55 protein-coding genes and 2 pseudogenes (2 of these 57 cut by a window edge) are annotated in these 57671 nt (G+C 50.9%); 45 read left to right on the forward strand and 12 right to left on the reverse strand.

Annotation, left to right across the window (positions count from 1 at the left end; genetic code table 11):
* From R70331_RS14020 to R70331_RS14040, 4 genes are all read left to right on the forward strand, one after another.
* On the forward strand, window positions 1-778 hold the 3' portion of the coding sequence (locus R70331_RS14020; RefSeq protein ID WP_042176469.1) for an ABC transporter permease. 8 nt of this gene lie to the left of the window's left edge; only the last 778 of its 786 coding nucleotides appear in the window; its start codon lies off the left edge, out of view; its stop codon occupies window positions 776-778.
* A 203-nt stretch (window positions 779-981) separates the two neighbouring features.
* Window positions 982-1977: an ROK family protein gene (locus R70331_RS14025; RefSeq protein WP_042176471.1), complete on the forward strand. Its 996-nt coding sequence runs from the start codon at window positions 982-984 to the stop codon at window positions 1975-1977.
* Between the two features lie 288 nt (window positions 1978-2265).
* A complete protein-coding gene (locus tag R70331_RS14035) occupies window positions 2266-2802 on the forward strand; it encodes a hypothetical protein (RefSeq protein WP_042176476.1) in 537 nt (178 codons plus the stop codon).
* A 49-nt stretch (window positions 2803-2851) separates the two neighbouring features.
* Window positions 2852-3190 (forward strand): DUF6054 family protein, encoded by a 339-nt coding sequence (locus R70331_RS14040; RefSeq protein WP_197071431.1) that lies wholly within the window; start codon window positions 2852-2854, stop codon window positions 3188-3190.
* A gap of 27 nt (window positions 3191-3217) precedes the next feature.
* Here the strand turns inward: R70331_RS14040 and R70331_RS14045 are convergent, their stop codons facing one another.
* The gene (locus R70331_RS14045; protein ID WP_042176478.1) at window positions 3218-3661 is read right to left on the reverse strand and encodes a DUF4395 domain-containing protein; all 444 of its coding nucleotides are present in this window, start codon (window positions 3659-3661) and stop codon (window positions 3218-3220) included.
* A 206-nt stretch (window positions 3662-3867) separates the two neighbouring features.
* On the opposite strand from R70331_RS14045, the gene R70331_RS14050 reads away from it, so the two are divergent.
* From R70331_RS14050 to R70331_RS14060, 4 genes and pseudogenes are all read left to right on the forward strand, one after another.
* Entirely contained in the window at window positions 3868-4437 is a 570-nt protein-coding gene (locus tag R70331_RS14050) for a TetR/AcrR family transcriptional regulator (RefSeq protein WP_042176482.1), read from the forward strand.
* A 70-nt stretch (window positions 4438-4507) separates the two neighbouring features.
* Window positions 4508-5962 (forward strand): DHA2 family efflux MFS transporter permease subunit, encoded by a 1455-nt coding sequence (locus tag R70331_RS14055; protein WP_042182668.1) that lies wholly within the window; start codon window positions 4508-4510, stop codon window positions 5960-5962.
* A 508-nt stretch (window positions 5963-6470) separates the two neighbouring features.
* Window positions 6471-6566, forward strand: a pseudogene (locus R70331_RS31100) (transposase); the annotation flags it as partial.
* Between the two features lie 382 nt (window positions 6567-6948).
* Entirely contained in the window at window positions 6949-7719 is a 771-nt protein-coding gene (locus R70331_RS14060; RefSeq protein ID WP_081947617.1) for a M15 family metallopeptidase, read from the forward strand.
* 32 nt (window positions 7720-7751) lie between these two features.
* Here the strand turns inward: R70331_RS14060 and R70331_RS14065 are convergent, their stop codons facing one another.
* Together R70331_RS14065 and R70331_RS14070 are read right to left on the reverse strand one after the other, a co-directional pair.
* A complete protein-coding gene (locus R70331_RS14065) occupies window positions 7752-8738 on the reverse strand; it encodes an ABC transporter substrate-binding protein (protein ID WP_042176484.1) in 987 nt (328 codons plus the stop codon).
* Between the two features lie 297 nt (window positions 8739-9035).
* Window positions 9036-9941, reverse strand: a complete 906-nt coding sequence (locus tag R70331_RS14070) for a DMT family transporter (RefSeq protein WP_042176486.1) — start codon at window positions 9939-9941, stop codon at window positions 9036-9038.
* Window positions 9942-10067: 126 nt separating this feature from the next.
* Here R70331_RS14070 and R70331_RS14075 point away from each other — a divergent pair, with 126 nt between their 5' ends.
* The 4 genes from R70331_RS14075 to R70331_RS14090 all read left to right on the forward strand — a co-directional run bounded on the left by R70331_RS14075 (window position 10068) and on the right by R70331_RS14090 (window position 14643).
* Window positions 10068-10934: a LysR family transcriptional regulator gene (locus R70331_RS14075; RefSeq protein WP_042182672.1), complete on the forward strand. Its 867-nt coding sequence runs from the start codon at window positions 10068-10070 to the stop codon at window positions 10932-10934.
* 33 nt (window positions 10935-10967) lie between these two features.
* Window positions 10968-12512, forward strand: coding sequence for a YcdB/YcdC domain-containing protein (locus R70331_RS14080; protein ID WP_042176488.1), 1545 nt, complete (start codon window positions 10968-10970; stop codon window positions 12510-12512).
* Between the two features lie 83 nt (window positions 12513-12595).
* Window positions 12596-13756, forward strand: a complete 1161-nt coding sequence (locus R70331_RS14085; protein ID WP_042176490.1) for a Gfo/Idh/MocA family protein — start codon at window positions 12596-12598, stop codon at window positions 13754-13756.
* 98 nt (window positions 13757-13854) lie between these two features.
* Window positions 13855-14643, forward strand: a complete 789-nt coding sequence (locus R70331_RS14090) for a DUF3221 domain-containing protein (protein WP_042176492.1) — start codon at window positions 13855-13857, stop codon at window positions 14641-14643.
* Between the two features lie 66 nt (window positions 14644-14709).
* On the opposite strand, the gene R70331_RS14095 is transcribed toward R70331_RS14090, so the two are convergent.
* Window positions 14710-15597 (reverse strand): helix-turn-helix transcriptional regulator, encoded by an 888-nt coding sequence (locus R70331_RS14095; RefSeq protein WP_042176494.1) that lies wholly within the window; start codon window positions 15595-15597, stop codon window positions 14710-14712.
* Between the two features lie 124 nt (window positions 15598-15721).
* Between R70331_RS14095 and R70331_RS14100 the strand changes: the two genes are divergently transcribed.
* Both R70331_RS14100 and R70331_RS14105 read left to right on the forward strand, forming a co-directional pair.
* Window positions 15722-16609: a sugar phosphate isomerase/epimerase family protein gene (locus tag R70331_RS14100; protein WP_042176495.1), complete on the forward strand. Its 888-nt coding sequence runs from the start codon at window positions 15722-15724 to the stop codon at window positions 16607-16609.
* A 64-nt stretch (window positions 16610-16673) separates the two neighbouring features.
* Window positions 16674-17750 carry a Gfo/Idh/MocA family protein gene (locus tag R70331_RS14105; protein ID WP_042176497.1) on the forward strand — a complete coding sequence of 359 codons (1077 nt, stop codon included), beginning with the start codon at window positions 16674-16676 and terminating at the stop codon, window positions 17748-17750.
* A gap of 80 nt (window positions 17751-17830) precedes the next feature.
* On the opposite strand, the gene R70331_RS14110 is transcribed toward R70331_RS14105, so the two are convergent.
* The gene (locus R70331_RS14110) at window positions 17831-18037 is read right to left on the reverse strand and encodes a DUF1657 domain-containing protein (RefSeq protein WP_042176500.1); all 207 of its coding nucleotides are present in this window, start codon (window positions 18035-18037) and stop codon (window positions 17831-17833) included.
* Window positions 18038-18210: 173 nt separating this feature from the next.
* Between R70331_RS14110 and R70331_RS14115 the strand changes: the two genes are divergently transcribed.
* The 7 genes from R70331_RS14115 to R70331_RS14145 all read left to right on the forward strand — a co-directional run bounded on the left by R70331_RS14115 (window position 18211) and on the right by R70331_RS14145 (window position 26415).
* Window positions 18211-19071: a DUF421 domain-containing protein gene (locus tag R70331_RS14115; protein ID WP_042176502.1), complete on the forward strand. Its 861-nt coding sequence runs from the start codon at window positions 18211-18213 to the stop codon at window positions 19069-19071.
* 128 nt (window positions 19072-19199) lie between these two features.
* Complete coding sequence (locus R70331_RS14120; protein WP_042176504.1) at window positions 19200-20648, forward strand: spore germination protein; 1449 nt, start codon at window positions 19200-19202, stop codon at window positions 20646-20648.
* Window positions 20645-21805, forward strand: a complete 1161-nt coding sequence (locus R70331_RS14125; RefSeq protein WP_042176506.1) for a Ger(x)C family spore germination protein — start codon at window positions 20645-20647, stop codon at window positions 21803-21805. Before R70331_RS14120 ends, R70331_RS14125 begins: the two co-directional genes overlap by 4 nt.
* 26 nt (window positions 21806-21831) lie before the next feature.
* Entirely contained in the window at window positions 21832-22923 is a 1092-nt protein-coding gene (locus tag R70331_RS14130) for a GerAB/ArcD/ProY family transporter (protein ID WP_042176507.1), read from the forward strand.
* A 94-nt stretch (window positions 22924-23017) separates the two neighbouring features.
* Window positions 23018-23995: an AAA family ATPase gene (locus tag R70331_RS14135; RefSeq protein ID WP_042176510.1), complete on the forward strand. Its 978-nt coding sequence runs from the start codon at window positions 23018-23020 to the stop codon at window positions 23993-23995.
* A gap of 3 nt (window positions 23996-23998) precedes the next feature.
* A complete protein-coding gene (locus tag R70331_RS14140; RefSeq protein ID WP_042176512.1) occupies window positions 23999-25081 on the forward strand; it encodes a DUF58 domain-containing protein in 1083 nt (360 codons plus the stop codon).
* Entirely contained in the window at window positions 25078-26415 is a 1338-nt protein-coding gene (locus tag R70331_RS14145; protein ID WP_042176514.1) for a hypothetical protein, read from the forward strand. Before R70331_RS14140 ends, R70331_RS14145 begins: the two co-directional genes overlap by 4 nt.
* Window positions 26416-26476: 61 nt before the next feature.
* Here the strand turns inward: R70331_RS14145 and R70331_RS14150 are convergent, their stop codons facing one another.
* The 3 genes from R70331_RS14150 to R70331_RS14160 all read right to left on the reverse strand — a co-directional run bounded on the left by R70331_RS14150 (window position 26477) and on the right by R70331_RS14160 (window position 29805).
* A complete protein-coding gene (locus R70331_RS14150) occupies window positions 26477-26803 on the reverse strand; it encodes an AzlD domain-containing protein (protein ID WP_042176516.1) in 327 nt (108 codons plus the stop codon).
* On the reverse strand, window positions 26794-27531 hold the full coding sequence (locus tag R70331_RS14155) for an AzlC family ABC transporter permease (protein WP_042176518.1): 738 nt from the start codon (window positions 27529-27531) through the stop codon (window positions 26794-26796). Before R70331_RS14155 ends, R70331_RS14150 begins: the two co-directional genes overlap by 10 nt.
* A 219-nt stretch (window positions 27532-27750) precedes the next feature.
* Window positions 27751-29805: a beta-galactosidase gene (locus R70331_RS14160; RefSeq protein WP_042176520.1), complete on the reverse strand. Its 2055-nt coding sequence runs from the start codon at window positions 29803-29805 to the stop codon at window positions 27751-27753.
* A gap of 144 nt (window positions 29806-29949) precedes the next feature.
* Between R70331_RS14160 and R70331_RS14165 the strand changes: the two genes are divergently transcribed.
* From R70331_RS14165 to R70331_RS14185, 5 genes are all read left to right on the forward strand, one after another.
* Entirely contained in the window at window positions 29950-30783 is an 834-nt protein-coding gene (locus R70331_RS14165; RefSeq protein ID WP_052419055.1) for an AraC family transcriptional regulator, read from the forward strand.
* Between the two features lie 180 nt (window positions 30784-30963).
* The gene (locus R70331_RS14170; RefSeq protein WP_042176522.1) at window positions 30964-33540 is read left to right on the forward strand and encodes a hypothetical protein; all 2577 of its coding nucleotides are present in this window, start codon (window positions 30964-30966) and stop codon (window positions 33538-33540) included.
* A gap of 34 nt (window positions 33541-33574) precedes the next feature.
* Entirely contained in the window at window positions 33575-34288 is a 714-nt protein-coding gene (locus tag R70331_RS14175; RefSeq protein ID WP_042176524.1) for an ABC transporter ATP-binding protein, read from the forward strand.
* On the forward strand, window positions 34285-35664 hold the full coding sequence (locus tag R70331_RS14180; RefSeq protein ID WP_042176527.1) for an ABC transporter permease: 1380 nt from the start codon (window positions 34285-34287) through the stop codon (window positions 35662-35664). Before R70331_RS14175 ends, R70331_RS14180 begins: the two co-directional genes overlap by 4 nt.
* Window positions 35665-35707: 43 nt before the next feature.
* Window positions 35708-36805, forward strand: coding sequence for an efflux RND transporter periplasmic adaptor subunit (locus R70331_RS14185; protein ID WP_042176529.1), 1098 nt, complete (start codon window positions 35708-35710; stop codon window positions 36803-36805).
* A gap of 65 nt (window positions 36806-36870) precedes the next feature.
* On the opposite strand, the gene nagZ is transcribed toward R70331_RS14185, so the two are convergent.
* A complete protein-coding gene (gene nagZ, locus R70331_RS14190; RefSeq protein ID WP_231576476.1) occupies window positions 36871-38226 on the reverse strand; it encodes a beta-N-acetylhexosaminidase in 1356 nt (451 codons plus the stop codon).
* A gap of 96 nt (window positions 38227-38322) precedes the next feature.
* Between nagZ and R70331_RS14195 the strand changes: the two genes are divergently transcribed.
* The gene (locus R70331_RS14195) at window positions 38323-38826 is read left to right on the forward strand and encodes a ferritin (RefSeq protein WP_042176531.1); all 504 of its coding nucleotides are present in this window, start codon (window positions 38323-38325) and stop codon (window positions 38824-38826) included.
* A 74-nt stretch (window positions 38827-38900) separates the two neighbouring features.
* Here the strand turns inward: R70331_RS14195 and R70331_RS14200 are convergent, their stop codons facing one another.
* The gene (locus R70331_RS14200) at window positions 38901-40253 is read right to left on the reverse strand and encodes a PQQ-binding-like beta-propeller repeat protein (RefSeq protein ID WP_042176533.1); all 1353 of its coding nucleotides are present in this window, start codon (window positions 40251-40253) and stop codon (window positions 38901-38903) included.
* Window positions 40254-40548: 295 nt separating this feature from the next.
* Here R70331_RS14200 and R70331_RS14205 point away from each other — a divergent pair, with 295 nt between their 5' ends.
* The 14 genes and pseudogenes from R70331_RS14205 (at window position 40549) to R70331_RS14265 (ending at window position 51196) form a co-directional block, all read left to right on the forward strand.
* A complete protein-coding gene (locus R70331_RS14205; RefSeq protein ID WP_042176536.1) occupies window positions 40549-41412 on the forward strand; it encodes a cation diffusion facilitator family transporter in 864 nt (287 codons plus the stop codon).
* A 192-nt stretch (window positions 41413-41604) separates the two neighbouring features.
* Window positions 41605-42504: an NUDIX hydrolase gene (locus R70331_RS14210; protein ID WP_042176539.1), complete on the forward strand. Its 900-nt coding sequence runs from the start codon at window positions 41605-41607 to the stop codon at window positions 42502-42504.
* Window positions 42505-42532: 28 nt separating this feature from the next.
* Window positions 42533-43009 carry a riboflavin biosynthesis intermediates N-glycosidase gene (locus R70331_RS14215; RefSeq protein ID WP_042176541.1) on the forward strand — a complete coding sequence of 159 codons (477 nt, stop codon included), beginning with the start codon at window positions 42533-42535 and terminating at the stop codon, window positions 43007-43009.
* A 17-nt stretch (window positions 43010-43026) separates the two neighbouring features.
* A pseudogene (locus tag R70331_RS14220) lies at window positions 43027-43401 on the forward strand (TIGR02452 family protein); the annotation flags it as partial.
* A 221-nt stretch (window positions 43402-43622) separates the two neighbouring features.
* Window positions 43623-44033, forward strand: a complete 411-nt coding sequence (locus R70331_RS14225; RefSeq protein ID WP_052380633.1) for a bacteriohemerythrin — start codon at window positions 43623-43625, stop codon at window positions 44031-44033.
* A 150-nt stretch (window positions 44034-44183) separates the two neighbouring features.
* Window positions 44184-45374 (forward strand): metallophosphoesterase, encoded by a 1191-nt coding sequence (locus R70331_RS14230; protein WP_042176543.1) that lies wholly within the window; start codon window positions 44184-44186, stop codon window positions 45372-45374.
* 84 nt (window positions 45375-45458) lie between these two features.
* Window positions 45459-45698: a DUF3977 family protein gene (locus R70331_RS14235; protein ID WP_042176545.1), complete on the forward strand. Its 240-nt coding sequence runs from the start codon at window positions 45459-45461 to the stop codon at window positions 45696-45698.
* Window positions 45699-45775: 77 nt separating this feature from the next.
* Window positions 45776-46225, forward strand: coding sequence for a MarR family winged helix-turn-helix transcriptional regulator (locus R70331_RS14240; protein ID WP_042176547.1), 450 nt, complete (start codon window positions 45776-45778; stop codon window positions 46223-46225).
* Window positions 46226-46336: 111 nt separating this feature from the next.
* Entirely contained in the window at window positions 46337-47143 is an 807-nt protein-coding gene (locus tag R70331_RS14245; RefSeq protein WP_331281513.1) for an SDR family oxidoreductase, read from the forward strand.
* Between the two features lie 111 nt (window positions 47144-47254).
* Entirely contained in the window at window positions 47255-47932 is a 678-nt protein-coding gene (locus tag R70331_RS14250) for a response regulator transcription factor (protein ID WP_042176552.1), read from the forward strand.
* The gene (locus tag R70331_RS14255; protein ID WP_231576477.1) at window positions 47929-49092 is read left to right on the forward strand and encodes a sensor histidine kinase; all 1164 of its coding nucleotides are present in this window, start codon (window positions 47929-47931) and stop codon (window positions 49090-49092) included. Before R70331_RS14250 ends, R70331_RS14255 begins: the two co-directional genes overlap by 4 nt.
* Window positions 48993-49304, forward strand: coding sequence for a sensor histidine kinase (locus tag R70331_RS32085; RefSeq protein WP_231576478.1), 312 nt, complete (start codon window positions 48993-48995; stop codon window positions 49302-49304). Before R70331_RS14255 ends, R70331_RS32085 begins: the two co-directional genes overlap by 100 nt.
* A gap of 69 nt (window positions 49305-49373) precedes the next feature.
* Window positions 49374-50492 carry an ABC transporter permease gene (locus R70331_RS14260; RefSeq protein ID WP_042176554.1) on the forward strand — a complete coding sequence of 373 codons (1119 nt, stop codon included), beginning with the start codon at window positions 49374-49376 and terminating at the stop codon, window positions 50490-50492.
* Window positions 50489-51196 carry an ABC transporter ATP-binding protein gene (locus tag R70331_RS14265; protein WP_042176557.1) on the forward strand — a complete coding sequence of 236 codons (708 nt, stop codon included), beginning with the start codon at window positions 50489-50491 and terminating at the stop codon, window positions 51194-51196. The genes R70331_RS14260 and R70331_RS14265 overlap by 4 nt, the downstream gene beginning before the upstream one ends.
* Window positions 51197-51238: 42 nt before the next feature.
* Here R70331_RS14265 and R70331_RS14270 read toward each other — a convergent pair whose 3' ends face one another.
* Window positions 51239-52126 (reverse strand): LysR family transcriptional regulator, encoded by an 888-nt coding sequence (locus tag R70331_RS14270; RefSeq protein WP_042176559.1) that lies wholly within the window; start codon window positions 52124-52126, stop codon window positions 51239-51241.
* Between the two features lie 181 nt (window positions 52127-52307).
* Here R70331_RS14270 and R70331_RS14275 point away from each other — a divergent pair, with 181 nt between their 5' ends.
* Window positions 52308-53414, forward strand: a complete 1107-nt coding sequence (locus R70331_RS14275; protein ID WP_042176560.1) for a YeiH family protein — start codon at window positions 52308-52310, stop codon at window positions 53412-53414.
* Window positions 53415-53451: 37 nt separating this feature from the next.
* On the opposite strand, the gene R70331_RS14280 is transcribed toward R70331_RS14275, so the two are convergent.
* On the reverse strand, window positions 53452-54447 hold the full coding sequence (locus R70331_RS14280; protein WP_231576479.1) for a helix-turn-helix domain-containing protein: 996 nt from the start codon (window positions 54445-54447) through the stop codon (window positions 53452-53454).
* Between the two features lie 378 nt (window positions 54448-54825).
* Between R70331_RS14280 and R70331_RS14285 the strand changes: the two genes are divergently transcribed.
* The 3 genes in view from R70331_RS14285 to R70331_RS14295 are tightly spaced (at most 26 nt apart) and all read left to right on the forward strand, a layout consistent with a single transcriptional unit that may run on beyond the window.
* Entirely contained in the window at window positions 54826-55989 is a 1164-nt protein-coding gene (locus tag R70331_RS14285) for a Gfo/Idh/MocA family protein (protein WP_042176562.1), read from the forward strand.
* A 26-nt stretch (window positions 55990-56015) separates the two neighbouring features.
* The gene (locus tag R70331_RS14290) at window positions 56016-56780 is read left to right on the forward strand and encodes a sugar phosphate isomerase/epimerase family protein (RefSeq protein WP_042176564.1); all 765 of its coding nucleotides are present in this window, start codon (window positions 56016-56018) and stop codon (window positions 56778-56780) included.
* A gap of 18 nt (window positions 56781-56798) precedes the next feature.
* On the forward strand, window positions 56799-57671 hold the 5' portion of the coding sequence (locus tag R70331_RS14295) for a Gfo/Idh/MocA family protein (RefSeq protein ID WP_042176566.1). 216 nt of this gene lie beyond the right edge of the window; only the first 873 of its 1089 coding nucleotides appear in the window; its start codon is at window positions 56799-56801; its stop codon lies beyond the right edge, outside the window.

The following is a 57671-nucleotide window of genomic DNA, read 5'->3' on the forward strand; positions in this document are numbered from 1 at the left end:
TTTAGGATTGTTATGGGAATATCTCAAAAATTACATGAAGACCCGGTTAACCTACCGTGCTGACTTTTGGGTGGAGGTTATCTCGGATCTCCTGTTCCAGGCGACGAACTTTATCTTTATCATGGTTATCTTTATGCATACGGAAAGTCTTGGCGGGTGGAATCAGAACGAGGTGGTCTTTGTCTATGGCTTCTTTATGGTTCCTTTCGGCGTGTTCAGCTGCTTCGTGAATATGTGGAACTTCAGTGAGCGATACATCGTCAAAGGCGAGATGGACCGCGTGCTGACCCGTCCGGCGCATAACCTGTTTCAGATCCTGCTAGAAAATGTTGATCCGCCGTCATTGATCGGCTCCTTCATCGGACTGGTTATTATGGCGATCAGCGGGGGGAATCTCGGTTTGCCTTTCGAATGGTGGACCCTTCCGGCGCTGCTGGTGCTTACGCTGAGTGCGGTAGCGATTTATACCGGGATTTATACGGCTCTGACGTCCTTGTCGTTCTATTCCGATGCACCAACCGGTATTCTTCCGCTGATGTACAACATCCAGAATTATGGGCGTTATCCGGTAACGATCTATAACCGGGCGATTCAGGTACTGCTTACGTGGATTATTCCATTTGCTTTTGTCGGGATCTATCCGGCCGCCCTGTTCCTGCAGCGCGATGAGATGAGAAGTATGGCTATCTTGACGCCGGTTGTCGGCGCCGTGTTCCTCGCTATCGGTCTTGTGAGCTGGAATTACGGGGTAAGACGCTATAAAGGTGCAGGCTCCTAAATATGAAGGTTAATCATGGCAGGCGGATGAGCAATCATCCGTCTGTTTTTTTGCGTGGACGGAGCCGGTAACTTCATCAGAAAATGCTATCTCTATGCGATAAAAATACTAACCGCCGTTTATGTTAAAGTCCATAATAATGAGGTATGATACATAATTCTAATAAAGCTAATAAATTCCTTAAAAGGACGGGCTGAGCTGAGATGAACAGTTATATCATAGGTATTGATTTGGGCGGGACGAACATAAAGGCTGGCTTATATGATGCTGACTTTGCGCCGGTTAATGAATGTTCAATCCATACAGAGGCGGCAGACGGGCCGGCGCATGTGCTTGAGCGGATCAGGCTGGCAGTGGACATGCTGACAGTTGAGAAGGGCATCGGGCTTGGGCAGGTCAGAGGTATGGGAATGGGAATTCCCGGCCTGCTGGACCCGGAAGAAGGGCTATCGGTCTTCTCCCCGAACTTCCTGGGCTGGGAGCAGGTTCATGTTGTACGTGAAATGAAACAGCATTACAGCTTCCCTGTCTATATTGATAATGATGTGCGGGTCAACCTGTACGGGGAATGGCTGCATGGAGCGGGGAGGAGCTGCAGTAATCTGGTGCTGCTGACGCTGGGGACTGGTCTTGGCTCGGGGATCGTGCATGACGGAAAAGTGCTGTACGGCACAACCTTCAGCGCTGGTGAAATCGGGCATATGAATATGTACAGACAAGGCCGTCCCTGCCGGTGCGGCAGCTCTGGCTGTCTGGGTCGTTACGTCTCCGCGGTGGGCATGGTAAACACCTTCAAGGAAAAGCTGGCTGCCGGCAGAGACAGCATTATCCGGGAATGGACGGGAGGTGACGAAGCGGCTATTACGGCAAAAATGATCTCAGAGGCTTATGATCTTCATGATCCGCTGGCAGTGGAGGTTATGCATGAGACGGGTGAGCTGCTGGGCTTCGGGCTGGCTAACGTCATTAATCTGCTTAATCCGCAGCGGATCATTGTCGGGGGAGGCATGGCTGCTGCCGGAGAGCGGCTGCTTGGGGCGGTCCGGCAGACTGTGAAGTCACACGCCCTGAAGCTGCCCCGCGGCAGCTGCGAGATCGTTCAGGCTGAACTGGGCAGCCGTGCGGGGACTTTAGGGGCAGCGGCGTATGCGCAGCAGCGTATGAGCAGACAATATAGCAATGATGGCTCAGCTAAATGAAATTTGTTTTTATAGTTTGAACTTTAAATCTATATTGAAGGAAAGAGTGGCGGAGGGGAATTTTGGAACTGTAGGAGCGGTAGCGACCGCCTTTGTCTGCGGATTTCAACCGCGAGAGGCGGATAAAATCAAGAAATCTGCAGACAACAGCGGCTGGAAGTCCAAATATTCTCTGGAGTCACGGCGAAGCCCTGATTAAATATACCTTCAGTTAAAATACACAGTCATTTTTTGAATCAACGCCCCGGCATGTTATGCTATAGGCAACGAATATGCAGGAGGGTTACCATGAAACGGGATATTCAGCATGTGACTTACGGCTACGAGCCGCCGGCCAAGGAACGTAAGGGGACTTTGATTTTCTACGATTCGTTTGAGCATATCTCTGATCAGGAGCTTGAAGAAGCTGCCAACACAGCAGCAGAACGCAAGTTCACTAAGCTGGTGCTGTATCCGCTGCATGAAGAAACGGTTAGGCGGATGAGCAAGGAGCCTGTACTATCCTACTACAAGCGTGAAGACCGGCTGCATGAGTGGAAAAGAGGCCAGGGCCGCTCATTCATCACTATCGAGACACTCGAAGGCAAACGGAAAAAATATACACCGCTTGATACAGCGCTCCGCCATATCAGTGATGTGTATCCTCCTCCGTACTTTTTGTACCTGACTCCTGAAACGGCCAATCAGTTCGCTTCGTATTCATCATTTGAAGAATGGATTGTCAGGCTGCGCCTGATCCTGTCGGCTGAACCCCGGCAGCTTCATCCGCGTCTGCTGAAATTCAGCCACCGCTGGGATGTTTCAGGGACCGTGCGGGAGGAGTAGCCATGTTAAGCAGTCCATGAACAGATTACTTCGGGGAGAGTGATCACAAGTGGCGGATAAATATCAGTTAAATGTAAAGGTCAATCCTGCTGTCGCAATGGCGCTGATCAAAGATGGAATGAGTTCAAATGCCGAACTCCTGCATGAAGAGCTGAATAACCTTGGGGACGGGCGGATGATAGGAACACTGGTCTATGAACGTTATTATCTCCGCTCCGGTAATCAAGGTGCGCTTGTAATCATAGCGGATAATCTGCAGGGAGTATGCAATATCCGGCTTATATCCGCGGGAAGCTCAAACAGTATGATATTTAAGGTTGACTGGGGCGCAGGCAAAAGCTTCGCAGCATCAGTGGCAAAAATTCTGGCTGATTACACAATTGAATAACAAAAGACAGGCAGCATGGGCACAGGATTATTTGTGCGATGCTGCCTGTCTGCGTCTGTAGGTATACATTTTCCACTGATAATGAATAAAGCAGCCGATGCAAAATCCGAGAAGGGCAACCGTTGCGGCAATTGCTACCATTGCGGTGAAAATAGTAGAAGCGATAGTCCAGCCGGCCAGATAACTGATAAGTCCGCCTGCGAGACAGACTACTGCAATGCTCTGATTAAACTGCTGCTGATCCCAGTCCTCCTGCAGATAAGAAGAGCGTTCTTGGCGGAGGAACAGTCCGGCCAGCTTAATGACAGGATTGTAGCTGAACACAAGGCCGGAAATACCGGCAGCCAAGGGCAATGCCAGAATCCAATGAGCACCTGTAAACCAGGAGAGCAGAACAGATATAACAATAAAAGCCTGATTGGTTTTGACTAAAGGTCTGGGGATACTCTTCGGCTTGAGACGGTCTGCCACTCAATAACACACCTTTCGGATTGGAATAATAAAATTATACTGGATCTCCTTTTGGCTGGCAATAAAAACATCCGGGAATAGGCCGTAAGGTTGTAAAAGGCAGGTTTAAATCTTAAAATTGAATTATTTTACTGTTGACATATTATGAACGGTTATGGTTTTATTATATAGACCGATCGTTATAAAAGGTAAAGGAAGTGTTGAGCTTGTCGAACAAGCACAATACGCGTGAGGCGATTGTAGACACCGCTTCAAGATTGTTCTTCACACAGGGCTATCACGCGACCGGATTGAATCAGATTATTAAGGACAGTGACTCACCGAAGGGCTCGCTCTATTATTATTTCCCCCGCGGTAAAGAGGAGCTGGCTTTGACCTGTATTAACCGGACAAGTGAATTTGTTGCAGAGCTGCTCCGGCATTATGCAGGAACACAGTCGAGTACATCCGCCATGATACAGGATTTTATACTGGAATTAGCCAGGAAGGCTGAGGAGACTTCATTTGAAGGATTTGTTCCCTTCAGCTTCTGGGTCGCGGTTGAAACCTCCTGTGTCAGTGACGAGCTGCGCTCAGCCTGCCAATCTGTCTTTAAAGAATGGCGGGATGTTATCATGCACCGACTGCTTGAAGAAGGCGTCGATGAACAGATTGCCTCGGACAAGGCCTCTGTTGTCGTATCGCTGTATGAAGGCGCGCTGCTTCAGGCACTGACCTGCAAGAGCACGCAGCCGCTGCTTGCAGCGGTACAGGTTATTCCAGCCATACTGGATTAACACAGAAGGTAAGAAAAACAGAGAGAGAAAACTTTTTCAAAATCAGGAGGATACGAGAGTGGAAGCATCAATGCAAGGCAAGCAACAACCAGAAGTAAAGAAATTTAAAACGATTCCGATTCTTGTCTCCTTACTGCTCGCCGGATTTATCGGCATGTTCAGTGAAACGGCGCTTAATGTCGCCTTGTCAGATCTGATGAATATTCTGCAGATTACAGCATCAACTGCTCAGTGGCTGACAACAGCCTATCTGCTGACGCTGGGCATCCTCGTTCCGATTTCGGGTATGCTGCTGCAATGGTTTACAACGAGACAGCTATTTGTAGCTGCGGTAAGCTTCTCGATCGTGGGAACCTTTATTGCAGCGATGGCACCGTCCTTTGAAATTTTGCTGCTTGCGCGCGTGGTGCAGGCGATGGGTACAGCCCTGCTGCTGCCGCTGATGTTCAATACCATCCTGGTCATTATCCCGCCTGAAAAAAGAGGAGGAGCGATGGGGCTCATCGGTCTCGTCATCATGGTTGCACCTGCAATTGGCCCTACGATTGCCGGTCTGCTGATCTCCAACCTGACCTGGCACTGGATCTTCTGGCTGTCCCTTCCGTTCCTTGTAATGTCTTTGATCAGCGGAATTCTCTTCATGCAAAACGTCTCTGAGGTTACCAAGCCGAAGATGGATATACTGTCCATTATTCTTTCCTCCGCCGGTTTCGGCGGTATCGTGTTTGGCTTCAGCAGCGCCGGTGAGGAAGGAGGCTGGGGAAGCACTAAGGTTATTGCAGCAATTGCCATCGGCGTGATTGCCCTAGTACTGTTCGTCATTCGCCAGCTGACAATGAAGCAGCCGATGATTAACCTGCGTGCTTTTAAATACCCGATGTTTACAGTAGCTGTATTGATGATCTTTATCTGTATGATGATCATTCTCTCCTCCATGCTGATTCTACCGATGTATCTTCAGCAGGGTCAGGGCTACTCGGCGTTCAAAGCAGGGCTCCTGCTCTTGCCGGGCGGTATTATCAATGGTCTGATGTCACCGATCATGGGTCGCTTGTTTGATAAATATGGTCCGAAATGGCTTGTTATTCCGGGTCTGGTAGTTGTGGCAGTATCACTGTGGTTCTTCTCCAGCATTACCGCTACATCGACCGTTATTTTCGTAATCGTTCTGCACAGCGCACTGATGATCGGGATTTCAATGATCATGATGCCTGCACAGACTAACGGCATCAATCAGCTGCCGCTGGAGTACTATCCTCACGGTACGGCAATCATGAACACACTGCAGCAGGTTGCCGGTGCGATCGGTACTGCGCTCGCTGTCAGCATCATGACTTCCGGTACCAAAAGCTACATGGAGACAGTTACCGATGCGTCCAACCCGCTTAATGCGCTGGCTGCTTTCACACATGGTGTGCAGAATGCCTTTGTATTCGGAATGGTGATGGCAGTTGTCGGCCTGATCGTGGCGTTCTTCATCAAACGTGTTATTGTACAGCATAAATCACAGGTATCGATGCACTAATTGATCCCAAAATCATTTTAATTCTTGTTGTAAGGGGCTGTCCCAAAAGCCATGTAATGGCTTCTGGGACAGCTCTTTTTTTGAGTAAGATCAACGTATGCACTTTGAGTGGACGCTCCGTGAACAGACCGTTGTTCCAATCGCTGTGCTCTCCAGATTTTTTTCATTCCCCTTAGCGGTGAAAATCCGGAGACCAAGGCGACCGCTATCGCTTTTCCACAATCAGTCCGTCCACTCCACTGCTTAAGCGGGGAAGGTTCCTATCAATCTTTCAAAAATCACAAAAAGAAATCGCTCTCTGATAAAATGGAAATGTCGAGCAACCATTTCAAAAAAGGAGCGATTTTTTTGTACATTTAATATATACCATGGACCAACTTTGTTTGCCAATGATGCTGGAAGAAGACATTCCAGAACATCACCTCGTTCGTTTCGTTAACGCCGCCGTCAATCGGCTGGACGACTCCATCTGAAAAGGCGCGGCAGATCCTGGGTGAACTTCCCAGAACGGAAACGTCATTACCGAAGTCAAAGCTGCGAAGGCTGTCCGCTAAAGGAACGCTGCACCAAGGCTGCAGGAAATCGGGAAGTGGTTGTCAGTCTGTAGAGGCTGCGGTACCAGAGCAAATACCTGATTAACCAGTAAAGGTGCATATTACCCGATCATTCATTATGAAGGCTGCAAGCTGTTTAAACCTTATATTAGCAGTGACATTGCAGACTACATAGATATCATGGCTGCCGAATCCAATAAAGGATCTATTTCAGATGCAGCACTTGTGATAAGCTGGAAGGAGCTGCTTAGCAGAGCCTTGGTAATGGAGAAGTTTACGGATGTTCATCAGGTATCTAACAGTCAGTTTGCTCCAAATGATTGAACAGCTTTTGAAGCTGCTTGATTACAATGGTAATCAATTGACTGGGGAAGTACAGGCATATATCGACGATTATTTAGATAGAGCATAGGGGAAGGGGCACCATGAGGCATGAAGCAGATTTTTCACTGGAATAAGCGCGGTTTATTATGTTCTGCTGTTATCGCTGGATTACTGTTTGTTTCGGCTAAGGATGAGGCATACGCACAGGCCGCAACCGGCCAGGATACAGCCTGGAGACCGGCCATTAACAATGTCGCTAAGAAAAATAAACTGCCTTCAGGTTTCGTCTACCTTGATGAGGTGATCCCGGAAGCACAATACCAGATCCGTTATTACAGCAAGTATAATTTTACCGGTGCGCCTGTCAGCGGCTATAAGTCTCCTCTGGCCATCTCTACCTCCAAAGCGGCATACGCCCTCAAAAAAGTAAATGATGAGCTGTCCGCGAACGGTTACATTCTCAGAATCTATGATGCCTACCGTCCGCAAAAAGCAGTCAACCGGTTTGTAGCATGGTCGCAGGATACATCGGACATTATCAACAAGCAGCTGTATTATCCTGAGCTGGATAAGCGGAACCTGTTCAAGCTGGGATTTATCTCGAAGAAGTCGGGGCATTCCCGGGGAAGTACCATAGATCTGACGCTGGCTGATAAAAAAACAGGCGCCCTGGTGGATATGGGCAGCCCGTATGATTTCTTTGGTGAAATATCTTATTATAATACTACACTGGTCAGCACCGTCCAGCATCAGAACCGCAAAATCCTGAAGGATGCGATGGTCAAGCAGGGCTTTAAGCCGTATGCCAAGGAATGGTGGCATTTTACGCTGATCAATGAGCCGTATCCGGCAAAATATTTCGATTTTAATGTAGAGTAGCCCTTATTGCAGATCTGTGGGCAGCGGAGATATTATTTAGACATCAATACCGGCAGCTCCTCAAGCAGGCGGGTCCTGGTTATCAGATCATCAAAGTTCCATTTGCTGTCTGTAACGTATACATGTCCACTCTTCACGGCAGGAATGGTATTCCAGATCGCACCTTCCATTAATTCATCTACGGCGGCGGAGGTTTCCGCCGTCTCATCACCGAGCACGAACACCTCGTCACCGGCATATTCAGCCAGAACCTCAGCCGATATTTCTGCAAACCGCTCGTCCTTGTCAATCATCTCCTGAACTTTAGAAGAGGGTTTAAAGCCCAGCATATCGTACAGAGATACTGAAATCCCCTGATGACCCATTACATAAAGCGTCTTGCCGAGCTGGAGATAGATTGTAGCTGTGTCTCCGGAGCCGAGATCCAGCTTGAGCTGATCTTTGACCGCCGCGGCTTTTGTTTCATATTCGGCAATTTTTTGATCAGCTATATCCTCCTTGCCCAGCACAGCAGCAATCATCTTAAGACGTTCATAAGTGCCGCCTTCACCAATCACGGCCGTAGGGGCAATCGCTGCTGCCGATTCAATTCCCGATTCATCCCAGTCATTAAACAGAATGAGATCAGGATCCAGAGCTACAATTTTCTCCAGTGACGGAGGATATCCGATATCCTCAATCCCTTCGAGCAGGTCCGGATAGGCTACCTGTGTCCCGATAACACTGAGACTGGCTCCGATTGGCTTTACATCCAGGGCGAGCAGATCACCGGGATCGCTGCCTATATAAACAATCCGCTGCGGATGAACGGGAATGTCAATTTGACGGCCTTTTCCATCTGTAAAGCTCCGGGTATCGCCCGCAGCAGCGGCTGGTTCAGCAGTCTGTGCCGGGGCAGCTGCAGAGGGTACGGCAGCAGCCTCCGTAGTGGTATTGGTGTTGCTGCCGCAGGCAGCCAGCAGAAGAACAATGAAGATCGTGCTGCATAGCAATGAAGTGTATCTTTTTAATGTGAACATAATAAACCCCTCTCTGTTTAATAATGATAATCATTATCATTAGATTTGAATTTATCATATCTGTTTCCGTTGTACAATACCACTCGTCCAAAAAGAATTTAATGTTGATGCCATTTTGAGCTTGTTTTTCATAGAACAGGTTAATACTGCCGGTAAATTGACCGGGCTGAAGCTTGAGCCGGCGGCTTAGAAGGCTATGGCCGTTCTGCAGTAAGACTGGCAGGTTACTTGTCCAAAGATCGGGTATCAAAAGTAACAGCCCCGGAAGTTTTCCTCCGGGGCTGTTGGTGTAAGTGTCTATAGATGATTCGCCCTGCGCCTCCTGAAGCTGCGCAGCGGATGGGGAGTCGCGGGCATTTTGCCCAGCAACTCTGAGGCGACAATGCCGAGCATAACAAGAGCTGCGCCCGCATATCCCTGCATTGACAGCTGCTCACCGGCGAACCAATAGCCGAAGAAGGCGGCGAAAACCGGCTCCAGTGAGAAGATCAGACCCGTACGGGTTGGTGTCGTAAATTGCTGGGCAACGGGCTGGAGGATAAACCCGCAGGCACTGCACAGAACGCCTAGTGCCGCAATGGCAATCCAGGCTGGCATGGTGGACGGCAGTGCCGGTGTCTCAAACATAGCAGACAGCACAAGGGCGTATCCGCCTGCGAAGCCGAGCTGGAGAATGCCGATATTCAGAGAATCGCAGCTTTTGACCGCTTTGCCTGTGACGAGAATCTGAACCGCATAGAATAAGGCAGATAGGATACAGAGGAAATCGCCGGGCTGAATCCGCAGTGAGCCGTTCAATGTGAGGAGTCCGATACCGGCAATGGCAAGCAGTGTGCCAAAAATCTGCGGCGGGGAAACTTTTTTGCGGAAAACAAGTACTTCAAGCAGCGGTACAAACACAACGGTCAGCGCGACCAGGAATCCGGCGTTGGATGTGGTGGTGGTCTGGAGGCCGAAGGTTATGCAGGTGAACACACCGAGCAGCAGGAAGCCTAACAACGCTCCGTATTTAACGGTTCTTAGATTGATCCGGCGCAGGCGTTTGTGGAATAGAACAGCCGCCAGTATAAACGCAAGACCGAAACGGAGGGCAATCAGGTTGAACTCTCCCAGAGAATTAAGGCCCATTTTCATGAAAATGTAGGAGGAGCCCCAGAACAGTGTAACCATTATGAGCAGCAGCTCAGCCTTAAGCGGCTTCATACGTATCATCAGCATCCTTTTTGTTATCTTGTGAATATAGTATAATACTGCCAAATACATAAGTAACCTGAATGTTTATTATGGAATACATGAGAGAAATTCATGGAAGAGATAGGAGCTGTCATTTTGAGTCTGAGTAAATATGAAGTGTTTCTGAGGGTCGTGGAGCTGGGCAGTTTAACAAGGGCGGCTGAAGTGCTGGGCTATACACAATCAGGGATTAGCCATACTATAAGCAGCCTGGAGAATGAATTCGGCTTCACACTGCTGGTGAGGAGCCGTTCTGGAGTCCGGCTGACGGTTAACGGTGAACAAGTGGTTCCGGCGATGCGGGAAATACTCAAATGGAATGAGCAGCTGAAGCAGCAGGTGGCTGATATTCACGGACTGGAGACAGGTACGATAACAATCGGTACCTTTACCAGTGTGTCTGTGCACTGGCTGCCGGGGATGATCAAGGAATTCCGCAAGGAATATCCGTATATTGAATTCAAGCTGATGGATGGCGGATATTACGAAATTGAGCAATGGATTGAATCAGGGCTGGTTGACTGCGGATTTATCTCCCTGCCGACACGCGATAAATTTGAGGTATTCCCGCTGAAGCAGGACAGAATGCTTACAGTGCTCTCCAGGGAACATCCGTTATCCGGGGCGCCATTTATGCCGCTTGCACAGATTGCCCATGAGGATTTCATAATCCAGAAGCCAGGTTCCGACTATGACGCACGGCGGGTACTGGATAAGGCGGGTATTAAAGCGAATATTAAATTTACAGCGGGGGACGATTCAGCGATTATTGCAATGGTAGAGAACGGGCTGGGCATCAGTATTTTGCCGGAGATGATCATTACCCGCCAGAATCACAATGTAGCCATGCTGGAGCTGGAGGAGCGCAGCTTCAGATCACTGGGGATAGCTGTCCATTCGCTGAAGGATGCTTCACCTGCCACACGGAGGTTTCTTAAGCATGTACAGGAATGGCTCAAATAATGTACGTACAGAATTCCTTATCAGGAGGCTGAAATGACTATTAATAAGGACACACTCCGTGCACAAGCATTGGAAATGTTCAATATTCCCGGACATTACAGGCTGGTTATGGAAGATGATATTCCCGCTGGACAACCAATGAATCGAGCTTTTGTCTGGGAAGACCCTGAGAATATGGCAACGGAATCGGAAATTTGGCTGGATTTGGCTACCGGAATTCTCGTCAACGCTGATGTAAGGACCCGTTTCTGTAAGGGACTTGTGATGTGCGATTCCACAAGCAGCTCAGAGCAAGCAAGAGAAATGGCAGACAGCTTTGTGGCTAATTATGTGCGGGAAGCAGGTCGCTTTACTTGGGCTGAGTCTATGCACAGCATAGGCTTCAAGTTTTTCTATAGAGAAGAAGCAGGCGGTCTGCCATTGCCTTATACAGGCTGCGAGGTAGTTCTGGATCAGCGATTGGAAAATATCCGTTACCGGTATTACCGTAGATCTGCTCCGGTGCCAGTATGGCCGGCTAAGCTTATAGAGGAGCAGTTAGTAATGGATCAGGTACTGGCCCATAGCCGAATGGAACTTCATATCGCATCCATTCCAACGCAAAGCGGAGAAATGAAGGGAACTGAAGCAGAATTCCGGCTAGTTTATCAGCTGGTTTCGCAGATGTGGCTAATGGATGCGGTGACCGGAGAAGACATATACGGTGCTGAACATTACGCCCTACCAACAAGCTGTTCCATTATTTTGGATCACAGACTAAGCGGAGCCAGGGAGAATAAAGGTGTCGTCCCTGAGTCTAACGTTCACCTTAGTATTTCTGAATGGGAGAATCTGCTCGGTATTGACCCGAATATACATATGCTTGAAAAATCATCGGAAGATGATGATTGTCTGTATTTAGCCTATTGCATTACGAATATGGAAGTAGCCGGCCTCGAAGCTTCAACACTCTCAATAGAAAGTTATATGAATAGTAAATGGGGAGAAGTGTTAAAACAGCGGGAAGCGCCATACAGACTGCAGATTGAAAAGACGACGGGCATGCTTCTGCGGTTTCACCGTAATGAACCGGAAATGCAACAGCCATCTAATGGCTTGAGCCGTAATGAATGCTGGCAAAAGGCAGAACAGTTTCTGGCCAGCGTGTTTGCTGAATATGCTGCCTGGCTGCGGCTGGAGGAACCGGCAGATGCCAACCATAGTGAGCAGCGAAGCTGTGAATTATTCTGTTTGCCTGTTTATAGGGGAGACATTCCTGTTCAAGGGGAACTAGTGATGGTCAGTGTCAACACCACAAACGGAAAAGTATGCCATTATAAAGGTATTTCAGGATTAATGCTTCAGCAGTTGAATCAAGTAAACTTGCGTCCGAAGCTCAGTCCGAATGAAGCACTAGAGGTCTGTAAACAATCCCTTGAGCTTGAGCTTAAATGGCATAGGAAGGCTGAGCGGGAAAATAAGCAGTTCCGGTACCAGCTCATTTATGGACTGAGTGCCCTCCAAGATAAAGATGAGCCTCAGTCTGCCGGTATCCGGAAACAACGGTATATTGATGCCTGCAGCGGATCCATTGTTTAGGGACAAATTCTATAGAATCAGAATGGTTATGGTACAATAATAGAAGGTTCACATGAAAGCGAATTCATTCAAGGAGGAGTAAGATGAAACAGCTTCGCATTGGAATGATCGGTTACAAGTTTATGGGCAAGGCGCACAGCAATGCATACCGGAGTCTGCCGATGTTTTTTCCGCAGGCGCTTAAGCCGGAGATGGCTGTCATCTGCGGCCGCAATGAAGAGGCGGTGTCTGCAGCAGCCGGCCAGCTGGGCTGGTCCGAAAGTGTAACGGACTGGCAGGAGCTGGTCACAAGAGAGGATATAGACCTGATAGACATCAATGCCCCGAGTAATGCCCATAAGGAAATCGCTCTGGCGGCAGCGAAGGCGGGCAAGCATATCTTTTGCGAAAAGCCGCTGGCGCTGAATCTGGCAGATTCCCGCGAGATGCTGGAAGCTGCGGAGGCAGCCGGTGTTAAACATATGATAGGCTTCAACTATCGCTTCTCACCTGCAGTAAGGCTGGCGAAAAGGCTGATCGAGAGCGGACGGCTCGGGCAAATCTATCATTTCCGTGCCTGGTTCCTGCAGGATTGGATTCTAGATCCGGAGTTCCCGTTAGTATGGAGGCTGCAGAAGGAGGTCGCCGGCTCGGGCTCACACGGGGATCTGGGTGCTCATCTGATCGATCTGGCACACTTCCTGGTCGGTGATGTGCAGGAGGTTATCGGCATGAGCGAAACGTTCGTCAAGGAGCGCCCTCTTGCCTCTGAGATGACCGGTCTTAGTGCGAGAGCCGGCAAGGATGCGCCGAGAGGCCCTGTCACTGTGGATGATGCCACGCTGTTTCTGGCCCGGTTCACCGGCGGTGCCATCGGGAGCTTTGAGGCAACCCGGTTTGCTGCCGGCCACCGCTCGACGAATGCCTTTGAAATCAACGGCAGTCTGGGCAGTGTGAAATTCGACTTCGAGCGGATGAATGAGCTTGAGGTATACCTGACTTCAGATGCAGAGGATGTACAGGGCTTCCGCCGCGTACTCGCAACGGACCCGGCCCATGATTATGCCGAAGCCTGGTGGCCGCCGGGGCATACAATCGGCTTCGAGCATACATTCATTCATGAAATGCTGGAGTTATCCTCCGCCATCGCCGGGAATCGTCAGCCTGAGCCTAATTTTAACGACGGTGTAAAATGTCAGGCTGTGCTGGAAGCAGTAGAGCGGTCCATTGAAGAACGCCGCTGGGTTCAGGTATCGGAGATGTAGCCAGCAGCCGGAGAGAAGCTGGCGAGTACGGGTGATCAGCAACTTTTCCCTGTTTCTGCGCGTTTAGAAAAGTAGAAACTACAGAAAGGCGGCTGATTATGTTCAACTGGAAATTTGCAGGAATCAGCTTGGGTCTGTTAAGCCTGCTGCTTACAGGCTGCGGGGCGGAGGAGGCTGTAAATGATAGCGGCACATCGCCTGCAGCAAGCCATACACCGGCTCCATCACAGGGAGCAGCAGAGCTGATAGCAGCTGATCCGGAGAAGGTACAGCTTATACTGGCTGATGAGAACATCATCAACGGGGATATTTTCCTGGAGAACAATCAGGTTCACATTAATATCGTCGGGCTGAACAGCGAAGTGGAGGCGCTTTTTGCCGGCAAGTTTGCTTCAGGCTCCTATCGTCTGCATGATGTGGGCTATTCTGCCGGAGAGCTTGAGGCTGCACAGAATATGCTGGCTAAGGAGAATCTGTACAAAGAGCTTAATCTCTACGGTTCCTGGATTGATGTCAGGCTGAACAAGATTAATGTCTCCGTACCGGATGATTATGCAGAGGCGGCAAGAGAAACGCTGGAGCAGCGGATAGATCCCGGAATGCTGACCTTAGAGGTTCAGGAGCTGGGAGAGCCTAGTGTGACAGGAACCATTGTTGAGGTGAGGTCCGAACCTGTAACAAGTATTCTGATTCTGGAGCCGGGTAAGCAGGACCCGACCTACTGGTTCTCTTTTAATGACCGCTCGGAGCTTTATGATGCTGCAGGCCAGAGGAGTAAGGCTTCCGGTTTGAAGCAGGGCCAGCAGGTACACATTTGGGGGACCGGAACCGTTCAGGATTCGATGCCGGCACAAGGAACCGTCCGCAGGGTTGAACTGATAGAGTAACTGGACATTAACAAGAGCACCGTTCAACAGCAGCTGAACGGTGCTCTTTTGCGCGGGGATAAGCGGTCATTTTCTGGCAGCAGAAGGTGTAACTCCCTTGTATTGCTTGTACAGCTTGGTGAAGTAATTGGGATTGTCACAGCCCACCCTACCGGCAATTTCGGTAACAGTATCATTTGTCTCCAGCAGCAGGCGTTCGGCCTCGTTCATCCGGCACAGATTCACATAATCGATAAAGGTGCGGCCGGTCAGGCGTTTGAAGGTTTTGCAGAAATGATAAGGGTTAAGACTGACGAATTTCGCTGCGAATTCAATGCTTATCTTCTCGTCATAATGGCTGTCCAAATACTCCAGCAGCGGCTTGAACCGTTCACGGTTAACTGAATACCGTTCATTCTGCTGTCTGCCGTCTACATGCTGTGACGGGAACGAGCGGGACATCAGAGTAAAGAATAAATGCAGCTGGTTCTTCACTACAAGCTGAAAGGCAGGACCCTTTAACTGTACTTCTGCAATGACCGATTCAAGCAGCGAGTAATAGGCGACGCAGGCAGGATTATCGTCTGCCGGCTTCACCGGCAGCTGATACCTGTTCTCCAGGTAAGGAGCTACAAATTGCTCATGCTGGGAATCCTGATTCCTGTCCTTGAACAGGGAGGCATGGAACACGATGGATACGAAATCAATATCCCCGCGGGACAGGCTGTAGCCGACATGAAGCCCGCCGGAAGGAACCATGATCACGTCGCCGGGTGAGACATGATAAGGCTTGCTGTCCACATGGAAGATAGCACTGCCTTTTCGCATGACAATAATTTCAAAGTGCTCATGCCAGTGCAGGAACAGAATGTTCTGCTCTGGTCTTGTATCCCTGCACCCGTTGAAGAATACGCGGAAGGGGTAGGTTTTTTCTTCAAGCTGGGGGTATTCCTTAAGCTCTTTCGGATAAGTCACGGCGGTATCAACTCCCACAAGATTCAGCTATATTAGCACAAGATAAGAAGAGATTTTGCTTAAAATGAGCTTTATACTTGGATTATTCAGTTAACTATAAACCAATATTGGAGTGGTAGACAAGATGCAGGACACATTGAGAATAGGCACACTCGTCGGTGGCGGAGATGCAGTAAGGGTTATTCCGCAAATAGCTAAGCATGGCTTTGAATCCTACAGCCTGACCTTCTGGCAGTCAACAGGGCAGACAGATCTGGCTGATACCGCAGCGCGCATCCGTGAGCTGGCTGAGGAGCATCAATTTGTGATTTCCGCAATCGGGGTCTTCGGCAATCCGTTGACCGGCACCGGTGACAATGCAGATACAGTGTCCAGCTGGGAACGGCTGATTGACAATGCCCATTTATTCGGTACAGATATCGTAAACGGTTTCACTGGGAGGCTGACCGGGCTTCCGATTGATGACTCGCTTTCTAAATTTAGCGAAGTGTTCGGGGAGCTGTCCAAAAGAGCGGCTGATAAAGGGGTAAGGATCGCTTTTGAGAACTGTTCTATGGATGGCAGCTGGATAAACGGGGATTGGAATATTGCCCATAATCCGACCGCCTGGGAAAAGATGTTCAATGCAGTTCCGGCTGACAACCTGGGTCTGGAATGGGAGCCCTGCCACCAGATGGTGCAGCTGATTGATCCGATTCCCCAGCTCCGTAAATGGACCGACAAGATCTTCCATGTACACGGGAAGGATGCCACGATAGCCTGGGATATTATTAAGGAATACGGTATTCACGGCCCAAGAGATTATGTGTGGCATCGCACTCCGGGCTTCGGAGATACCAGCTGGACCGATGTAATCAGTATCCTCCGCCAGGCCGGCTATAAGGGAACCATTGACATTGAAGGCTGGCATGATCCGGTCTACCGTGATCAGCTGGAAATGACGGGACAGGTGCATGCGCTGAACTATCTGAAATCTTGCAGGGGCGGCAGCTTTGTGCCTAATCCGCTCTGATCCGAAGCAGTACAGCTCTAATCTGTTGCACATTCAACAATCCAAACATAAGGGAGTTTTATCTATGACAGCAGAGTATCGCGTGGCTGTGGCCGGCTGCGGAGCGATGGCAAATGAGTGGATCGGCTATGCCCTGAAACGGCAGGATGTAGAAATCGTTGCCCTGGTCGACATCCGGCTGGAGGCGGCAGAAGCCATGGCCGGGAAATACGGCCTAAATGCTGCTACGTATACGGATATTAAACAGGCTATAGAGGAGACGGGGGCAAACCTGGTGTTTGATGTCACGATTCCGTCAAGCCATTATCATATTGCCGCTACCGCGCTTGAACTGGGCTGCAATGTGTTCAGCGAGAAACCGCTGGCAGAATCGCTGGAGCAATGCAGCCGGATTGCAGCGATTGCCAAGCGCACCGGGCGTTCGCATGCAGTCATGCAGAACCGCCGCTATGACCCGCGTATCCGTTCGCTTAAAGAGCTGATCGAAGCGGGGACCATCGGCCGTACCGGCTATACCGGGGCAAGCTTTTTCCTCGCTCCCCATTTCGGCGGATTCCGGGATGCGATGGATAGCCCGCTGCTGCTCGATATGGCCATCCATACCTTCGATCAGGCACGGTTTATCACCGGAGCAGACCCAGTAACTGTGTATTGTCAGGAGTTCAATCCTCCGGGCTCCTGGTACGCCGGCAATGCAGCGGCGGTCTGCATTTTTGAAATGTCCGACGGCTCCGTCTTCTGCTATCAAGGCTCATGGTGTGCCGAAGGGGCGCCTACCTCATGGGAAGCAGCATGGCGTGTCCAGGGGGAGAAAGGCGCAGTCCTGTGGGACGGCACCGGAATGCCTTATGCCGAGGTAATCCAAGACAGCGGGGATGATGTACAATTCCTGCGCAAGTATGAGCGGACTCAGGGAGCTGAGGTTCTGATGGAAGAGACCTTCCATCACGGCTGTCTCCGGGAAATGTTCCAAGCCGTCAGTGAGCAGCGCCCGGCTGAAACGGACTGCCGGGACAACATTTACAGTATGGCGATGGTGTTCGGGGCTCTGGAGAGTGCAAGGACCGGCCGCAAGCTGGAAATTGCTGACCTGCTAAGCCAATCCGGCGGAGAGCTGCGGCAGAAGCTGGAATCTGTATAGAATAGAATTTAAAGAGGCTGTTCCGTATTCTGCAGAGGTCTGCAGCGGAACAGCCTTTTTACTGTATCTGTCAACTAACGTCAAAATCCCCGGTACTGCGGCTCCTCCTTCTCAAGCTGGGCTACCCGGCCTTCAACCTGCTCCACGATCTGCTGGGTCTGCCCGGCAGCATTAGTGAACATTGTTTTGGCTTCTTCGTTCTGGGTCTCCATGGCGAACTGTTCTAGGCTGGCCTGAGCACTTTTGAGTGAAGAGAGGCAGGTCTTCACTTGTGATGCAACGGTCATATTGTAATCCTCCTTGTGATTAGAGTTGTACAGACTTATATACCTAGTATCGGCTGCGTAACGGAAGATAATTCAGGAAATGATCTAACCTATAGGGAGTAAATACCCCCTCTTTTGACAAATAATGAATAGGACACAGTACGACAAAGCTCTTATTCACAGGGGGAATCCAAATGCCGAATTGGTTAGAGGTTATGGTAAGAACTATATTTGCTGTAGTGGTCTTGTTCTTTTTGATTAAGCTGCTTGGTAAAAGACAGGTCTCTCAGCTTTCCTTCTTTGAGTATATAACAGGGATTACGATCGGGAATCTGGCTGCTTACATCTCGCTGGATACGGATAATACATGGCATCTGGGGTTTCTGGCGCTCTTTGTATGGGTTGCCTTTTCGCTGGGCATTGAGTTCCTGCAGATCAAGAGTAAAAAGGCCCGCGATTTCATCGACTTCAAGTCCACCGTGCTGATCAAGGACGGCAAGATTCTGGAGGATAACATGCGTAAAGAGAAGCTGACGACCGATGAGCTGCTTGAAGGACTGCGGAAAAAGGATGTTTTTACAGTTGCAGATGTGGAATTTGCCATTATGGAGTCGGATGGTGCCATTAATGTACTGCTTACAAGGGAGAATCAGCCGCTTACGCCAAAGCATCTTGGGATTAAGGTAGCTCCGGAGAAGGAGACGCAGGCTGTTATTATGGACGGCCAGATAATGGATGTGCCTTTGGATGATCTGAATCTGACACGCGGCTGGCTGAACCTGCAGCTGGAAAAGCTGGGGCTGACGGTGGAGAATGTTTTTCTCGGGCAGGTTGATTCCTACGGGGAACTGACAGTTGATTTGTATGCGGATAAGGTGCAGGTGACGCAGCCCCAGGAAAAGCCCCAGCTGTATGCCCTCCTGAAAAAATGCGAAGCGGACCTGGAGCTGTTCAGCCTGTCAACAGGTAATCCGGAGGCGAAGCAGCTGTATGAGGATTGCTCGGTAAAGCTGCAGCGTCTGATAAAAGAGCTTAAACCGTTTATTCAAAATTAGTCACCCTTGGACCGGCAGTGCTGCCGGTCTTGTTGGCTGTGTGCAGGTGGGCAGGAGGTGTATATTTCCAGTGAGGCTTGGCAAACTAAGTCAGATTCATCATTTATGTTAAAGGAGGCGGGAAAGCGATGGCGGCAAGCATTCTGGATGCGATTAAAGAGCAGCTGCACGGCAGCAGTGATGCGGTCTACCAGTCGATTAACATTCACGGGCAGCCGTGCATGCTGATCTACATCCCGTCCATTGTGGATACGCTCAGTCTGCAGGAATTCGTTGCTTCCCCGCTGAAGTCCGAGGCCAATGCCGAGCCGGACTGGCCCGGATTTCTGAAGCGGCTGGATCACGGGTCAGCCTTTGCTATCCCTTACATCAAGGTATATGACATTGACAGGGCGGTGGAGCTGGCGGTCAGCGGCAATGCTGTGCTGTGTATCGAGAGTATGCCTTTTCTCTATTATTTTGAAATTACCCATTATCAGAAGCGGGCCGTATCTGAATCACAGAACGAGCTGGTGGTTATCGGGCCGCAGGAAGCCTTCATTGAGGATGTGGCAACCAATCTGTCGCTGCTGCGCCATATCATTAAGCATGCCGATCTGAAGACCAAGCATTTCTCCATCGGAAAATATACTAAAACCGACGTGTACCTGGTTTACATAGAGGGTCTCTACAAGCCGGAAATCCTCGCTGAGATTGAGGAGGTTCTGGTTAATCTGAATATGGACGGGGCCCTGGGCATCAGCTATATCGCGGAGCATGTGAAGCAGGGCAAATTCTCTCCGTTTCCGGTATTCCAGTACACGGAGCGTCCCGATTCTGTAGCTGCCTCTCTGATGGAAGGCCGTGTCGGTATATTACAGGACGGTACACCCTCCGCACTGCTGACTCCGGTAACCTTTCTGTCGCTTCTGCAATCGTCAGAAGACTACTACCAGAGCTTTTATGCAGGCAGCTGGATCCGGATGGTCCGTTTATTATTTTCAATAATTGCCTTGCTGCTTCCTGCCTTTTACGTAGCGGTAACCACGTTTCACTCGCAGATTATTCCGTCAGATCTGCTGCTGACAATTGCGGCAGCGCGAGAAAATATTCCCTTCTCTGCCCTTACGGAAGCACTCATTATGGAGCTGACCTTTGAAGCGCTGAGGGAAGCGGGCACCCGGATACCAAAGCCCGTAGGACAGACTGTTTCCATCATCGGGGGTATCGTCATCGGCCAGGCGGCGGTCCAGGCAGGCATTGTATCTGCACCGATGGTTATTGTTGTATCCATTACCGGCATAGCCTCGTATATTATTCCGCATCTGGAGCTTGGACTTACATTCCGGCTGCTGCGGTTCGTGCTGCTTGTGCTTGGAGGCACTATGGGACTGCTCGGCGTTATCGTGGCCGTCTTTATCATTTACGGGCATCTGGTTCATCTGAAATCGTTCGGAACCCCTTATATGCAGCCTATAGCCCCGCTGATTCTGGAGGACTGGAAGGATACCCTGCTACGTGTACCTAATCCGTTCATGACCAAGCGGAGCACCACCTTTACCGGCACCAAAAATGACAGGAGGCAGAGACCGAAATGAAGCTGCTCAGGCTGGGGATGGCTCTGCTGCTGCTGTTTAGCCTGACCGGCTGCTGGTCCAAGCTTGAGCTGGATGAGCTTACTTTTATTTTTGGCATGTATGTTGACGCCGGGACAGAGCCCGGAACTGTGGAATTAACCATCAGCACACCGCTGCCGAACCGTCTTGTATCAGGTACTCAAGGCGGAACTGCACAGGGCAAAAGCTATTCGACCGTTACTAAAACGGCCCATAGCATTACCGATGCTATCATTATGATTCAAAAGGATCTGTCCCGGCGTCTGGAAATTTCACATATTAAGGCGATTGTCGTCGGTCAAGAGTATGCGGCAAATGGGATACATGAACTGCTTGAGTGGTGTAAGCGGCAGCCTGAGATTCCGCAGGGTACTTATATTATGGCGGCTCCGGGTAAGGCCAGTGAGGTCGCCAGACTGTCCGCGGTCTATGAGCAGCTTCCGGATCAGGTGCTGAGAAACATTTCCGAGCTGAATCTGACCTATGCTACAACGATCAGAGATTGTCTGCTGGCGGAGGCTAACAATATGGGATATGCCATGAACTATCTTTCCTTTGGCGTGAAGCCGGATGAGAAGGAGCAGGGGGAGCCGGTAAAATGGGCAGGTGTGCAGGGGGTGATGCTCTTCAAGGGTATGAAAATGACAGGAACGCTAAACAGTGACGAGAGCAGGGCCCTTTCCTGGGCCGCGGGAGATCTCTCCGGGCATCTAACCCTTCCAATGTACACTGTTGTCTGGAATGAGCAGGACAGCAAAGGCAAAGCCAGCGCTCTTTTTTATAGTGACACTGTATCCAGAAAGGTACAAATGACAGCAGACGGGCCTGTTTTTCATGTCAGGTTGAAGGGGAAGGCCAGCATTACTCTTTTTGACGACAATAATACAGATGAGGCAGTAGATCACAACAGCCTGATTCAATCCAAGCTTGAGGAGAAAATTAAGTCAGAAGTAAAAAAAGCGCTGGACCATACTCAGGAGGCGGGAACAGATGTCCTGCAGCTTGGGATGCTGCTTGAATGGAACCACCCCAAGGAATGGAAGAAGCTGAAGGAACGCTGGAGTGACTATTATGCTGACAGGGCGAGAATTGTCGTGAAGACAGATATAAGCATTGTTGATTTTGGGGCAAGCAAATAAACGAACGGGAACAGGAGGGGGGGGCAATGCGTACAACGAACTGGCAGATTTTCCGCTTCAGTCTGGTTTATTTTAACTCGCGGACCTCTATATTTCTGATCCCCATCATTGTATCCGGTTCTGGCTATCAGGGCTGGATATCAATACTGTTCGGCAGTGCAATGTCGGTGGTCCTGCTGTTTTTTATGATTAAGGCCGGTAAGTTGAAGACAGGGGACTCCTGGATAGATTTTGGCAGCCAGTTTATGGGCAAATGGGGACATCGTGTGCTGGTGTTGTTACTGTTATGCTGGTGCGTATATTATACTTCTTACGATATAGAAAATTTTGTGCTGTTCTTCGGATCGAATTATATGCGGGGTACCCCTCCGCTGTTTATTCAGCTTGCAATCGGCATAGTCATTGCGTATACGGCGGCTAAGGGGGTGGCTACGATAATCTATATGGCAGACGGCGTTTTCCTGCTGTTAATTGCCACTACTTTTTTTTCGCTGTATCTGTTTTTGCCAAATGCCAATTTTCAGATGCTTCCGGCTTTTATCCATTACTTTGATCCGGGCATTACAATAAAGGATGCCGTCACAGTAACTTCATGGTTCGCGGAATGGGTGGTGCTCCTGTTTGTCGCGCCAGAGCTTAAGATCAACAATAACCTGCTGAAAAAGGTTCTGCTGGCTGAATTCGTATTGACGGTGCTCGTGCTGGCCGGTTGGGCGCTTACTATGCTGAACTTCGGACCGCATCTCGGAAAAGACGTTCAGTATCCTTATCTTGATATGGTGCGCAGTTCGTCGCATGACGATATTCTGGGTAATCTGGACCCTATTCTGATCGGCATTTGGTCCGCCTCCATGTTCATTCACAGCTCCTTTATGATCTATGTAGCCAGTAAGTGCGCCCTGTACCTGACGAAGCAGAAGGGGGAAAAGCTGATGGTACCGTTCCTGGTCTTCTGTTCAGTGCTCATCGCCTACCTGTATTCCCGCAGCATAACCAGATATTACAGTGATTTCAGCTCATCCCTGGTGGTTATACTCTGGCTGGTTGCGGAGTGTATTCCCGTCTATTACACTATGGCTGCGTTCATCAAATCCAGAATAAATAAGCCTGCCAGCTGATTGCAGCGACTTATTTATTATAAAATGGATGCGCTTTCTGGTATGATTAAGCTTTAGTACATACCTTATAGACGATAGGATGGTGGAATGCTTCATGAATATTCAAGAGGCTGGCAGGCTGATCAGCTCAATCCGCAGCAATCTCTCAAAGGTTATCGTAGGAAAAGAAGCCGGTGTGGACCTGCTGCTCACAGCGCTGCTGGCAAACGGCCACGTGCTGCTGGAGGATGTCCCGGGTACCGGCAAAACACTGCTGGCTAAGACACTGGCCCGGTCACTGGACTGCCCGTTTAAAAGAATTCAGTTCACCCCGGATTTATTGCCCTCTGATCTGAGCGGAATCAATTACTACAATCAGAAGACCGGTGAATTTGAATTCCGGCCCGGTCCGGTATTTGCCAGTATTCTGCTGGCGGATGAGATCAACCGTGCGACTCCGCGGACACAATCCAGCCTGCTGGAATGCATGGAGGAGCGCCAGATTACCATCGACGGCGTAACGCATGGGCTGGAAGCGCCTTTTCTCGTTATAGCAACCCAGAATCCGGTTGACAGCCAGGGAACCTTTCCTCTTCCGGAAGCGCAGCTGGACCGGTTCCTGCTGCGGATAACGACCGGATATCCTGCTTTTGAGGAGGGCGTGCAGATTCTTCAGCGGTTCCGCCTGAACAATCCGCTGGAGGACACCGGCGCTGTTGCGGATGCCCGTCAGATTCAGGAGGTCCAGCGCCTGACTGCTGAAGTCAACATCAGCGACGATCTGCTGGCTTATATGATACGGATTGTAGAAGCGACCCGCAAAGCTCAATCTGTCAAGCTCGGTGCCAGTCCGCGGGCAGGCTTTGCGCTGCTGCGCGCATCACAGGGCTATGCCTTGATCCAGGGCCGGAATTACGTCATTCCTGATGATATTAAGGCTGTGGCGGGACCTGTTCTCGCGCACCGTCTGGTCCTCCAGCGCGGTCCCGGATCACGGGAGGGGCAGGCTGCAGAGGTTGTGCAGCAGATCCTTCGCGAAGTGGAGGTTCCGGCCGAGCCTGTATCGGCAGCCAGAGGCGGAAGGGGGGAGTAGCCCGTGTCCCTTCCCTGGCTTATTATGAGCACACTGCTGCTGCTGGTGTTCGTGTCTGTGATTTACCAGCGCAGCGCACTCAAAAATCTTAGCTATACCCGTTATTTCTCTGCATCCACTGTCTATCAGGGCGAACAGATAGAGATGGTAGAGGAGATTGCCAACCGCAAGCTGCTGCCGCTCCCCTGGCTGCGTCTGGAATCCAGTATTGCCCGGGGGCTTGAATTCGGCAGCCAGGAGAACCTGGGGGTCAGCAGCGGTGAGATCTACCAGAATCATATCAGCCTGTTCTATCTGAGGTCTTACCGGCATATCAAGCGCCGGCATCAGATCCGGTGTGAACAGCGCGGCCTGTTCCGGCTGGAATCGGTAACGATGACGACCGGAGACTTCTTCGGCATGAGCCGCCGAAGCCAAATGTTTCCGCTGCAGCTGGAGCTGCTGGTATATCCGGCAATGATGGATGTCTACGAGCTGCCTTTGCCTGTCCACAGCTGGCTCGGTGAGCTGCCGGTCAAGCGCTGGATCGTAGAGGACCCGTTCCTGACGGCCGGAACCCGGGAGTACAGGCCGGGAGACTCACTCGGCGGGATGAACTGGAAGGCTACTGCCCGGACCGGCAGGATGCAGGTGCATCAGAAGGATCACACCGCCGATGCCAGGCTGATTATCTGTCTGAATGTGGAGATCAGCGACGCGATGTGGCGCAATATTACAGATAAAGAACGGATTGAGCTGGGTATCCGCTATGCGGCAACAGTAGCCGAGTATGCAGCCGGACACGGTCTTGAAGTCGGACTGATGTCTAATGGAAGGCTGGACGGAGAGAATGATCCTGTAAATGCCGGTCCGACGGGAAGCCTGCCGGAAATGCTGGGTCTGCTGGCCCGGCTGCAGCTGGACCGTACCATTCCGATGTCGCGGCTGCTGGAGCTTGAAGCTGAGGGCAGTCCGTCTGACAACGACTACCTCATCATCAGCTGCCACAGGGGGGCTGAGCTTGATCTTGCGGCAGAGGAGCTTAGGCTGCTCGGAAACGGCATTGCCTGGCTTGATATTCCCGGTGAAGGGAGGAATAGTGCATGAGCAGCAGGGTAGGGGAGCCGGTTATGGCTTCCTTAAGGTTATGGCTGGCCTGTCTGATTGAAGGATTACTGTTTCTCCCGCTCTGGATATTCCTTCAGGTATATCTGCAGTCCGGTCAGGCTTCGTTGCCGTGGTACTTTATTCTGCCGGTATTATCCTTGGCCGGCGTACTAATGCGGCATGTGTTCAAGCGCAGATGGATGCAGATTCTGGCCGCGCTTCCCCTTGGGGCAGCAGCAGGGTTTATAGTAGGGGGTATGGAGCCTGATGCAATTCCGTTTATGGTTGTCAGTGCACTATTTGCGTATCTGGGAATGAACGCGGCTAACCGGGAGCATGGGATCAAAACCTATGCGATCGGCCTCATGGTATATTTTGCAGCGGTCATTATTTATGCAAGGGTTCCTGAGCTTCAGCATAGTCTGACTCTGTTGACCTGGTGCGGCGGAGCTTGTCTTGTGCTGGCCCTGCTGAATTCTAATACCAGCTTCATGAACTATAATATATTCGCTGCAGGAACCAAACGTCTGCCTCCCGGAATGCGGCGGTATAACCAGATGTTCATGCTGTTATTTATTATTGCAGTGGTATTATTGGCTTCCGGGGCCGTTAAAGCAATCGCAACAGTAGCGTTAGGTGCCGTTTATACGCTGTTTGGTTTGCTCTCCAGGCTATTCTCCAAGTCAGAGGACGTCCCTTTAACCCGGCAGGATATGCCCTCTTCACAAGAATTTTTGCAAATCGAACAGAAAGAGCCCGGATTGCTGTCAGCAATTCTGGATGTGCTCTTTTATGGGCTTGCGGCTGTAATCGTTATCGCTGCCATATATTTCGGCCTGCGCTGGCTGTACAGGAACAGCACCGGTATTTTCCGCCGGGCGGTTGATGCACTGCTGTCCATGCTGCGCAGGGAAAATAAGCAGGAGCAGGCTGCTTATCAGGATGAAGAGGTGAGTACTTTTGCCTGGGAGAAAACGGTGCAGAATTTCCGTGAGTATTGGCGCAGCCGGCTGAAGAGCGGAAGCAGGAGTGACCGTTGGGAGGCTATGGAGGGCAGCCGTGAGCGTGTGCGCTGGCTGTACCGGCACTGGCTGACGGCCAGGGCGTCTGGAGGTTATGAGGTCAAAGCCTACCTGACTCCCAAGGAGACCGGTGACGATATTGCTGAATGGTCGGGAGGCAGGAAGCAGAACCGAAAGGGGGAGCGCAGCGGCAGCGAGGCTTCCCCTGCAGAGCTGCTGCAGCTGTACAATGAAGCGAGATATGGCCAGACAGCCGGTTCAGGCAAGGAGGATGTGCTACTGGAGCAGCTGAAAAAACAGCTGAAGCTGTGATCTCTAGCTGTGATCTCTAGTGGTAAGAAGGGTTACTGCAGCAGGCAACAGATTACGCTGGTCAGAATACCAGCCGCAGCAGCAGTAGTGATATCACACCCGTGATGACAGTCCCCAGCAGGCTGCGGGTTTTGACGGCAACCCAGAAGGTCGGGAGGGCAGCAATCAGCTCCACATTGGTGGAGAGCGCCGAGAACCGCCCGCCGTCAATGAACAGCTCCTGGGCGATGAGCGCGGACATTACAGCGATAGGCATGTAGTTCAGCCAGCGCATTCCCCATCCGGGAATGGTAATCCGGCTGAGCAGCATTAGCGGCAGCACCCGCGGGATAAAGGTGACCAGCGCGGCTCCGAGAATAATCAGAAAGATATCAAGCCTTACTTCCATTTTTCGATCACAGCTCCTATCGTTGAGGCTATTACCGCAGCAGCAATAACGCCAATGCTGGGGGACCACAGGATGGACAGGCCGACCGCTACAGCCATAGCAATGAGGCCGACTGTAATATCCAGCGCATATCTGCTTCTGCTGATCAGCGTAAGCACCAGCAGTCCGATGAACATGGCCGGCAGGGCGAAGTCCAGCCCCCATTCTTCCGGACTGGAGATCCACTGCCCGAGCACAGCACCGGCCAGATTGGCAATGATCCAGTTGAGATATGCGGTAATATTAAGGCCGTGCATCCATTTCTCGCTGATGGCCTTCCTGTTCGCGCTTCTCTGGATCGCCACGCCAAAGGTCTCATCTGTCAGCAGCGTGCCGATCAGCAGGTTGCGCAGCGGCGTCAGGTGGCGAAAGTAAGGCGAGAGAGCTGCACTCAGCAGCAGATGGCGGAGATTAACCAGCAGAATTGTAATAATGATGCTGGTCGCTGTGCTTCCGGCTGCGATCATCCCGGCTGCAATGAACTGGGCTGACCCGGCATATAGTATAGTCGAGATCAAGGCGATTTCGGCCAGGGAGAGGCCGGCGGTCTTCTCGACAACACCGGCGGCGAAGCCGATGCTCAGATAGCCGAGCAGAGTTGGAATACAATCCTTCACCCCCTGCAGGAAGCTGTCCTCGCTAACGGGTGCGGCAGCAGGAAGCTCCGCCTGTACAGATTCGGATTTCATGTTTACGGCCTCCTTTCGGGCTGTCATGATTTAACGTATTGCCGGAAAAACGCATTATCTTAATATCTTATACTTTCCGCAGCTTGGCAAGGGAAATCTTCACGCCCCTTCAGCGGGCAGCCGGAACAGAAAAGGTCCCGCCGCATGAAAATCATGCGGCGGGACCTTTTTTACGTATATGATGCCTAACCTGGCAGCTTCAGCGGCCCGAGACACCCGTTATTGCAGCACCAGAACGCCGAAGCCGTCCATAATAAATTTACCGTTCAGCGTTTGGCCTGTCAGCAAATCGGTGCGCGGCTCCTTGAGCAGAATTTCGACAGGCAGCTCATTATAGTTGAGCAGGAAGGTCAGGCTGGCAGACTCGCTGCTGCGGATCTGCAGCTCTACCTCAGACGGGAGCTCCAGCCAATCAGCAGCAGGGGAAGCCAGCTCCAGGCTGTCGATGATGCGCAGTGCCGATTCTTCATTGAATACTGCCCCGTAATACCATACCTCGCCAAGACCGCGTTTGTTACGGGTAACCGCAGGCTTGCCGGCATAATAATCACTGGCGTACGTACCCATTACCTCGACAGTGTCAGCTTCTACCTGCAAAATATCATTAAACGAATCAGCACCGGTCAGCTCTTCACTGCCTTGGGTCCATTTGATTGTTGTAGGGAGTCGTCTGCCTTTGACCATAGTGAACTCTTCAACGGTTATCCCGCACAGCTCCTTGGCAGCTCCCGGGAATGCGCGCATATAGCACTGCCCCCTGGAATCCTTGTATCCGGTCCGGCAGCCAAAGATGAGCTTACCGCCCTGCTGCACGTATTCATCCAGTACAGCAGCTGTGGCATCGGTCATGATGGCCGGATGCGGATAGACGAGTACATCATAACGGGACAGCTCCTTGGCGGTGGTTTTGCTGCGCATATACACTACATCCGCCGGGATATGCTTATGCTGCAATGCTTTGAACCACTCCTTATTGCTCTGCCACATGAACGGCCCGTGCCAGATATCATATTCGCCATCCCACTCATTATCGTAATCACGCACAATGGCAATTGAGGCTTGAGCCTTTGTGCCAATAATGGTGCTGCCTGCTGCAGCGAGCTCCTTGCCGACAGCAGAAGCTTCGCGGACCCGGCGGTTAGGCAGATTGTGATAGTCATTAATGCCGTGCCAGTAAATCTCATTGCCCATGGTAGCTGTACGCCAGCGGAAGTAGAGCACCATATCCGCGCCGTGGGCAATAGACTGGTAAGTCCACAGACGCATCTGCCCAGGCTTAGGTGAAGGCATGTCCATCCGGTTAACCCAGCCGCCCGGACCGGACTGCTGCTCCATAATGCAGTAGTTCGGGCTGATTGAACGGATGACCGACAAGGACAGGCTCCAGCTGCGGTCAGCAAGCGGATTCTGCTCATCCGGATCGGAATGGATGCTTGAGAACTGCGGATATGAATCGTAGCTGAAGAAATCCAGCTGTTCATCGTGAAGCTCATGGCTGTCAAGATGGCCAAACAAGCCGTTGGTTGTCACCCATTGGTCCGGCGCCTTAGCGCGGAGAATATCGGACTGTACCCTGGCAAAGGAAATCGTATTATCTGAGATGAAACGCTTCTCGTCCAGCGCCTGATGCGGGTTCGGCTGATGTGGAACAGGAGTAGGGCGGGGCAGGAAGACCTGTGACCAGTCCGAGTAAGTCTGATTCCAGAATATAGCTCCCCAGGCTTCATTCAGCTTATCCAGCGTATCGTATCTCTGCTTCAGCCATTCGCGGAAGGCGGTGTGATCGCTTTCAGAATAGAAAACATTGATCTCGCAATTCAGCTCATTATCAATCTGCCAGCCGGTAACACCCGGATGATTGGCATAATGCCCGGCCATCTCAGTTACAATCCGGGCACACAGCTCACGGTATTTGGGGCTGCTGTAATTATAGTGCCGCCGCATGCCGTGCTGAAGGGTTACACCTTCCTGGCTCACGTTCAGCACCTCAGGATATTTATAAGTAAGCCAGGCCGGCGGTGTGGCTGTCGGTGTACCCAGAATGACCTTAAGTCCATGGCTATGCGCCAGATCAATGGCCCGGTCGAACAGTCCGAATTGAAAGCTGCCTTCCTCCGGCTCAAAGATGGACCAGGCAAATTCGCCCATCCGGACAATTGTGAATCCGGTCTCCACCATACGGCGGTAATCATCATCCCACATTTCCTCCGGCCAGTGCTCCGGGTAATAACAGACGCCGAGCTCAAACTGCTTATCAGCAACGGGTTTCTTCATAATAACCTCCAAATGTAAAAAGATGCTTTATTATTGCTATGAATCTATTGTAATGGCAGCAGTGATATATCTTATATAACAGAATATTGCTATTATATGATTATATTGCGTGCCCGGTGTTAAGAGGCGGAAAGAGGTAATGTAATGATGAAGCAACGGGTACTCCCGGCTCCGGCCTATGCCCATTATGTCTGTTATCCGGATTTTATCGGACATTACAGCGAATTCCCGCAGCATGCTGTCCGCAGGAGTGAGGGGATGCTTAACAGCTACAATCTGCATCTGGTTTTTGACGGCTCCGGATACGTGTTTCAGGACGGGGAACGGATTCCAATGGGAAAAGGCAGCGGCTTCCTCTACTCCCGCGGAGCATATCAGCAGTACGGCTCAGACCCCATGCAGCCGTGGGAGATTCGCTGGGTTCACTTCAGCACCTCGGTTTCCCTGCCTTTGCTGGAGGAGGCAGACCAGTCACGGGGCTATTTCTTCACCTTTGATCTGAACGCCGGTCTTGAACAGCTGTTCGAGGAGATGTACGGCCTCAGTGCAGCCTATGAGACCAGGAGCGAGCCGCGCCTGTCAGCTGTCCTGTATGAAATTCTGGTTACCCTGCTGCAGAATTCCGAACCGCTGCACGGCTCAGTACCGCTGGAAATCCGTCATTCAATCCGCCGTACGGCCGATCTGATCCATAATGAATGTGAACGGCCCTGGACGCTTGAGAGCATGTCAAGGCTGGCAGGATACAGCAGCTATCATTTTCTGCGGCTGTTCCGTTCCACCATGGGGAAGACGCCCAACCGCTATTTAAGCGAATGCCGTCTGGCCAAGGCTAAGCTGCTGCTGGTTTCAACCGAGCTGCCTGTAGAGCAGATCGCTTTGCAAAGCGGATTTCAGCAATCCAGCTATTTTATTAAAGTATTTAGAGGGGCAGAAGGTCTGCCTCCAAGCCAGTACCGGCGCTCTTTCCGCTCATAATCTGTTGAAAGGGAAGATAAAGTTAACAAAGCCTGTGCAGAAAACAGCAACCATTATGCTGTTTTTGGCGTATTTAGGGGGAAAAGGTTACAACACAGCCGGAACAGTTACAAATTGGATACAAATCCCTGGTTGTCAGCAACTATAATAACCTTAGCAAATATTTCTGGGAGGATATCAATGAGAGAGTTCAGAAAAAGAACGGCCGTTCTGCTCTTAAGCAGCCTGGCCTTGGTTCAGGCTGCCGGGGGAATAGCGGTACCCGCAGCCCAGGCTGCAGGCACACAGGCTGCGGCCAGCACTGCAGCAGCAGTCAAAATTAATCCGGTTACGATGGCGGCTGGAGTTACAGCAGCAATTGAAGACATCAACATCTGGCCGCAGTCCGGCGGTAACATACTGGCTTACACCCTGAAGATTACGAATAACAGCAGTTCAACTGTGAATCTGCAGCGTTATTTCTCGCGCGTTGTCACTCCAGGAGGCTCGGTAATCCCGGGTAATCCGGTAACCGCAGACGCTACGAAGAAAAAGATTGCTGCCAAGAACAGTATGAGTATTACATACTATGTGAATATCGGACAGACAAAATCCCTATCAGGCGTCAAAATTGCCATGTATGTGTGGGATGCCAAAAGCAAGGGGTACCTGAAGCATGCCGGTTCCTTTGCCATTCCGGCTGCTTATTCCAACATGGTGGCAACGGGCAAGAGCCTCGATACTAAGATGAATGACATTCCGGTTACGGCAAGTGCAGCATCGCTGGAGCTATACAAATACGGCGGCAAGGTATATGCCAAAGCAGGCGTCAATATTACGAACAAAGGCGGTAAAGTGCTCGGCGATCCGGGTTACACAGCCTATCTGGTCACAGCCAGCGGAACAGCCTTTGAGCTTGCGCTCAGCAGCTCCCAGACCGGCTATAAGATCCAGCCGCAGGAAAAAAAGAGTATCTATTATCTGACCGAAATTCCGGCCTATCTGAATACCGCCAATATGAAGCTGCAGTTCACGCAGAAGGATGAGGCGCTTAAGCTTGAGCTTCCCAGGTCTTCCTTTAAGCTTCCGGCAGCGAGTACGCCTAACCTGGTCGTAGCCAGCGGTGCCGTCAAAAAAATCGTCGTAAACAACAACACGGTCGACACTAAGCTCACCGGAGCTTCTGTCTTTGCAGAGGATGCCACGGCGGTCTGGGCATTCCAGCTGCAGCTTAAGAATACCGGAAATACAGCAGTGACACTGCCTGCCTATGAGCTGGCTGTGAAGTCAGCCAAAGGAACGGCATTTCCGGTTAATGCCAAAGGCTTGAGCGGTCTTACCCTGAAGCCGATGGAGACAAAGGTGGTTCCGCTGACGGTGGAAATTCCGTTACAGGTGGAGCAGTCCTCGCTGCAGCTGCAGATGATTGAAGCTGTTACCGCTGCTGCCGGAACGGACGGCGGTACTTCCGGTACAGGTGATACAGGCGCTGCCTCCGGGAAGCTGATTTTCCCGGTTGCTTATTTCACTATTCCATACACCCTTAAGGCTGACGTACGAAGCGGCCAGGAATATGGAGCAACGAACCAATACGGCTCATTCGCCTACAGCCTGCAATCGCTGCAGCGTTATCCTTGGAAGAATGATGACATTGTCCTTGCCAAGGTAAGAATAACCAATTCGCAAGCTGTAAATCTGACGATTCCTGAGCTCAAAGGAGCGCTGAAGCTCGATACCGATAATCTGTCGGCAACAACAGACCTGCTTATGGATAAAGAGGCTGCGGTACTTGCTCCGGGCAAATATGCCGATATTTCGCTGATAACCAAAATTCCGTATACTGATGAGTTCAACAATGTGCGGGTAAACTTAAGCGTCAAATCGGAAACCGAAAGTATTCCGTTCCTCGACTTCAGTACAACCAGCTTTATAAGCAGTGTAGACCAGCTGAAGCGCGGGGACAGCTACTCTATTTCCGGCAAAGGCAAAAATGCTGCAGTACAGGAGAACAAAACTACCGTCTATGAAGGCAGCAACTATAATATTCTGTACACTGAGGTGCTGATGACCAGCGCCGAGAAGCGGCAGAGCAAGATGGCCCGGCTGCAGGCGTATTTCAAAACAGCGGACGGGCAATTTTATGAGGCCAAGGTGAACCAGTCTGACAGTCTGGCGATACCGGGCGGCAAGCAGCTGGTTACATTGTGGGCTAAGCTGCCTAAACCGGCAAGTACAACGGATGTGTCATTGTATGTGGGATCTGGCGTCACAGGCGGCAGGCTTAGCGAGAGCGGAGAGGAAGCAACCGGATTTATTAATGTAGCCTCACTGCCGCTTACACCAAGAGCTGTTGTTCCTGCTAACAATCTACAGAACGTCGTCCTTTATCCTTATACTTTAAATGTCCTTACCTCAGATGCGAGCCATGTGGAAGCCAGTGATACAGTAACGTTGAACATTACCTACAATCTGACGCGGGAAAACAGCTATGATGCCGGAGAATCAGAGCATAAGCTGGTTCTGCGGATTACAGATCCATTCGGCCAATCTCAGGACAAGGTACTGGCAATCGGTACGGAGCTGACAGAAGGGACTAATCATAATTTTGCCGTGTCTTTTACCAAGAATCTCTACCGGCAGATCACAGGCGGTTCTTATAAACTGACGGTATATGATGAATTCCAGGGTGAACGCCAGGAGCTGGGCGGCCAGACCTTCACTATGCGCTTTATCCCGCTGCCGAAGGTTGAAGATGAGGAGAAAGAGACAGGAAAATAACGTTCTATTCTAAGTCCGTAAAGGAGCAGCACCCATGTTGCGAGTTGAAAATATCAAGCATTCGTTCAAAACCGGCAACGAATGGACGACAGTTTTGCACAATATTAATTTTACAGTTAACAAAGGTGAGATGGTCGCGCTGCTCGGAAGCTCCGGCTCAGGCAAGTCCACCATGCTGAATCTGATGGCCGGGCTGATGAAGCCGACGGAAGGCCATATCTACATTGCCGACCATGATATCGTCCAGATGGGGGAGAATAAGCTGGCGGAATTCCGCCGTAAGCATATCGGCTTTATCTTTCAGGCTTACGAGCTGATTACAAGCCTTACGGTACGTGAAAATGTTGAGCTGCCGCTCGTATTCCAGTCCGTATCGCCCTCGGTCCGCAAGCAAAAAGCGCTGGCGCTCCTGGAGCAGGTCGGCATCCCGGACAAGGCGGATCTGTTCCCGTCCCAGCTGTCAGGCGGCCAGCAGCAGCGGGTCAGTATCGCCCGTTCGCTGATTACGGAGCCCTCCGTTATCTTCGCGGATGAGCCGACCGGGAATCTGGATACCAAGACTGAGGAAGAGATTATTGCAATTCTGCTGAAGCTGAATCAGTCGCTGAAGACAACCTTTATTGTTGTCACACATGAACTGGAGGTTGCAGAGCAGATGCAGCGTACATTCTCCCTGCGTGACGGCTATCTGATCAATAATCAACAGCCGCCAGCAGATGCGGAGTCTGCGGAAGGAGGCGCCGGATGAAGATCAGGGATATTTCCCGGATGGCCTGGGATCAGGTGAAACGGCGCAAGGTCGTTACCGGACTGTGTATGACAGGAATTTCGATTGGCTGTGCCGCCATTATCGTGGCGCTCAGCATCGGGCAATCCGCCCAGACCTATGTAACCGATCAGGTTAACCAGAATTTCAAAATGGATGAAATCACCGTAACTCCCGGCGGGGGCATTCCTTCACGAGGAGGAGGCGGAGGAGGTTCTGGAGAAAGCAATGAGAACCTGGACCCGGGCAAGCTGACTGCCCAGAAGCTGGAGATCATCAAGAGCCTGAATCATGTAGTAGCCGCTGCACCTTTTGAAGATGCCGGCTATATGCAGATGCTGACTGTCGATAACAAAATAGCCGATGTTCAGGTCAAAGCGACGGACCTGCGGATGTTAACCGAGTTTGGCTTTAAGTTCAAGCAGGGCGGTGTTACGGATCTGCCGGGCATGGTCGTGCTGAATTATGGTGCTACCCTCGGACTGATAGACAACGAGACCCGGCAGAAGCTGTATGAGCAGATGGGAGCAGATCCGTTCAGCTCCGATCTGATGGACCAATATAACAGAATGTCAACCCTTCCTTCCGAGATGTACAGGCAGCAGGTACAGCTGCAGGCCACAGATTACTCCACTTCCGAAGGGAACATCAGGCTCAGCTCAGCGCTGCAGGTCGGCGGTATACTGGCTACAGCGGAGGGAACCGATGATCTGCGTGCCTCCTACGAAAAAATTATGTATGTGTCGCTTGAAACGGCGGCCCAGCTGACCCAGCAATTATCTTTCGGCACTAATAACGGTATGACTCCGAATGTGGAAGAAAACAGCTATAAAACGGTTACAGTCAAGGTTGACAGCACAGATAATATCAAATCGGTTGAAGCCATGATTCAGAAGCTCAATCTGAATGCCATGGACAATCTGTATCAGCAGGAGATGCTTAAAGAGCAGTTCGATATGATAAAAATGGCTGCGCTAGGTATAGGGGTATTCATTCTGATTATTGCCTCGATCTCCATCATTGTAGCCATGACCATGTCCACACACCAGCGCAGGCGGCAGATTGGGATCATGAAGGTGCTTGGCGCCAACATGGGGCAGATCCGCAATATGTTTATTACGGAAGCTGCTCTGCTGGGCCTGCTTGGGGGCCTGCTTGGTGTACTGTTCTCGTATCTGATTATCATGGGTCTTAATAAGCTGGTGGGCACTGCAGGGGACAGCCTGAACTTCGTTATCCCGTTAACGACCATTCCGGTCGGACTGGCCTTTGCAATTATGACAGGCGTTCTGTCCGGTATATATCCGGCAATCAGTGCCTCCAGAACCGATGCGCTTACAGCAATTAAACGGGATTAATGCCTGACCGATTTTGTATTTCAAGCTGAAAGGAAGCAGGGGAATGAAAAGGATATTAAAGCGCAGCCTGAAATGGATTATTATCGCGGTGATCATTATAGGCGCAGGGTACATGCTCTACGGAAAAATATTCAAAGGTGAAGAGGCGGAGGTTGTGATGGAGCCGCCGCAGGTAATCAGTTTTCCTGTGACCGAGGAGACCATGACAAGCACCGTTCAGGTTAAAGGAAAATCACAATATCAGGAAGAGACACTCGTATATGCACCTTTTGCTTCCAAGGTAACCGGCTGGAAGGTGGAGAACGGCGGGCAGGTGAAGAAGGGGGATGTGCTCTTTACGCTTGACCAATCCACGCTTAAGAACGAGATTGCCCAGACGGAGGCTGCAATCCGCAAGGCTGAGCTGGAAGCAGAGCTTAACGACTTTGTCAGCCAGCAGGAGGATGAAAATGCGGCTCCGATCGGCACTGAGGCAGAGCGCCTGAAGGCACTGGCAGCCGAAGAGGCAGCAAGGCTGAATGAAGAGCTGAACCAGGTGAATGCGGAAATCCAGCAGAAGGATCTGGCGGATAAAAAAACCAAGCTGAACACTGCTATCTATCATGCACCGGCAACAGGAATATTCCTGTATGACAGCAGTACGGAACGGCCCCAGACGGTGTCTGACAACCAGTATATCGGCAAAATTGTCGACCTGAACAAGCTGGAATTCATCGCCTCTGTCGGAGAGCAGGATATATTCAAAATCAAGCAGGGGATGAAGGTTAACGTCAAAATGACCGCGATGAAGGATTTGATCCTGAGCGGTGAAGTGACCGAGGTTTCGAAATTTGCGACTAATACTACAGGGCAAAATTCAGCCAGTCAAATTCCGCAATTCGAGGTTGTAATCTCACTGCAGCCGGACGAACGCCTGATCGGCGGCCTTAGCCTAAGCGGGGATATTGAAACCCTGCGCAGGGAGAATGCGGTGGTCGTTTCCAGTATGGCTGTTATTCATGAAGGAGAACAGGCCTTTGTTATGCTGGATAAAGGGGACGGGCAGTATGAACGCCAGGAGATTACAATTGGTCTAGAGACCTCTGATAAGACAGAGGTTCTGACCGGCTTAAAGGCAGGAGATACGGTTGTTCTGCAATAGCAGGTGATAATATAAAGGGAGCTCCGGCAGATGATGCCGGAGCTCCCTTTTTCCATAGACAGTCCTTATTCGGCTAAGGCTCTGCGCCATTTCTTAATGTCTTGATTCAGTATCGTCAGGTCAGGTATTGCGGCGGGCTTGTCCGTAAGCTGATACTTTTCTTTCAGCTCCAGAATCCGCTGGACGCTCTGATCGATACGCGCTTCAGAGATGACTCCGTTATGAACACTATCCAGAAGAGCTGCCCGTACCTTCTGCTCGTTGGAATAGCCGTGGGCAATCAGCAGAATGTCGCTGCCTGCCAGCACAGTATCTACTGCTGCGGCAGGCAATGTATAGTGATCAGTGATGGCGCCCATAGTCATATCGTCGGTAATAACAACCCCGCCGAAACCCATCTGTTCCCGGAGCAGGCCGCTAATGATGTCTGCAGAGAGGGAAGCGGGCTTGTCCGGGTCAAGCTGCGGATACAGAATATGGGCAATCATCACGGCATCCGCACCGTCCTTGACCGCCGACTGGAATGGCAGCCATTCCAGCCGTGCTAGCTGGGCAGCGCTTTTATTCACCACAGGCAGCTCAAGATGAGAGTCAACGGAAGTGTCACCGTGACCCGGGAAATGCTTGATAACCGGAATAACGCCTTCCCCGGCGATTCCCTGCATTTCGGCTATACCAAGCCGGGTTACAAGCTCAGCAGTATTCCCGAAGGAGCGGTCTCCGATAACCGGATTATCAGGGTTACTGTTAATGTCCAGCACAGGGGCAAAGTTCATATTGAAGCCGGCGGACTGTACTTGTCTGGCCAGCAGGCTGCCCATCATCCGGGCACTTTCCGGACTATCTGCTGCCCCCACCCTGCTGTTACCGGGCATTACTGCATACGCCTCAGGCATCCTGCTGACTTTGCCGCCTTCCTGGTCAACGCTCATGAACAGCGGTATATCATTACTGCTGTTGCTTTCTTTAAGATCATTGATAAGACTGACCATGCTTTTGAGGCTGCTTATATTATCCTTGTACAGAATAATTCCGCCGATCTGATCTTCAGCAATCATCCGTCTGGCTTCACTCCCCTGTTCCCTGCCGTCAATACCAGCCAGCAGCATCTGTCCGATCTTCTGCTCCAGCGTCATTCCGGCGATTTGACGGGTAATGGCATCATTGCTGCCGTCTGGTGCGGAAGAGGGTGAGGCTGGCAATGAAGAAATTAACGGTGTAGCCTGCGGCTGCGGAGTATTAGCCTGCAAGGCTCCTGCACTTGACGGTGCTGAAGTGCCGGTGGCATCCGGTACCTGCGGAGATATCCCGACAGCGGTAGTATTGCTGCCGCAGCCAGAGATAAGCAGTGCAGAGAGAAAAACGGTTAAAGGTATATTTTTCCGGCAGAGATGAATCATTTCAGTTGTCCTTTCTCTCATTTGCAGATTAACCTGCCATGATGATAAGATGTATAAGATTAAGTGGTACATAGGTTTATAAGGTAACTAATTTTACAAGGATGAGGTGGCGTGTTAATGAAGGAAGATTTAATGAAGACACTCAATGAACAGATGAACTTTGAGTTTTATTCCGCTCATGTCTATCTGGCTATGGCTGCTTATTGTTCCGGTGAAAGCCTGGACGGCTTCGCTAACTTTTTCCTGGTACAGGCCGAGGAAGAGCGGTTCCATGCGATGAAGATTTACAGATTCCTCAATGACCGTGACTACCGCGCCACTCTGGCTGCACTGCCTGAGCCGAACAACACTTACACTTCCATGCTGGATGCATTCGAGCATGCCTATGCCCACGAGCAGCAGAACACCAAGAAATTCTATCACCTGGCTGATCTGGCGCTGGATGCGCGTGAGCATGCCACGATCTATTTCCTTAAATGGTTTATTGATGAGCAGGTGGAGGAAGAGGCACTGTTCAGCAATATTATCGCCAAGCTCAGACGGATTGAGACGGACAGCAATGCTTTCTATATGCTGGATAGTGAATTTGCAGCCCGTTCCTTTACACCGCCGGCTGAATAACCGCGCTCAGACAGACACGGAGATTATCCCCGTCAGGGATAGTACCCGTGTCTTTTTTTTGTAAGCATAATGGATTATTTAATTGACGCCGGAAGCTTGATGCCCATCAGCTTGCCTCCGCTCCGCACGATCAGCGTGCTGCCTGTTTTGAGGGTAGGCGCAAAATCGCGTGAACCGGTATTAACGGTGAACAGCGGTTTGAAGCTGATAAAATCGTAGGCATGAAACAGCCCGTCGGATTGCCCTGTGTATATGGTGGAGCCGAAGATATCAAGCTGAACCGCCGGATTTTCTCCAGCCGGGAGCCGCATTACCTGTCCGTTGGCTAATTTGAGTGCAGCAAGGGACTGGTCCCTGTAATTGATAAACAACATCCGCTGCTGGTGGACTTTGTAGAGTGGAGCTTCACTTTCAAGGATAGCCTGCTCCCATACCTGCTGCGGTTTGCCGTCTGCCGAATACTTCCAGAAGTCATACCTGGCCAGTGTATCTCCTTGGAAAATGTAGAGGCTGTCACCTTCGAGAAAAGCGGAGCCGTATGCACCTCCAGAACGGAACCCGATGTCCGGGTCGGCTGTTTCTGTCCAGCGGTATTGCCGCTCGCCTTTGATCTCGCCGGTTTTCACATTGATCACGGATACGGGGATTTTGCGGTTCACCGGATCTTCATCCAGCATTGCCAGATTCTTCACGGAGTATAGAAGGCCGTCCTTTATAGCCAGCGGCAGTTCGTGGCGGTACTGCTCCCACAGCTTTTTGCCGGATTCTGCATCGTAGGCAACGAGCGATGAAAGGGCTAAGACGCTTTCACCAATATAGGTGCGTAAGACTACTCCGTCTGCTTGGGCAAGCTGATCAAGGCCGAAGTAGCCGCTGTTTTCGTTGATCTTCCATTTGAGCTTACCGCTTACTGCATCAACTGCCGCAAGGTAGATTCCCTGGGTGACATAAACGGTATTGCCGATTTTTTGGATACTGGAGGCATTGGGCAACGCAAGATCTGTTGACCACAGCTTTGTACCGTTCTCCTTGACGGCATAGAGTGAGCCCTTTTGTGTAAGCCCGTAAATATTTCCGCTGTTATAGATGAAAAGCGGGGCAAGGGCACTGCCGAACTCCCACATTTTTTTGCCGGTAGCAGCCTTTAGTGCAATCAATTTGTAGTTATTCTGAAGGGCAAATACGGTGCCGTTTTCGGCGAGAGCTGTCACGGTCTGTGTGCTTTGCGGATTTTTTACAGCAGCAATAGTGAAGCTCCATAGCGGTTTGAGGACTGGTGCAGAAACTTTCGTGTAATAGGGATTGCCTGAAGTGATGATTGCGGATTCAGCAGAAGCATTAGGGGCAAGCCAGCCCGCAGCAAGCGGCAGTATTATAGCACCGATGGCTAATATCGTAGCTGCTTTGTACTTTTTTGTATATCCCATTATAACAACTCTCCCTTTGAGCGGAATGTATACATTGGAAATTTCTCTCTCTTTATAGACTCTTTTTTTTGAAAAAAGTTACATTTACGGTCAAAGTTATGATTGTGCTGACAGCTTATGGTATGAAAGTTGAACGGATGCAAACTATATTGCGTGCGGCAACACACTTCCGGCTGCCCAACTCTATTTAGGAGGGTTAACTATTACGCCGCCCGGCAACACTGTTTCTCTAGACCCACCCGGATGCCAGCGTGTAGTATGGAACAATACTAACTGTTTTGGAGGTTCTTTTGTTTTGGATAACTACAGCGACATCAAACAAAGTGAAAAAGGAGCCTGGCTAAGCCTGCTAGCGTACATAGTGTTATCTGCGGTCAAGCTGCTGATCGGGACCCACTCGGGCTCCCAGGCGCTGCTTGCGGACGGACTTAACAACAGCACCGATATCATTGCATCTATCGCCATTCTGATCGGTCTTAGAATATCGAGAAGGCCTCCGGATTCCAATCACAGCTACGGGCATTTCAGGGCAGAGACGGTTGCCGCACTGATTGCCTCATTCATCATGGTTGCTGTAGGTTTTCAAGTTCTGTACCAGGGTGTGAACAAGTTCATTCAGCCGGTGCTGGAGACGCCTGACCTGATTGCCGCATGGACGGCTGCAGGCAGCGCAGCGGTTATGGTGATCGTATACAGGTACAATATTAGACTGGCCCGCAGGCTGAACAGTAACGCAATGCAGGCGGTGGCGCAGGATAACCGTTCGGATGCGCTGGTCAGCATGGGTGCTTTTACCGGTATTCTCGGCTCGCAATTTGGCCTGCCATGGCTTGACCCCGTAACGGCGGTTATTGTCGGCCTGCTGATCTGCAAAACGGCCTGGGACATTTTCAGCAAGGCTACTCATGACCTGACCGACGGCTTTGATGCCGGACAGCTGGAGCTGATGAAGCAGACGGTCGCGGGAATTGCCGGTGTGGAATCCATCAAAGATATTAAAGCGAGAGTCCACGGCAACAATGTGCTGGTCGATACAACGGTGCTAGTCAAGCCCAGCCTGAATGTGGTGCAAAGCCATGATATAACTGAAGAGATCGAGGAACAGTTAAAGGGACAGTATAAGGTTTCTAATGTGCTGGTACATATTGAGCCGGTGTGAATTATGAATTGTGAATTGAATAGCGGTATGAGCGGAAAGTCTGAGCAATCAGGCTTTTTTCGTGTTGTTCCATCCATACTTAACCAATATATACTTGACTTCCGCATAGCTTATATGTATATAATGACAATATGATAATAACAATGTAGTAATAAGGTGAGATACTATTTACAAGCAGAAAAGGAGCGTTGTATGAATAAGCAACCGATAACCGATGCCCAGGGACTGACGGAAGGGCAGTTTCTGCAAAGCTATGATGCCGGGGCGTATGAGCGCCCGTCCGTAACGGTTGATATGCTGATTTTTACCGTAATGGAGCAGGAGCAGAATAACTACCGCAAGCTGTCTGAGAAGTCACTTCAGCTTCTGCTGATTAAGAGAGGCCAGCATCCTTACCTTGGACAATGGGCATTGCCGGGAGGCTTTGTTTCTGTAGAGGAGAGCATTGAGGATGCCGCGAGAAGAGAGCTTTATACTGAGACGAATATTGATAACATTTACATGGAGCAGCTCTATACCTGGGGGGATGTAGGACGTGATCCGCGTATGCGTGTCATCAGCTGCTCATATATGGCGCTGGTTGACCGGACGACGCTGAATGTACAGGCAGGCGATGATGCGGATGATGCCGTGTGGTTTGAGGTAACGCATCAATTACTCGATACGGTCCGCACGGAGCTTAATCAGGGATTCGAGCTGGAGACAATGATCCGAATTACGCTGCAAAATGAGCAGACAACACTTACCGGTGTGGTTAAGCATACAGTGACTGTCCAAGGGCATGTCCGCAAATCGCATAGCCGGATCATCGAGAGCGACGGCTTGGCCTTTGATCACCTGCTGATGGTTCAGTACGCGATTGAACGCCTGCGCGGCAAGGTTGAGTATACAGACATTATTTTTAATCTGATGCCTCCGCTGTTCACCCTGTCTGAGCTACAGCGGGTCTATGAGATTATTCTGGGCAAAGAGCTACTGGCCGCAGCCTTCCGCAGGAAGATCGCCGACAGTGTGACTGAGACGGATGAATACACAAAAGACGCCGGACACCGGCCTTCAAGATTGTACCGGTATAACATGAATAAAGAATAAACAGGACGGGACAGAGGTGTTATGTAAGATGGAAAAGTTCACCTATTTCTATAAAAGTCATTCTCCCTTTTCACAATGGTATCCGTGCTCGTTCACAGTAGGTGATAACCATTTTAACAGTGCGGAGCAATATATGATGTACGGGAAGGCTATTTTATTCGGGGATGAGGAACGGAGCCGGAAGATTCTGCTGGCCCGCATCCCCAGAGAACAAAAGGAATTAGGCAGACAGGTTAAGGGCTTCGAACAAAGCGTGTGGGTGCAGCATTGTAAAGCTATCGTCTACGAAGGGAACAAAGAGAAATTTATTCAGAACGAAGAGCTGCTTCAGCAGCTGCTTGACACCCAAGGCACTACACTCGTGGAAGCAAGTCCGACAGACCGGATCTGGGGTGTAGGCTTGACGGAGGATAATCCGGCGATCCGCAGCAGAAGTACATGGCGCGGCTCGAACTGGCTAGGAGAGGTTCTGACCAGGCTGCGGGATGATCTGATCAAGGGGTAGCGTGTGTTCCGGTATTCCGTGACACACGGGATCTGCTGCTGGAGGAGCCGTATACGGTATCGGTGATTACAGCCTCAGCCGTCAATGCGGGTGTAGTCAGGGAACGGGACCCGCAGGAGGTACCGCTGATTGCCGGAGTGATGCTGGAGCGGATCCGATATATCCTTGCGGTTGCTGCGGATCAGGGGCACCGGGCCATTGTGCTTGGAGCGTTCGGCTGCGGTGTATTCCGCAACGACCCGGTAGAGGTTGCCGGATTCTTCCGGAAGGTGCTGCTGGAAGAGGGCTATCAGGCGCTTTTTGACAAGATTGTATTTGCGATTCTTGACCGTTCACCGGGGCAGGCCGCAATCAACGCCTTCCGGTGCGAGCTTCAGAACTCCAGCCTATAAGATTTCATAAGGGGAAGGATTGACCAGCCCAATATTGATCAACAGCAGCTTAACTGCAGTGACAAATTACGCAAGAGCATATCTTGCGTTTTTTTGCATTAAAATGTAAAAGAATGTCTAATTGTTGTGATGTTGTTCACAGAACATGCGCATGGAAACGGCGAAAATAAAGGAGGTTGTATCTGTATACTAGTGAAATATGGAAAAGGGCAAGGTGAGCTATGATCCACTGGAAGGAATCGTACGACATCGGTGTGGAGCAAATTGATTGCCAGCACAGACAGCTGCTTGTGAAGCTGAACGAATTTTTTGACGCGTGCACCAATCAGAAGGGCAAGGAGCAAATCGAAGAAACACTGAGATTCCTTAAAGAGTATACGCTTGAGCATTTCAGCAGTGAAGAGCAGCTGATGAAGGACATTGATTTTCCAGAGCTGGCTGAGCATCAGAAGACGCATGCTGAATTTGTAAAGACAGTACTTGAGCTGGAAGAAACGGTTAAGACCAAGGGAGTATCCGTACTTTCGACCATTAAGCTGAACCGTACACTCACAGACTGGCTGCTCCAGCATATCAGCAAATGCGACCAGCTGATCGGCGATTGTATCGCTAACAAGGGTAAGGCAGTATAACTACATAAAGATGGATTCGAAGATGCCGCAGGGCATTTTCTTTTTTTTATTTTGTAGTATACACCGGGCAGAATTTATACCTGGCAAATACTTTGTGATATGATTTGAACTAGACCGTAAAGATAGGCTCTATGCTAAAGGAGTGGGATCATGAAAAACCTGCGCATGCTGCTGTCAGGAACTGTAATGCTGCTGGTGCTGGGACTTGTTAACTTCTATATCGGGTATCATCTCTGGGTTTTGCTGGAGGAATTCGTGCCGGGTCTTTCTGCAGGCTTTTACTGGACGGTGTTCATGGTCATTGCTTTTGCATATATGATTGGAATGGTGCCGTGGCCGAAAAGCTTGAAGCCTGCAGCCAGATTGTTCAAGGTGGTCGGCTCTTATTATCTTGCCTGTATGGAGTTTGCCGTTATTATGCTGCCGCTGACCGATTTACTCTATTGGATACTGGGTCTGACGGGTGTCGAACGCAGTCTATTTACTGCTGAAGCAGGGGCGACCCTGTTGCTGCTGCTTGCCGTATTCCTGATCTGGGGCTCACGCAATGCCTGGAGTACTATTGTACGCTCCCATCCGATCCGGATTGATAAGTCCACCGGAACGAGCAGCCCGCTTACTGTCGCTGTGGCATCCGACCTGCATCTGGGAAATATCGTCGGCAACCGCCATCTGCGCAAAATGGTAGCTGAAATCAACCGGATGAACCCGGATATCGTCCTGCTGGCAGGTGATGTGCTGGATGACAGCATTGAGCCGTTCATCCGCAACCGGATGAGCGAGCAGCTGAAGCAGCTGAAAGCCCGCCACGGCGTGTATGCCGTTCTCGGCAACCATGAATATTACGGCGGTTCTATCGCACAATACACCCGGGTAATGGCGGACATTGGTATTAAGGTGCTGCAGGATGAGGTTGTTGAGACCGGAGGCGTATACATTGTCGGGCGTAAGGACAAAACGGCGGAGTCCATGGAAGGCGGCAGAAAAAGTGTCGCTGCGCTGCTTGAAGGACTTGACCATTCACGGCCAATCCTGATGATGGATCATCAGCCTACCGGATTTGATATTGCCGCCAAGGCGGGAGTGGATGTTCTGCTGTCAGGACATACCCACCGCGGCCAGATCGCACCCAACCACTGGATTACGAGACGTCTGTTCGAACTGGACTGGGGTTATCTGCTTAAAGAGAAGCTGCATGTCATTGTCTCCTCGGGATATGGAACCTGGGGACCGCCGATCCGGCTCGCCAGCCGCTCTGAGCTGATCAGGCTGGAGGTGCTGCCGGAAGGCAGCAGGAGCTATAACGAAGAACCGCTGTCTGCGAAGACTGTGCTGGCCTAAGCGCTATTTGATTTGATGTTATTCGCCCCCTGTCTGTATTCTCAGCAGATAAGCAGGGGGCTATTACTATTCGGAGGGAAGCTCATGAAATATGTTGAGATTGGACTGGGCAACCGCTGGCTGGTGCGCACAGAAACGGAGCTGGCGGATGGCAGCGAATATGAGCAAAAAGGAATGGTGAGGCCGATTAAGCTGCATTCAGTATACATAAGATGCTGGGCCGGGCACACCGTATATGTGTTTGACATCAGATCAGGCTTCAAAAGAACCCGCAAGAGCAGGAAAGCAGTTAAGCTCATCTTCGGCATCAGCAGTTACCTGTAATCATATTCTTTGACAGCGGTGGATGGAAAAGGTACATTAAAATAGTTAAGCTATTAACTAATTGGAGCTGAACTGTAATGAAGGATGATTTACACAAGCTGGTGCTGGAGCAGCCGCCGGCAACCGAAGCTTTTTTCACACTGGTAGAGACTACGGCAAATGCGGTTGCTGTATCGGAAAAATATTGGCAGGCGCATGGACTAAACGGGGCGCGGATACGGATTCTGGTCGAAATCGCCAAGCATGGCGGCAGTATTCTGCCTTCGGCGCTGGCTGAAAAGATCGGCGTGAGCAAGGCCAATATCAGCCTGCTGCTGTCACCGCTGGAAAAGGAAGCGTATATTGCCCGGGCGGGTCACGCCGAGGATGGCCGGAAGACTGTAATCTCCATTACGGAACAAGGGCAGTCGCTGCTGCTTGAGCATTTACCGGAGAACCGGCAGGCTGTTGCAGAAGTGATGAACCGGCTGGATGAACAGGAGCTGCGTCAGCTGATGCGCTTGCTGGGGAAGCTGAACCGACCTTAGTTCACAGTAAATAGGCTTATGGAAGCGAAAGAGTTTAATGTGTTTCCCCGTCCATTTAGTTAAGGGCTTAACTATAATGCCTTTAAGAAAGGGAGTATCACTTTGCGAATCATGATTACAGGAGCAACCGGTCAGCTTGGAGGCTTAATTATTGAAAATCTATTGCAAAAGCTACCTGCCGGTAACTTAGTTGCCGGTGTACGCAATTTAAGTAAAGCTGCCTGGCTCCGGCAGTCAGGCATTGAAATCCGCCACACGGATTATGACCTTCCGGAGTCGCTGGAAACGTCATTTGCAGGCATCTCACGCCTGCTCTTCATATCCAGCCCGCATCAGGAGGATACCGTCAGGCTTTTACAGCACAAGCGGGTAATTGAAGCGGCTAGGAGAGCAGGTGTGGGGCATACGCTCTATACAGGCTTTGCCTTTTCACACCAGGGGAGTATAGACAACATCCATACGCTCACTGAACAGGCAATTCTGGACAGCGGGATGAAGTATACTTTCCTCAGAAACGCGCTTTACATGGATTTTGTGAATGTACTTGATTTGAACGAGGCGATCAGCAGCTCTGTGCTGAACACACCTCCGGGAAATTGGCGGTTTAACGCTGTCCCGCGCAGTGATCTGGCCTTAGCGGCAGCGGAAATTGTTGCATCTGACGGACATGTGAATAAAAGCTATGATTTAACTGCCCCGCACGCCTGGACATTTGCAGATCTGGCCCATGCCCTGACAGAGTTATCCGGGAAGCCGGTTATCCACCGGGAAGACCCAAAGATACAGCACTGGATCTACAATTGGCTGTCGGCAATAAACACCGCTTCAACCTCGCGTGATCTGGAGCGATGGATGGGGCGGCCTGCTGCTTCGCTGAAGGAGAGTGTTGCGCCTTTTATCAGCCGTCAGCAGGCTTAGTCATTGTTAACATAAGTGAATAGATATGTATGATAAGCTGTCCGGTTGTCATCCTCAAGTATTGTTGCTACCATATAGAACAGCTAGATTTGATAACGGGAGTGGACGATAATGAAAAAAATTCTGGTTGCCGACGATGATGCGAATATCCGCACTCTGCTGCGGCATGTATTGACCCGGGAGGGTTATCTTGTGGTTGAAGCGGGGGACGGACGGGAGGCGCTCGGGCTGCTCAAGGAGCACACAGTCGATCTGGCGGTTGTGGATGTAATGATGCCGCTGATGGATGGACTGGAGCTGTGCCAACATATACGGGAGACCTATGATATACCGATTATTCTGTTAACCGCGCGCCAGCAGCTTAGTGATAAGGAGCAGGGTTATCTGCACGGGACGGATGATTATGTGACAAAGCCGTTCGAGCCCGAGGAGCTGCTGTTCAGAATGAAGGCTTTGTTCCGCCGGTATTTAGTGGCATCGGATGACCGGATCCGTCTTAATTCCCTCGTCATTGACCGCAAGAATTATGAGATCAGTGACGGAAATGATGTACTGCTGCTGCCGGTAAAAGAATTCGAGCTGCTGGCCCAGCTGGCGCAGTACCCGGGGAGATTATTTTCGCGCAGTGAGCTGATTGAGCTGGTGTGGGGAGCGGATTATGAAGGGGATGAGCGGACGGTGGATGTGCATATCAAGCGGCTGCGCCAGCGGTTCGCGGATTACCAGAATGATTTCCTGATCCGGACCGTGCGCGGAATCGGCTATAAAGTGGAAATGGTGAATTCATGAAATCAATGTATGTAAGAATGTGCCTGCTGTTCTGTTCAATGATTGTCATGAGCAGTGTGCTAGGCTTCCTGGTGTCCAATCTGTATTATCAGGCCCGTATCAAACCGCAAAACGACGCCAAGCTTACCAAAATGGCCATCGGGATGCAGCAGTTCATCCAGGATCATCCGGACAGTGCAGGAGAATACCTGCTAAGTACGGCATCAGTAGGCTACAAGCTGTATCTCACCAACGGGGAAGGGGAGGAGCGGTTCTACGGATTGCCTTTCCGGAGTAATGATCTCCCTGCAGATAAGCTTCAGCTGGTACTGGACGGTAACGTTTATCACGGCGTGGCAGACTTTCCGGGCAGTGCGTTTATTACCGGATTTTTTGATAATCAGCTCAGCAATTCAATCGGCGTTCCGGTTCTGCTGGACGGACAGACCTACGCGCTGTTTATGCGGCCGGATGCGCAAGTACAGTTCGGCGAGCTGCGGCTGTTTTTTGCCATGCTGATCGGGTTCAGTATTCTGTTCAGTCTATGGTTTGTGGTGGTTGCCGTGCTGCATGTGGTCAAACCGATTACCCGGCTTACAGCTGCCACACAGCGTATCTCCATGGGCAGATACGATATCAGGCTGAACACAAGACGTCGGGATGAGATCGGCCAGCTGGCCTCCCATTTCATGATCATGAGCCGGGAGCTGGAGCGGACGAACCGGGCACGCCAGGAATTTGTTGCCAATGTCTCGCATGAGATTGAGTCGCCGCTGACCTCCATTCAGGGATTTACACATGCGCTAAAAGATTCTGCGTTACCGGAAGGCCAGCGTCTGGAGTATCTCTCCATTATTGACCAGGAGAGCCGGCGACTGTCCAAGCTGAGCAAGCAGCTTCTTACGCTGTCTACACTCGATTATGACGAGAACGCGCTGCAGAGAGAGAGGGTAGGTCTGCGGGCCCAGCTCCGCCAGGTCATCCAGACTATGGAATGGCGGCTAACCGAAAAAGAACTGGCGGTCCGTCTGCACGCTGAGGAGATTACCGTTATGGCAGACGCGAATCTGCTTCATCAGGTATGGATGAATCTAGTATCGAACGCAATCAAATATACACCCGCCGGGGGACAATCACCCTGTCAGCTTCAGCAGCCAACGGCATTTGTACCGTTACGGTAGCGGACACCGGTGAAGGTATTTCTGCTGCCGAGCTGCCGATGATTTTTGACCGGTTCTATAAGGTGGATAAAGCACGTACTGCGGGCAGCAACAGCAGCGGTCTGGGGCTTTCCATCGCCCAAAAGATTGTCATGGCGCATAACGGCACCATTGAGGCTGCCAGCACCGTTGGGGAGGGCACTTCTTTTACTGTCACGCTGCCGCATCTGTAATCGTTTATTCATACTCCGTTCATTTTCACCCTTTACACTGTTGCCATACAGAGATGAGGGAGTGGTAGTATGTTTTTGGCATTAAGGGAAATGAGGCACTCCAAGGCAAGATACAGCCTTATTATGGTGATCATGCTGCTGGTTTCGTTCCTGGTGCTGTTCGTGACCGGGCTGGCCCGCGGGCTGGCATATGCTAATATTTCTGCTGTGGAAAATATGCCGGCGAGCTATTTTGCAGTCCAGGATGATGCGGAGCATGCCTTTAGACGTTCACAGTTAAGTGAAGCGGAGCTGGCTGCAGCCATGTCCGTTGTCGGTGCCGGTAACGCTGCAACACTTGCTGTGCAGACAAGCACAGTAACGGCTGAGGCTGCAGAGGTAAAAGCGGATATCACCTTTTTTGCGGTAGATATGGACGGGATGCTGGCACCTAAGGTAGTACAGGGTGAGGCTTTAACCAATGCTTCTCAGGGAAGTGCTATTGTGGACTCCAAGCTGGAGAAATCCGGCATTGCAGTCGGGAGTACAATAGTTGACCAGGCATCCGGGATGAGCTTCAAGGTGGCAGGCACTGTTGAGGACAGCTCCTACAGCCACATGCCGGTCGTGTATATTACCAAATCGGATTGGCAGGTCATGAAGGGAGGAGCAGTGCAGGAAGGCTCAGCCCAGCTGTCTGCCCCATACAATGTAATCGCGCTAAAGGCAACTTCCGCAGAGGCTGATCAGGTCGCTGGCAAGCTGGATCATGTTGAAGTGATTACGCAAAAGCAGGCCATTTCGAGCATTCCGGGCTACGCTTCTGAACAGAATTCCCTGCTCATGATGATCGCATTTCTGTTTGTCATTGCAGCGTTTGTGCTGGCCGTGTTCTTCTACGTTATCACGATCCAGAAGACAAGCCAGTTCGGCATCCTGAAAGCGATGGGCACAAAAATGTCCTACCTTGCCTGGAGTGTAGTGGGCCAAGTGCTTATCCTCTCTGTGGCGAGCCTGGCGGTCAGCCTGCTGCTGACCTTCGGTATGAATATGGGACTGCCGGATACGATGCCGTTTCAGCTGGAGCGTTCGACCATCCTTTTGACCTGTGTATTGTTTATCGGCATGTCTCTGCTCGGTGCATTGATTTCTGTTGTGAGAGTAGCCAAAGTGGATGCTTTGGAAGCGATAGGGAGGGCTGGGGCATGAGTGCAATGCTGATGATGAAACAGGTTACCAAAAATTACGGGGACGGCGGCCGGACGATGTCGGTGCTCAACAAGCTGGACCTGACAGTGAATGCGGGAGAATTCATCGCTGTGCTGGGACCTTCCGGTTCAGGCAAGAGTACCTTTCTCTCTGCGGCAGGAGCGCTTTTGACACCGACCAGCGGGGAAATCTGGATTGACGGCGAATCATTGACTAATAAAGATAAGCGGGAGCTGACAGAACTGCGGCTGCAAAAAATCGGCTTTATGTTCCAGAATGCACAGCTCCTGCCCTACCTGAAAGTAGAGGAACAGCTGCTGTACGTCGCCAGACTGGCTAAGCTGGGGACCAAAGAGTCCAAGGAACGGGCTGCCGGCTTGATGAAGCGGCTCGGAATCTGGGAACGCCGGAGCCATTATCCCGAGAAGCTGTCCGGGGGCGAGAAGCAGCGGGTGGCGATTGCCCGGGCCTGGATGAACAAGCCTGCCATTCTGTTTGCCGATGAGCCGACGGCCAGCCTGGATTTCGAGCGCGGGAGAGAGGTCGTCCGGATGATAGCTGACGAGGTGCGCAGCGAGGGCAAGGCCGCTGTCATGGTGACCCATGACGAGCGGATGCTGGACTGGTGTGACCGTGTGCTGCATCTGGAGAATGGAATGCTGGCGGAGCATCAGAACACAGGAGCTGTCACTGTTCAAGTATAATCATTTATAATGATAAGCCTGATTTCTCTCGATGAGATGGAATCAGGCTTTTTCGGCTGTAAGCAGCTTCTCCAGGAATACCCGGCTAGCCATTCCTATCTGGTTTTCTTTCCGGCGGATAATCAGGAACTCTCTTTCCGGCAGCTTCTGCCGGGTTCTGAGCTCGCTGATCTCTCCGCTGCCCAGCTCCTTGCGTACAATCCAGCGGGACAGCAGAGAGATGCCGAGACCGGCGGCAACAGCCTCCTTCACGCCCTGGCTGCTGTTGAACACATAGGAGCGCTTGGCGGAGAGCTGTGCTTCCTGCAGAAAATGATCGCTGTAAGCACGCGTGCCGGACCCGGGTTCCCGCAGGACCCAGACTTGATTCTGCAGCATCTCATTATCTACAGCGAGTGCTGCGGTGAGCGGGTGTCCGGCGGCAGCGGTAACGATCATCTCATCCTTCATATAGGGGATAATATCCAGCTCAAAGTCGCGGGTTTCACCTTCTATGAAACCAATGTCCAACTGGTTTGACTTCACCGCCGCAATGATTTCCTCGGTATTCCCTATCGTAACCTGCACTTCGACCTGCGGATACTGTCTGGCAAAGCCGGCTAATTGGCCCGGCAAAATGTACTCACCGATAGTAAAGCTCGCCCCAAGATTAAGGCTGCCCGTGACTTCATCCCTCAGCAGCCGGATCTCCTGTGCAGCTTCCTCATAATGGGCGAGAATTTGCTTCGCATGCTTAAACAGCACGGCGCCAGCCTCTGTAAGCCGGACCGACTTTGGGGAACGGTGCAGCAGCTTGCTGCCCAGCTCATTCTCCAGGTTGCGGATGTGCAGACTGACTCCGGGCTGTGACAGGTTCAGCAGCTCCCCGGCTCTGGAGAAGTGCCGCTGCTCAGCAACGGTTACAAATACCCGCAGTGCATCAACGATCATTATAATCCCTCACTTGTAGCTTGCTTAGATATTAACTTATTCATAATAGCATACTGCCCAGGTCAATCATAAGTAATTGTTATGATTGAAATAGCAAACCGGTATTTCACATTCCATCCGCGCATCCGTATAGTTAAGGCAGAGCAGCCGCCAGAGATGCGGCAGACAGGGAGAGGAAGTTATGCACATCCAATTCTTTCAGCACTTTAACCGGCTTGGGGCGGAAAGTAAATATGAGTGGGTTATTAACCGGACCCGCAGGCTTGGCAGAGGGCTGCTGATTACCGCAGTGTTGGCGGCAGCGGCCAAGTATTTGGCTCAGCTGCCTTTTCTGAATATAATGGGCCAGCTTGTATTGGCAATCCTGCTTGGAATTCTGTTCCGCGCCGCGGCAGGCTTGCCGGAAAAAGCAGCGGAAGGCATTCAATTTTCCGCGAAGAAAGGGCTTAGAGCAGGAATTATCCTGCTGGGATTCAGGCTAAATCTGCATGATATCGTCCAGGCAGGCCCTAAAGTGCTGGCTTTGGCAGTAATGAACATAGTATTTACGCTTGTTACCGTATATCTATTATGCAGAGTCATGAAAATCGACCGGAGGCTCGGTATTCTGACCGCCTGCGGAACCGCAATCTGCGGAGCCGCGGCAGTAGCGGCAGTCTCCCCGCAGATTAAGGCTACCGATAATGAAACAGCTGTGATTGCCGCGACAGTTGCCGTTTTGGGTACTATTTTTACGCTTATTTATATTACAGCTTATCCGTTCCTCGGACTGGGCGAATCAGGATATGGTATTTTTGCCGGAGCAACGCTTCACGAGGTTGCGCATGTCATCGCAGCGTCAGTACCGGTTGGACAGCAGGCCTCCGATCTGGCGGTTATCGTCAAGCTCACCCGGGTAGCGCTGCTTGCACCGGTAGCACTGGGATTAGGCTTATGGGAAAACCGCCGTCAGCGCACTAAAAACGAAAATGCCCAGAGTAAAAAGGGGGAACACAGCAAAGAAGAAATTAACTGCCAGCCCAATAAGCTCCCTGTTCCCTGGTTTATCGGAGGATTTCTGCTGATGAGCGGTGTGAATACCTTAGGTATTCTTCCCGATGAGCTGACTGCCGGGCTACTTGTTCTGGCGTATCTGCTGCTTGCAATGGCTATGGCCGGACTTGGTCTTGGCATTGATCTAAAGACCTTTGGCCGTTTAGGGGGTAAGCCATTTGTAGCCGGTTTAGCCGGGTCCCTGCTGCTTTCCCTGCTTGGATATTTTCTTATTCAGCATATGGGCTTGATGTAGCTTTTCAATATGTGTGAAGCACTCTTAAACGGCTTCATTATCGCGTACTGCTGCGGTAGGCTGACGGCGATACGCCTGTTGTCTTCTTAAATACTTTGGAGAAGTGAGCCAGATCCATACCGACCTGCTCGGCGATGTCACCGATACTGAACTGGGAGCCGGACAGCTGCCGTTTGGCCTGCTCCATTCGTTTGTACTGCACATAATGCATCGGAGGCATTCCCATGAACTTCTTGAAATAAGGGATAAAATAATTCGGATGCAGATGTACAAGCGCAGCCAGCGCATCCACCTCCATGGGCTCATGAAGATGCTCCTCGATATATCCCAGGACACTGGCCAGCTTGCCGTGATCCCCCGTATGCGCTACATCATCCAGAAAGTTCGCATACCCGCCGCCCTCAAGGCACATAGCCAGCAGCTGCAGCAGGCTGGCCTGCCTGCGTAACGTGGACAGGAAGCTGTCATCCTGGAACAGATCAATCAGCTCATTAAAAATCGCCCGGACCGCGTCCGGATCAGCAACCTCACAAATATAGAGCTTACCTGCATTGTGGAACAATGGCCATTCCCCAATCTGCGCGTCAAAATGGCAATAATAACGCACATACCAATTATGCGCATACGTTACGGAGGTCTGAGTTGTCCCGGCCGGCATAATCATCAGATGACCGGCATGCGGGTAATGAGTCTCTCCGTTAATAATCACCTTACCTTCTCCGCTGTCAATGAAATACAGCCGGTTAAACGAGGGAGTCTCATTGCTGCGGTCCCAGCCCGGATATTTGCTGCTTAACTGGGCGTGAGTCACTCTCACCGTCAGATTCTGAAGCAGCCGTCCGGTCAGATTGCCTGTCTGGGTGCCGCTATGCCTATCAAATGTTCTACCTTGCACCCCCGTATTCGTCTTGTCCTTCTGCTTATCTTTAGTTGTATCATTCAACTCTTTCTTCCTCATCTTTTCATTCTTCAGCTTTTCATTCTTCATCTTTTCATTCTTCAGCGTTCCGTTCATCATGCCGGAAGCGTTCATTTCTGCTTTCCCTCCTTAATGGTTAAATATATATTTTGAACTTCAAATTAATCTATTTAGGGGAAAGTGGCGGAGGGGAATTTTGGAACTGTAGGAGCGGTAGCGACCGCCTTTGTCTGCGGATTTCAACCGCGTGCAGCGGTACAAATCAAGAAATCTGCAGACAACAGCGGCCGGAAGTCCAAACATTCTCTGGAGTCACGGCAGATCCATAAATGGTTACTTAGAAGTTAAATCTAGAGATTGAATCCATTATACCGCTTTCATTTGTACATTACATCTTAATAATATACAAAAACACCTTAATTCCGCTCATGTTCATTAAACGGATTTAGGGTTATTCTCATTTCATAAACATTTACAGGAGTGATCTTTCAGATGGATAAGGTCAGGTTTGGAATTATTGGTGTAGGCAACATGGGCAGGTCGCATGCCTTCAGTCTGTTGAATGAAGTGAAAGGCGCCGAATTGACAGCAGTCTGCGATATCAGCCCGCAGCGGCTGGAGTGGGCGGCGGAGCAGCTGCCGGAGCATGTCCTGCGGTTCAGCTCAAGTGAAGAGCTGTTCAAGTCTGGCAGCGTGGATGCAGTCCTGATCTCCACGCCGCATTACGACCATCCGCCGCTTGCGATTGAAGCGCTGAAGCATCATTTACATGTGCTGATCGAAAAGCCGGCAGGCGTATTTACCAAGGCTGTACAGGAAATGAACGATGTGGCTGCACAGAGCGACCGAAAGTTCGGCATCATGTACAATCAGCGCACAAATCCGCTGTACAGGAAGCTGAGAGATTTGATCACATCCGGTGAGCTTGGTGAGATCCGCCGCACTAATTGGATCATAACGGACTGGTACCGTTCGCAGAGCTATTATAATTCAGGCGGCTGGCGCGCGACCTGGGCCGGTGAAGGCGGAGGGGTGCTGCTGAACCAGGACCCGCATCAGCTCGATCTGTGGCAGTGGACAACCGGGATGATGCCGAAGCGGGTACGCGCCTTCTGCCAGTTCGGCAAATACCGTGATATTGAGGTTGAGGATGATGTAACGGCTTATGTAGAGTACGAGAATGGTGCGACCGGCCTGTTCATCACGACGACTGGCGAAGCACCGGGAACGAACCGCTTTGAAATTACCGGAGATAACGGCAAAATTGTTGTCGAAGACGGCAGCCTGACCTTCTGGCGGCTGCGTACACCGGAGCCTGAATTTAATGCCACCTATACCGGAGGCTTCGGGCAGCCGGAATGCTGGAAATGTGAAATCCCCGTAAATAAAAGTAACGGAGGCAGTCATCAGGGCATTCTGCGCAACTTCACGAATGCAATCCTGAACGATGAGCCTTTGATAGCTCCCGGAGAAGAGGGCATACGCGGCTTGACGCTGTCTAATGCGATGTATTTATCCGCCTGGACAGACAACTGGGTGGAGCTGCCGATTGATGCGGATCTGTTCCATGAACACCTGATGGAGAAAGTAAGAACCTCCACTTTTAAGAAGGAAACAAGCCAAGGGAAAGCGCTGGATGTATCAGGAACCCACTAAACCACAATAAGGAGCGATCCTGCATTATGAACTTATCTTCCATTGCTGCGCAAATGTACACACTCCGTGAATTTACCAAAACGCCGGAGGGCTTGAGAGAATCCTTTCAGAAGCTAAAAGAAATCGGCTACAAGGCTGTTCAGATTTCTGGCATCGGGCCGATTGATCCGCAATTGGTTAAGGAATATGCCGATGAAGCAGGGCTTGCCATCTGTGCGACCCATGTTCCCTGGAAGCGGCTGGTGAATGATCTGGAAGCGCTTGCGGCTGAACATAAGCTGTGGAACTGCAAATACATCGGGTTAGGCTCCCTTCCGGCGGAGTATCAGACCAGTCAGGAGGGCTACCGCAGCTTTGTCAGCCTAGCCTCTGAAATTGCCCGCATTTTGAAGGAGAAGCACGGCCTGCAGTTCATTTATCATAATCATGATTTCGAATTTGAACGCTTTGACGGTGTAACCGGAATGGATGTACTGATTAACGAAGGTGATGCTGATGTTCTGGGCTTCGAGCTTGATCTGTACTGGGTCCAGGCTGGAGGGGGGAGCCCGGTCAGCTGGGTTCGCAGGGTAGAAGGAAGAATGCAGGTTGTGCATCTTAAGGATATGGCAATTGTTGAACGGAAGACGGCTTTTGCTGAAATCGGGGAAGGGAATATGAATTATCCCGATATCATTGAAGCCTGCCGCGAGACCGGTGTGGAATGGTATGTGGTTGAACAGGATGTCTGCCGCCGTGATCCGTTCGAGAGTCTTGCCATCAGCCTGAATTATCTGAAAAAGCTTTTGTAGCCGGGAGGAGACCAGAGGATGAACCGCAAAGACGGAATGATGTACGCACCCAAAAATGAAGCACGTCCGGTAGTACAGCCTGGCGAATTCACATTTGCTGTTATTGCACTGGATCACGGACATATTTATGGCATGTGCAACGGGCTGATTGAGGCTGGAGCGGAGCTCAAATGGGTGTATGACCCGGATGAGGCCAAGGTTAACGCGTTTATCAGCACCTATCCGGGGGTTAAAGCGGCAAGCAGTGCAGAAGAAATCCTGGAGGACCCGGAGATCAGGCTTGTTGCAGCAGCAGCGGTTCCCTCAGAACGTGCGACGTTAGGAATCAAGGTTATGGAGTACGGTAAAGATTATTTTACGGACAAAGCACCGTTCACCTCGCTGGAGCAGCTTGCTGCGGCAAAGCTGCAGGTTCAGAAGACAGGCCGTAAATACATGAGCTATTTCAGTGAACGGCTGCATGTGGAGAGCGCAGTATATGCCGGACAGCTGGTGAAGCAGGGCGCTATCGGCCGTGTAATCCAGGTCATGGGTACCGGACCGCACCGCCTGAATGCGCCAAGCCGGCCGGAATGGTTCTTTCAGCGTGACAAATACGGCGGTATTATCTGCGATATCGGCAGTCATCAGATAGAGCAGTTTCTATATTATGCCGGCTGCAGCGATGCAAAGGTGCTGCACAGCAAAGTCGCTAATTACAACAACCCGGAGTATCCGGAGCTGGAGGATTTCGGGGATGTTACACTGGCCGGGGATAACGGGGCTACTCAATATTTCCGGGTGGACTGGTTTACGCCTGAAGGCCTGGGAACCTGGGGGGATGGCCGGACGGTAATTCTCGGAACCGAAGGGTACATCGAGCTTCGCAAGTATATTGATATCGGACGTTCC

The organism is Paenibacillus sp. FSL R7-0331 (assembly GCF_000758645.1).
Classification (GTDB): Bacteria; Bacillota; Bacilli; order Paenibacillales; family Paenibacillaceae; genus Paenibacillus_AQ; species Paenibacillus_AQ camerounensis.

Coding starts and splice junctions, on each gene's coding strand:
- R70331_RS14025 (WP_042176471.1), top strand. CDS start 982: ATGAACAGTTATATCATAGGTATTGATTTGGGCGGGACGAACATAAAG.
- R70331_RS14035 (WP_042176476.1), top strand. CDS start 2,266: ATGAAACGGGATATTCAGCATGTGACTTACGGCTACGAGCCGCCGGCC.
- R70331_RS14055 (WP_042182668.1), top strand. CDS start 4,508: ATGCAAGGCAAGCAACAACCAGAAGTAAAGAAATTTAAAACGATTCCG.
- R70331_RS14060 (WP_081947617.1), top strand. CDS start 6,949: ATGAAGCAGATTTTTCACTGGAATAAGCGCGGTTTATTATGTTCTGCT.
- R70331_RS14065 (WP_042176484.1), bottom strand. CDS start 8,738: ATGTTCACATTAAAAAGATACACTTCATTGCTATGCAGCACGATCTTC.
- R70331_RS14070 (WP_042176486.1), bottom strand. CDS start 9,941: ATGAAGCCGCTTAAGGCTGAGCTGCTGCTCATAATGGTTACACTGTTC.
- R70331_RS14080 (WP_042176488.1), top strand. CDS start 10,968: ATGACTATTAATAAGGACACACTCCGTGCACAAGCATTGGAAATGTTC.
- R70331_RS14085 (WP_042176490.1), top strand. CDS start 12,596: ATGAAACAGCTTCGCATTGGAATGATCGGTTACAAGTTTATGGGCAAG.
- R70331_RS14090 (WP_042176492.1), top strand. CDS start 13,855: ATGTTCAACTGGAAATTTGCAGGAATCAGCTTGGGTCTGTTAAGCCTG.
- R70331_RS14100 (WP_042176495.1), top strand. CDS start 15,722: ATGCAGGACACATTGAGAATAGGCACACTCGTCGGTGGCGGAGATGCA.
- R70331_RS14105 (WP_042176497.1), top strand. CDS start 16,674: ATGACAGCAGAGTATCGCGTGGCTGTGGCCGGCTGCGGAGCGATGGCA.
- R70331_RS14110 (WP_042176500.1), bottom strand. CDS start 18,037: ATGACCGTTGCATCACAAGTGAAGACCTGCCTCTCTTCACTCAAAAGT.
- R70331_RS14115 (WP_042176502.1), top strand. CDS start 18,211: ATGCCGAATTGGTTAGAGGTTATGGTAAGAACTATATTTGCTGTAGTG.
- R70331_RS14120 (WP_042176504.1), top strand. CDS start 19,200: ATGGCGGCAAGCATTCTGGATGCGATTAAAGAGCAGCTGCACGGCAGC.
- R70331_RS14125 (WP_042176506.1), top strand. CDS start 20,645: ATGAAGCTGCTCAGGCTGGGGATGGCTCTGCTGCTGCTGTTTAGCCTG.
- R70331_RS14130 (WP_042176507.1), top strand. CDS start 21,832: ATGCGTACAACGAACTGGCAGATTTTCCGCTTCAGTCTGGTTTATTTT.
- R70331_RS14135 (WP_042176510.1), top strand. CDS start 23,018: ATGAATATTCAAGAGGCTGGCAGGCTGATCAGCTCAATCCGCAGCAAT.
- R70331_RS14145 (WP_042176514.1), top strand. CDS start 25,078: ATGAGCAGCAGGGTAGGGGAGCCGGTTATGGCTTCCTTAAGGTTATGG.
- R70331_RS14150 (WP_042176516.1), bottom strand. CDS start 26,803: ATGGAAGTAAGGCTTGATATCTTTCTGATTATTCTCGGAGCCGCGCTG.
- R70331_RS14155 (WP_042176518.1), bottom strand. CDS start 27,531: ATGAAATCCGAATCTGTACAGGCGGAGCTTCCTGCTGCCGCACCCGTT.
- R70331_RS14160 (WP_042176520.1), bottom strand. CDS start 29,805: ATGAAGAAACCCGTTGCTGATAAGCAGTTTGAGCTCGGCGTCTGTTAT.
- R70331_RS14165 (WP_052419055.1), top strand. CDS start 29,950: ATGATGAAGCAACGGGTACTCCCGGCTCCGGCCTATGCCCATTATGTC.
- R70331_RS14170 (WP_042176522.1), top strand. CDS start 30,964: ATGAGAGAGTTCAGAAAAAGAACGGCCGTTCTGCTCTTAAGCAGCCTG.
- R70331_RS14175 (WP_042176524.1), top strand. CDS start 33,575: ATGTTGCGAGTTGAAAATATCAAGCATTCGTTCAAAACCGGCAACGAA.
- R70331_RS14180 (WP_042176527.1), top strand. CDS start 34,285: ATGAAGATCAGGGATATTTCCCGGATGGCCTGGGATCAGGTGAAACGG.
- R70331_RS14185 (WP_042176529.1), top strand. CDS start 35,708: ATGAAAAGGATATTAAAGCGCAGCCTGAAATGGATTATTATCGCGGTG.
- nagZ (WP_231576476.1), bottom strand. CDS start 38,226: ATGAGAGAAAGGACAACTGAAATGATTCATCTCTGCCGGAAAAATATA.
- R70331_RS14195 (WP_042176531.1), top strand. CDS start 38,323: ATGAAGGAAGATTTAATGAAGACACTCAATGAACAGATGAACTTTGAG.
- R70331_RS14200 (WP_042176533.1), bottom strand. CDS start 40,253: ATGGGATATACAAAAAAGTACAAAGCAGCTACGATATTAGCCATCGGT.
- R70331_RS14210 (WP_042176539.1), top strand. CDS start 41,605: ATGAATAAGCAACCGATAACCGATGCCCAGGGACTGACGGAAGGGCAG.
- R70331_RS14215 (WP_042176541.1), top strand. CDS start 42,533: ATGGAAAAGTTCACCTATTTCTATAAAAGTCATTCTCCCTTTTCACAA.
- R70331_RS14225 (WP_052380633.1), top strand. CDS start 43,623: ATGATCCACTGGAAGGAATCGTACGACATCGGTGTGGAGCAAATTGAT.
- R70331_RS14230 (WP_042176543.1), top strand. CDS start 44,184: ATGAAAAACCTGCGCATGCTGCTGTCAGGAACTGTAATGCTGCTGGTG.
- R70331_RS14235 (WP_042176545.1), top strand. CDS start 45,459: ATGAAATATGTTGAGATTGGACTGGGCAACCGCTGGCTGGTGCGCACA.
- R70331_RS14240 (WP_042176547.1), top strand. CDS start 45,776: ATGAAGGATGATTTACACAAGCTGGTGCTGGAGCAGCCGCCGGCAACC.
- R70331_RS14245 (WP_331281513.1), top strand. CDS start 46,337: ATGATTACAGGAGCAACCGGTCAGCTTGGAGGCTTAATTATTGAAAAT.
- R70331_RS14250 (WP_042176552.1), top strand. CDS start 47,255: ATGAAAAAAATTCTGGTTGCCGACGATGATGCGAATATCCGCACTCTG.
- R70331_RS14255 (WP_231576477.1), top strand. CDS start 47,929: ATGAAATCAATGTATGTAAGAATGTGCCTGCTGTTCTGTTCAATGATT.
- R70331_RS32085 (WP_231576478.1), top strand. CDS start 48,993: ATGGATGAATCTAGTATCGAACGCAATCAAATATACACCCGCCGGGGG.
- R70331_RS14260 (WP_042176554.1), top strand. CDS start 49,374: ATGTTTTTGGCATTAAGGGAAATGAGGCACTCCAAGGCAAGATACAGC.
- R70331_RS14265 (WP_042176557.1), top strand. CDS start 50,489: ATGAGTGCAATGCTGATGATGAAACAGGTTACCAAAAATTACGGGGAC.
- R70331_RS14270 (WP_042176559.1), bottom strand. CDS start 52,126: ATGATCGTTGATGCACTGCGGGTATTTGTAACCGTTGCTGAGCAGCGG.
- R70331_RS14275 (WP_042176560.1), top strand. CDS start 52,308: ATGCACATCCAATTCTTTCAGCACTTTAACCGGCTTGGGGCGGAAAGT.
- R70331_RS14280 (WP_231576479.1), bottom strand. CDS start 54,447: ATGAACGCTTCCGGCATGATGAACGGAACGCTGAAGAATGAAAAGATG.
- R70331_RS14285 (WP_042176562.1), top strand. CDS start 54,826: ATGGATAAGGTCAGGTTTGGAATTATTGGTGTAGGCAACATGGGCAGG.
- R70331_RS14290 (WP_042176564.1), top strand. CDS start 56,016: ATGAACTTATCTTCCATTGCTGCGCAAATGTACACACTCCGTGAATTT.